50 protein-coding genes (1 of these 50 running past the window's edge) are annotated in these 57376 nt (G+C 71.3%); 29 read left to right on the top strand and 21 right to left on the bottom strand.

Features of this window, described 5'->3' with window-relative positions; genetic code table 11:
* The 6 genes in view from ACIQBL_RS29075 to ACIQBL_RS29050 are tightly spaced (at most 28 nt apart) and all read left to right on the top strand, a layout consistent with a single transcriptional unit that may run on beyond the window.
* Window positions 1-58, top strand: the end of a protein-coding gene (locus ACIQBL_RS29075; RefSeq protein ID WP_401946255.1) for a cyclase family protein. It extends 596 nt beyond the left edge of the window; the window shows 58 of its 654 coding nt (coding positions 597-654); the start codon falls outside the window, past its left edge; its stop codon occupies window positions 56-58.
* On the top strand, window positions 55-1596 hold the full coding sequence (locus ACIQBL_RS29070) for a gamma-glutamyltransferase (RefSeq protein ID WP_401946253.1): 1542 nt from the start codon (window positions 55-57) through the stop codon (window positions 1594-1596). The genes ACIQBL_RS29075 and ACIQBL_RS29070 overlap by 4 nt, the downstream gene beginning before the upstream one ends.
* Window positions 1593-3539: a primary-amine oxidase gene (locus tag ACIQBL_RS29065; RefSeq protein WP_401946250.1), complete on the top strand. Its 1947-nt coding sequence runs from the start codon at window positions 1593-1595 to the stop codon at window positions 3537-3539. Before ACIQBL_RS29070 ends, ACIQBL_RS29065 begins: the two co-directional genes overlap by 4 nt.
* Before the next feature lie 28 nt (window positions 3540-3567).
* Window positions 3568-4920 carry a Rieske 2Fe-2S domain-containing protein gene (locus tag ACIQBL_RS29060; protein ID WP_401946248.1) on the top strand — a complete coding sequence of 451 codons (1353 nt, stop codon included), beginning with the start codon at window positions 3568-3570 and terminating at the stop codon, window positions 4918-4920.
* A 5-nt stretch (window positions 4921-4925) separates the two neighbouring features.
* Entirely contained in the window at window positions 4926-6362 is a 1437-nt protein-coding gene (locus ACIQBL_RS29055) for a glutamine synthetase family protein (RefSeq protein ID WP_401946245.1), read from the top strand.
* Complete coding sequence (locus ACIQBL_RS29050) at window positions 6352-7338, top strand: PDR/VanB family oxidoreductase (RefSeq protein WP_401946242.1); 987 nt, start codon at window positions 6352-6354, stop codon at window positions 7336-7338. Before ACIQBL_RS29055 ends, ACIQBL_RS29050 begins: the two co-directional genes overlap by 11 nt.
* A gap of 58 nt (window positions 7339-7396) precedes the next feature.
* Here ACIQBL_RS29050 and ACIQBL_RS29045 read toward each other — a convergent pair whose 3' ends face one another.
* Window positions 7397-10219, bottom strand: coding sequence for a BTAD domain-containing putative transcriptional regulator (locus ACIQBL_RS29045; protein WP_401946240.1), 2823 nt, complete (start codon window positions 10217-10219; stop codon window positions 7397-7399).
* A gap of 218 nt (window positions 10220-10437) precedes the next feature.
* Between ACIQBL_RS29045 and ACIQBL_RS29040 the strand changes: the two genes are divergently transcribed.
* Complete coding sequence (locus ACIQBL_RS29040; protein ID WP_401946238.1) at window positions 10438-11190, top strand: IclR family transcriptional regulator; 753 nt, start codon at window positions 10438-10440, stop codon at window positions 11188-11190.
* A 298-nt stretch (window positions 11191-11488) separates the two neighbouring features.
* Window positions 11489-13921 carry an aminopeptidase N gene (pepN, locus tag ACIQBL_RS29035; protein WP_401946236.1) on the top strand — a complete coding sequence of 811 codons (2433 nt, stop codon included), beginning with the start codon at window positions 11489-11491 and terminating at the stop codon, window positions 13919-13921.
* An 11-nt stretch (window positions 13922-13932) separates the two neighbouring features.
* Here pepN and ACIQBL_RS29030 read toward each other — a convergent pair whose 3' ends face one another.
* A complete protein-coding gene (locus tag ACIQBL_RS29030) occupies window positions 13933-15111 on the bottom strand; it encodes a CdaR family transcriptional regulator (RefSeq protein WP_401946234.1) in 1179 nt (392 codons plus the stop codon).
* A 200-nt stretch (window positions 15112-15311) separates the two neighbouring features.
* Between ACIQBL_RS29030 and ACIQBL_RS29025 the strand changes: the two genes are divergently transcribed.
* From ACIQBL_RS29025 to ACIQBL_RS29010, 4 genes are read left to right on the top strand one after another with little or no spacing between them, the layout of a single operon-like run.
* Window positions 15312-16244, top strand: coding sequence for a substrate-binding periplasmic protein (locus ACIQBL_RS29025; protein WP_401946879.1), 933 nt, complete (start codon window positions 15312-15314; stop codon window positions 16242-16244).
* A gap of 9 nt (window positions 16245-16253) precedes the next feature.
* On the top strand, window positions 16254-17009 hold the full coding sequence (locus ACIQBL_RS29020; RefSeq protein ID WP_401946232.1) for an amino acid ABC transporter permease: 756 nt from the start codon (window positions 16254-16256) through the stop codon (window positions 17007-17009).
* Complete coding sequence (locus ACIQBL_RS29015) at window positions 17006-17800, top strand: amino acid ABC transporter ATP-binding protein (protein ID WP_401946231.1); 795 nt, start codon at window positions 17006-17008, stop codon at window positions 17798-17800. The genes ACIQBL_RS29020 and ACIQBL_RS29015 overlap by 4 nt, the downstream gene beginning before the upstream one ends.
* Complete coding sequence (locus ACIQBL_RS29010) at window positions 17797-19092, top strand: NAD(P)/FAD-dependent oxidoreductase (protein WP_401946229.1); 1296 nt, start codon at window positions 17797-17799, stop codon at window positions 19090-19092. Before ACIQBL_RS29015 ends, ACIQBL_RS29010 begins: the two co-directional genes overlap by 4 nt.
* On the opposite strand, the gene ACIQBL_RS29005 is transcribed toward ACIQBL_RS29010, so the two are convergent.
* Entirely contained in the window at window positions 19078-21192 is a 2115-nt protein-coding gene (locus ACIQBL_RS29005; RefSeq protein WP_401946227.1) for an MMPL family transporter, read from the bottom strand. The genes ACIQBL_RS29010 and ACIQBL_RS29005 overlap by 15 nt on opposite strands.
* A gap of 240 nt (window positions 21193-21432) precedes the next feature.
* Between ACIQBL_RS29005 and ACIQBL_RS29000 the strand changes: the two genes are divergently transcribed.
* The 11 genes from ACIQBL_RS29000 to ACIQBL_RS28950 all read left to right on the top strand — a co-directional run bounded on the left by ACIQBL_RS29000 (window position 21433) and on the right by ACIQBL_RS28950 (window position 31643).
* Complete coding sequence (locus ACIQBL_RS29000; RefSeq protein ID WP_401946225.1) at window positions 21433-21930, top strand: hypothetical protein; 498 nt, start codon at window positions 21433-21435, stop codon at window positions 21928-21930.
* Window positions 21931-22074: 144 nt separating this feature from the next.
* On the top strand, window positions 22075-22380 hold the full coding sequence (locus ACIQBL_RS28995) for an MSMEG_0570 family nitrogen starvation response protein (protein ID WP_401946224.1): 306 nt from the start codon (window positions 22075-22077) through the stop codon (window positions 22378-22380).
* Window positions 22377-23693, top strand: coding sequence for an MSMEG_0569 family flavin-dependent oxidoreductase (locus tag ACIQBL_RS28990; protein ID WP_401946223.1), 1317 nt, complete (start codon window positions 22377-22379; stop codon window positions 23691-23693). Before ACIQBL_RS28995 ends, ACIQBL_RS28990 begins: the two co-directional genes overlap by 4 nt.
* Before the next feature lie 13 nt (window positions 23694-23706).
* The gene (locus tag ACIQBL_RS28985) at window positions 23707-24522 is read left to right on the top strand and encodes an amidohydrolase family protein (protein WP_401946221.1); all 816 of its coding nucleotides are present in this window, start codon (window positions 23707-23709) and stop codon (window positions 24520-24522) included.
* Window positions 24523-24565: 43 nt separating this feature from the next.
* Window positions 24566-25087: an MSMEG_0572/Sll0783 family nitrogen starvation response protein gene (locus ACIQBL_RS28980; RefSeq protein ID WP_401946219.1), complete on the top strand. Its 522-nt coding sequence runs from the start codon at window positions 24566-24568 to the stop codon at window positions 25085-25087.
* A 10-nt stretch (window positions 25088-25097) separates the two neighbouring features.
* Window positions 25098-26189 carry an MSMEG_0568 family radical SAM protein gene (locus ACIQBL_RS28975; RefSeq protein ID WP_401946217.1) on the top strand — a complete coding sequence of 364 codons (1092 nt, stop codon included), beginning with the start codon at window positions 25098-25100 and terminating at the stop codon, window positions 26187-26189.
* Window positions 26159-27625: an MSMEG_0567/sll0787 family protein gene (locus tag ACIQBL_RS28970; RefSeq protein ID WP_401946216.1), complete on the top strand. Its 1467-nt coding sequence runs from the start codon at window positions 26159-26161 to the stop codon at window positions 27623-27625. Before ACIQBL_RS28975 ends, ACIQBL_RS28970 begins: the two co-directional genes overlap by 31 nt.
* Window positions 27622-28476, top strand: a complete 855-nt coding sequence (locus tag ACIQBL_RS28965; protein WP_401946215.1) for a carbon-nitrogen hydrolase family protein — start codon at window positions 27622-27624, stop codon at window positions 28474-28476. The genes ACIQBL_RS28970 and ACIQBL_RS28965 overlap by 4 nt, the downstream gene beginning before the upstream one ends.
* Window positions 28473-29309, top strand: coding sequence for a carbon-nitrogen hydrolase family protein (locus ACIQBL_RS28960; RefSeq protein ID WP_401946214.1), 837 nt, complete (start codon window positions 28473-28475; stop codon window positions 29307-29309). Before ACIQBL_RS28965 ends, ACIQBL_RS28960 begins: the two co-directional genes overlap by 4 nt.
* A complete protein-coding gene (locus ACIQBL_RS28955) occupies window positions 29306-30391 on the top strand; it encodes an MSMEG_0565 family glycosyltransferase (protein ID WP_401946213.1) in 1086 nt (361 codons plus the stop codon). The genes ACIQBL_RS28960 and ACIQBL_RS28955 overlap by 4 nt, the downstream gene beginning before the upstream one ends.
* 67 nt (window positions 30392-30458) lie before the next feature.
* Window positions 30459-31643 (top strand): flavin-dependent monooxygenase, encoded by a 1185-nt coding sequence (locus ACIQBL_RS28950; RefSeq protein WP_401946211.1) that lies wholly within the window; start codon window positions 30459-30461, stop codon window positions 31641-31643.
* A gap of 13 nt (window positions 31644-31656) precedes the next feature.
* On the opposite strand, the gene ACIQBL_RS28945 is transcribed toward ACIQBL_RS28950, so the two are convergent.
* The gene (locus tag ACIQBL_RS28945; protein ID WP_401946210.1) at window positions 31657-32178 is read right to left on the bottom strand and encodes an AAA family ATPase; all 522 of its coding nucleotides are present in this window, start codon (window positions 32176-32178) and stop codon (window positions 31657-31659) included.
* A gap of 56 nt (window positions 32179-32234) precedes the next feature.
* Here ACIQBL_RS28945 and ACIQBL_RS28940 point away from each other — a divergent pair, with 56 nt between their 5' ends.
* Window positions 32235-33197, top strand: a complete 963-nt coding sequence (locus ACIQBL_RS28940) for an ADP-ribosylglycohydrolase family protein (protein ID WP_401946209.1) — start codon at window positions 32235-32237, stop codon at window positions 33195-33197.
* Between the two features lie 86 nt (window positions 33198-33283).
* On the opposite strand, the gene ACIQBL_RS28935 is transcribed toward ACIQBL_RS28940, so the two are convergent.
* Window positions 33284-34693, bottom strand: coding sequence for a condensation domain-containing protein (locus ACIQBL_RS28935; RefSeq protein WP_401946208.1), 1410 nt, complete (start codon window positions 34691-34693; stop codon window positions 33284-33286).
* Window positions 34694-34850: 157 nt separating this feature from the next.
* Window positions 34851-35393: an FABP family protein gene (locus ACIQBL_RS28930; RefSeq protein ID WP_401946206.1), complete on the bottom strand. Its 543-nt coding sequence runs from the start codon at window positions 35391-35393 to the stop codon at window positions 34851-34853.
* 325 nt (window positions 35394-35718) lie between these two features.
* Between ACIQBL_RS28930 and ACIQBL_RS28925 the strand changes: the two genes are divergently transcribed.
* Entirely contained in the window at window positions 35719-36711 is a 993-nt protein-coding gene (locus ACIQBL_RS28925) for a phospholipase D-like domain-containing protein (RefSeq protein ID WP_401946205.1), read from the top strand.
* On the opposite strand, the gene ACIQBL_RS28920 is transcribed toward ACIQBL_RS28925, so the two are convergent.
* The 6 genes from ACIQBL_RS28920 to ACIQBL_RS28895 form a co-directional block, all read right to left on the bottom strand.
* Window positions 36708-36977, bottom strand: coding sequence for a helix-turn-helix domain-containing protein (locus ACIQBL_RS28920; protein ID WP_401946203.1), 270 nt, complete (start codon window positions 36975-36977; stop codon window positions 36708-36710). The genes ACIQBL_RS28925 and ACIQBL_RS28920 overlap by 4 nt on opposite strands.
* Before the next feature lie 107 nt (window positions 36978-37084).
* A complete protein-coding gene (locus ACIQBL_RS28915; protein WP_401946202.1) occupies window positions 37085-37282 on the bottom strand; it encodes a hypothetical protein in 198 nt (65 codons plus the stop codon).
* A gap of 273 nt (window positions 37283-37555) precedes the next feature.
* Window positions 37556-38173: a DinB family protein gene (locus ACIQBL_RS28910; RefSeq protein WP_401946200.1), complete on the bottom strand. Its 618-nt coding sequence runs from the start codon at window positions 38171-38173 to the stop codon at window positions 37556-37558.
* Window positions 38174-38246: 73 nt separating this feature from the next.
* Window positions 38247-39155 carry a GlxA family transcriptional regulator gene (locus tag ACIQBL_RS28905; RefSeq protein ID WP_401946198.1) on the bottom strand — a complete coding sequence of 303 codons (909 nt, stop codon included), beginning with the start codon at window positions 39153-39155 and terminating at the stop codon, window positions 38247-38249.
* A gap of 10 nt (window positions 39156-39165) precedes the next feature.
* Window positions 39166-39765 carry a cysteine hydrolase family protein gene (locus ACIQBL_RS28900; protein WP_401946197.1) on the bottom strand — a complete coding sequence of 200 codons (600 nt, stop codon included), beginning with the start codon at window positions 39763-39765 and terminating at the stop codon, window positions 39166-39168.
* 100 nt (window positions 39766-39865) lie between these two features.
* Entirely contained in the window at window positions 39866-43240 is a 3375-nt protein-coding gene (locus ACIQBL_RS28895) for a pyruvate carboxylase (RefSeq protein WP_401946876.1), read from the bottom strand.
* A gap of 235 nt (window positions 43241-43475) precedes the next feature.
* Here ACIQBL_RS28895 and ACIQBL_RS28890 point away from each other — a divergent pair, with 235 nt between their 5' ends.
* Complete coding sequence (locus ACIQBL_RS28890; protein ID WP_401946196.1) at window positions 43476-44693, top strand: carbohydrate-binding protein; 1218 nt, start codon at window positions 43476-43478, stop codon at window positions 44691-44693.
* A gap of 10 nt (window positions 44694-44703) precedes the next feature.
* On the opposite strand, the gene ACIQBL_RS28885 is transcribed toward ACIQBL_RS28890, so the two are convergent.
* The 4 genes from ACIQBL_RS28885 to ACIQBL_RS28870 all read right to left on the bottom strand — a co-directional run bounded on the left by ACIQBL_RS28885 (window position 44704) and on the right by ACIQBL_RS28870 (window position 49876).
* A complete protein-coding gene (locus ACIQBL_RS28885; RefSeq protein WP_401946194.1) occupies window positions 44704-46359 on the bottom strand; it encodes a carboxylesterase/lipase family protein in 1656 nt (551 codons plus the stop codon).
* Window positions 46360-46491: 132 nt separating this feature from the next.
* The gene (locus tag ACIQBL_RS28880; protein WP_401946193.1) at window positions 46492-47235 is read right to left on the bottom strand and encodes a hypothetical protein; all 744 of its coding nucleotides are present in this window, start codon (window positions 47233-47235) and stop codon (window positions 46492-46494) included.
* Window positions 47236-47344: 109 nt separating this feature from the next.
* Window positions 47345-48901, bottom strand: a complete 1557-nt coding sequence (locus ACIQBL_RS28875) for a hypothetical protein (protein ID WP_401946191.1) — start codon at window positions 48899-48901, stop codon at window positions 47345-47347.
* 123 nt (window positions 48902-49024) lie between these two features.
* The gene (locus ACIQBL_RS28870; protein WP_401946189.1) at window positions 49025-49876 is read right to left on the bottom strand and encodes a helix-turn-helix transcriptional regulator; all 852 of its coding nucleotides are present in this window, start codon (window positions 49874-49876) and stop codon (window positions 49025-49027) included.
* Between the two features lie 87 nt (window positions 49877-49963).
* Here ACIQBL_RS28870 and ACIQBL_RS28865 point away from each other — a divergent pair, with 87 nt between their 5' ends.
* A complete protein-coding gene (locus ACIQBL_RS28865) occupies window positions 49964-50749 on the top strand; it encodes an SDR family NAD(P)-dependent oxidoreductase (protein ID WP_401946188.1) in 786 nt (261 codons plus the stop codon).
* A gap of 12 nt (window positions 50750-50761) precedes the next feature.
* On the opposite strand, the gene ACIQBL_RS28860 is transcribed toward ACIQBL_RS28865, so the two are convergent.
* Both ACIQBL_RS28860 and ACIQBL_RS28855 read right to left on the bottom strand, forming a co-directional pair.
* Window positions 50762-51814, bottom strand: coding sequence for a YbhN family protein (locus ACIQBL_RS28860; protein WP_401946186.1), 1053 nt, complete (start codon window positions 51812-51814; stop codon window positions 50762-50764).
* A 264-nt stretch (window positions 51815-52078) separates the two neighbouring features.
* Entirely contained in the window at window positions 52079-53689 is a 1611-nt protein-coding gene (locus ACIQBL_RS28855) for an MFS transporter (RefSeq protein ID WP_401946184.1), read from the bottom strand.
* 109 nt (window positions 53690-53798) lie between these two features.
* Here ACIQBL_RS28855 and ACIQBL_RS28850 point away from each other — a divergent pair, with 109 nt between their 5' ends.
* Together ACIQBL_RS28850 and ACIQBL_RS28845 are read left to right on the top strand one after the other, a co-directional pair.
* Entirely contained in the window at window positions 53799-54431 is a 633-nt protein-coding gene (locus ACIQBL_RS28850; protein WP_401946182.1) for a TetR/AcrR family transcriptional regulator, read from the top strand.
* A gap of 151 nt (window positions 54432-54582) precedes the next feature.
* Window positions 54583-55296: a DUF2993 domain-containing protein gene (locus ACIQBL_RS28845; protein ID WP_401946180.1), complete on the top strand. Its 714-nt coding sequence runs from the start codon at window positions 54583-54585 to the stop codon at window positions 55294-55296.
* Between the two features lie 3 nt (window positions 55297-55299).
* Here the strand turns inward: ACIQBL_RS28845 and ACIQBL_RS28840 are convergent, their stop codons facing one another.
* The 3 genes from ACIQBL_RS28840 to ACIQBL_RS28830 form a co-directional block, all read right to left on the bottom strand.
* Window positions 55300-55968: a TetR family transcriptional regulator gene (locus ACIQBL_RS28840; RefSeq protein WP_401946179.1), complete on the bottom strand. Its 669-nt coding sequence runs from the start codon at window positions 55966-55968 to the stop codon at window positions 55300-55302.
* Window positions 55969-55993: 25 nt separating this feature from the next.
* Entirely contained in the window at window positions 55994-56551 is a 558-nt protein-coding gene (locus ACIQBL_RS28835) for an O-methyltransferase (protein ID WP_401946177.1), read from the bottom strand.
* Window positions 56552-56659: 108 nt separating this feature from the next.
* On the bottom strand, window positions 56660-57238 hold the full coding sequence (locus ACIQBL_RS28830; RefSeq protein ID WP_401946176.1) for a hypothetical protein: 579 nt from the start codon (window positions 57236-57238) through the stop codon (window positions 56660-56662).
* Window positions 57239-57376 lie beyond the last annotated feature (138 nt).

The following is a 57376-nucleotide window of genomic DNA, read 5'->3' as shown; positions in this document are numbered from 1 at the left end:
TCAGGGCGCCGAGGCCGCACCCTCCCGCACCGTGCTCCTCCCGAGGGACGAGGCGTGAGTGCCGCCTCCCGGCTGATCCTGGCCGCACCGCACCCGGCGGCACTGGCGGCGGCCCGGCGTGCGGCGGCGCGGGGCGGCAACGCCGTGGACGCGGCGCTGGCGGCAGCCGCCGCGCTCACCGTCGTCTACCCCCACCAGTGTTCCCTGGGCGGCGACTTGATCGCCCTCGTCCACGCCCCCGGCGGCTCGGTACGCGCGGTGATCTCGGCGGGGGCCGCCGCACAGGCCGTAGACGTCGAAGCGCTCCGCGCCGCCGACCGGCGGATGCCCGCGCAGGGTCCGCAGACGGTGACCGTGCCCGGCGTGGTGGCGGGCTGGACCGCGCTCGCCGAAGCCCATGGCACACCCGGTGCCCTTGCCGCCGCGCTTCGGGACGCCGCGGAACTGGCCCAGGACGGGGCCGGCGTATCGGCGGGTCTGGCGCGCGCCATCCGTGAGCGGGCCCCGCAGATCGCCGCGGACCCCGGGCTCACCGCCCTGCTGACCGGCCGCGACGGCACACCGCTCGACGAGGGCGACCCGCTCCCCCAGCCCCGGCTGGCCTCCGTACTCCGAACCCTCGCCGACGACCCGTCGTCCTTCTACCGGGGCGCGGTCGCCGAGGCGCTGGCGGACGGACTGCGCAGGGCCGGAAGCCCTCTCACCGCGAGCGATCTCGCGGCCCATCGGGCGGAGAACAGCGAGCCGTTGACGCTCGACCTGGCCGGAACCCGTTGGTGGACCGCGCCGCCGCCGAGTCAGGGGGCGAGTCTGCTGGCCGTACTGGAGACCGCCGCGTCGGTGGCGAAGCTGCCCGAGCGGGAGCGCACCGGCGTGCTGGCCGCCCGCTGTCAGGACGCGTCCGCAGCGCGTGACCTGTTGCTGGGCGATCCGCGCGGCGCATCGGCGATCGACCTGGACGGGCTCCTGCGCCCGGCTCCGCTCGCCGGTGCGCGAGTGCCCGAGCCGTCCTTCCGGCCCGCCGGGGACACCGTCGCGATCACCGCCGTAGACGATTCGGGGCTGGCCGTCTCCCTGATCCAGAGCGTCTACCAGACCTTCGGCTCCGGCATCTGCGAACCGGAGACCGGCATCGTGCTGCACAACCGGGGCTCGGCGTTCAGCCTGCTGCCCGGCCACCCCGCCCTCATCGGCCCCGGACTGCGGCCTCCGCACACCCTCTGCCCGGTGCTCGGCCGGTCGGCCGAGCTGCTGCTCTCGGCCGGTTGCCAGGGCGGCCGGGCGCAGCCGCAGATCCTTGCCCAGACGGTGCCCGATCTGATGGATCCGGCCGCCGATCCGGCCGTAGTCCTCGACCGGCCGCGCTGGGTGATCGGCGCCCGCGACATCGGACACGAGACGCAGACATTGCTGGCCGAACCCGGGTCCGTTCCGGCGGACGCGTTCCCGGCAGTGCTTCCGGTCGTCCTCTCGCCGGGCCGTACCGATCTGGCCGGTCACACCCAGGCCGTACGACTGTCCGCCGGCGGTCGGCTGGACGGCGCCTCCGATCCCCGCGCCGACGGCGGCACCATCTTGGAAGGAAACCCGCTGTGAGCACTCTCGCCCCCGAGCCCGTACCGGCCGACGCACCACATCCGCTGGACCCTCTCACCGTCACCGAACTCGCCACCGCCGTACAGGTGTTGAGGGCCGACACCCGAGTCCCCGACGACGCCCGGTTCTGGGGTGTGGCACTGGACGAGGACCACGCCCGCCGCGCTGCCCCCGGGGATGCCCGGCGCGCCCGCGCGGTCGTGTTCTCGCCGTCCGCGCGCCATGCCTTCGAGGTCGATCTCGAACTCGGCGACAAGCCGCAGACCACCGCCTGGCGGGAGTTGGACGTCCGCAGCCCGGGGTGTTCCTCCGAGGAGGCCCGGCAGGCCGCTGCCGCCTGCCGCGCCGACCCGCGCTTCCGGGAGGCGCTCGCGCTGCGCGGTATCCACGACGTGTCGCTGGTGATGGTGGACCCGGAGTCGATCGGCGGCTTCGAGCCGCCCGAGTACGCGGGCCGCCGGCTGACCTGGGGCAGTGTCTGGCATCGCACCGACGAGGACGACAACGGCTACGCGCGCCCGGTGCAGGGGGTCGTGCCGATCATCGACATGGAGACCATGGAGGTCCTGCACATCGAGGACCACGGGGTGGTGCCACTGTCGGAGGAGTCCGGCGTCTTCGCGGCCGGGACGGTGGCCGGGCGACCGGGGCTCAGGCCGCTTGAGGTCGTTCAGCCGGAGGGGCCGAGCTTCGGCGTCACCGGGCAGCGGATCGACTGGCAGGGGTGGTCGGTGCGGGTCGGCTTCAGTCATCGTGAGGGGCTCGTGCTGCACGACCTCGCCTTCGCCGCGGCCGGGAAGGGCCCTCGGCAGGTGATCCGGCGTGCGGCCGTCAACGAGATGTACGTCCCGTACTTCGACACGGCCTCCACCCAGTACCGCAAGAACTTCTTCGACTGGGGCGAGTACGGCGCGGGCCCGCTCACCAACTCCCTTGCCCTGGGCTGTGATTGCCTCGGCGTCATCCAGTACTTCGACGCGGCGGTGCTCGGCGGCGACGGTGTGCCCCGGCTCATCCCCAACGCCGTCTGTGTGCACGAGGAGGACGACGGCATCCTCTGGAAGCACCACGACGGCCGCACCGGCCGTACGGAGGTGCGCCGTTCGCGCCGGCTGATCATCTCGGCGTTCGCCACCGTGGCCAACTACGACTACGGCTTCTACTGGTCGCTGTACCAGGACGGTTCGGTGATGCTGGAGATCAAGATGACCGGCATCCTCTCCGCCACCGGCGTCGAGGAGGACGAGCCGACCCCGTACGCGCGCCGGGTCGCGCCGAACGTCGCGGTCACCAACCACCAGCACTTCTTCAGTGTTCGCCTCGACATGGCGGTGGACGGCGATCCCAACCGGCTGGTGGAGGTCACCGCCGAGCACGAGCCCGACCCGGCGCTCGACCCGTACGGCAACGCGGCCCGGACCGTGCTGCGTCCGATCCTCAGCGAGTCGGACGGCGCCCGGCGCACCGACCCGTCCCGCGCGCTGCACTGGCGGGTGGAGAGCACCGAGTCCCGCAACCGGATGGGCGAACCGACCGCGTACCGCGTGCACTTGGAGAACACGGCGGTGCTGCCGGTGCGCGAGGACAGCGTGTGCGCCCGCCGAGCCCCGTTCGTGGGGCGGCAGTTGTGGGCGACGGCCTACGACCCCGAGCGGCGGTTCGTCGGCGGCGAGTACCCGAACCAGGCCGAGCCGGGCGCGGACGGCGTCCACAAGTGGCAGGAGGAGAACCGGTCGTTGGACGGCACCGACCTGGTGCTGTGGGCCACGGTCGGCTCGCACCACTTCCCGCGTCCCGAGGAGTGGCCGGTGATGCCGGTGGCCAAGGCGAGGCTACGGCTGGAGCCCGACGGCTTCTTCGACCGCAACCCGGCCCTGGACGTGCCCGCCCCCGTCTCCTGCCACACGCCGAGCCCTACGGCCCCGGACCACTGCTGCGGCTGACCGCGCCCCTTCCCCCGAAAGGCGTCCCATGCGCGAGGAAGAGAACACCCGGCTCACCCGGACCGGGCCCGGCACCCCGGCCGGTGAATGGATGCGCCGCTACTGGCAGCCGATCGCCCTCAGCGAGGAACTCGACGGCGTACGGCCCCTGGTGGCCCCCAAGGTGATGGGCCAGGACCTGGTCCTGTTCCGCGACGAGGACGGCCAACTCGGGCTCGTCGACCGGGGCTGCCCGCACCGGGGCGCCGACCTGGCGCTCGGCCGGCTGGAGGACGGCGGACTGCGCTGCTGCTTCCACGGCTGGCTGTTCGCCCGCGACGGCTCCTGCCTCGACACACCCGCCGAGCCCGTCGACAGCCCGCTCAAGTCCCGTGTTCGACTGGGCAGTTACCCGGTCCGTGAGATCAACGGCATCATCTGGGGCTATCTGGGCCCCGGCGAACCGCCCCAACTCCCCGCCCTGGACTGCTTCCAGGCACCCTCGGACCACGCCTTCGCCTGGAAAGGGCTGCTGGAGTGCAACTGGCTCCAGGCCCTCGAAGTCGGCATCGACCCCGCCCACGCCTCCTACCTCCACCGCTTCTTCCAGGACGAGGACCCCGCCGACAGCTACGGCAGACAGTTCCGCGCCGCCTCCCAGGGCACCGACCTCCCGATGACGAAGATCCTGCGCGAGTACGGCCGCCCCGACATCGACGCCGTCCGCACCCCGTACGGCATCCGCATCACCGCCCGGCGCACACTCGACGGAACGGACACCCAGGGCCTGCCCATGGACAGCAGCCGTACCCATGTCCGCATCACCCACCAGGTGTTCCCGCACGCCTTCCACATCCCGCTCGACGCGGAGACGGCGATCACCCAGTGGCATGTGTCGATCGACGACAACTCCAGTTACTGGTATGCCCTGTTCACCAGTGTGGGCGGCCCGGTGGACCAGGCGGAGATGCGCCGCCAGCGGGTCGGCGCGGTCACCCTGCCCGACTACCGGCCGCGCTTCGGCCGCGCGAACGGCTACGGCTACGACCCGGTGGAGCAGCGCACGACGACGTACACCGGGCTCGGCTTCGACATCAACGTGCACGACCAGTGGGCGGTGGAGGGGCAGGGGTCCGTCCAGGACCGGACCCGTGAGCATCTGGGCCGCTCCGACAAGGCGATCGTGATGTACCGGCGGATGCTCGGGGAGGCCGTCACCGCGGTGGAGCGCGGCGAGGATCCGCCGCTCGTGCTGCCGGCCGAGGAGGCGGGGCGGCTGTACGGGCCGGTCGCTCTGGACGGGATCGGGCCCACCGAGGGCTGGCTGGAGCACTGGACCGCCGTCACCGACAAGCAGCGCGCCGACAGCAGTTGGGCGCAGCCGCTGGGAACGGACGGCTGAGCGGCGTGGGATTCATCGAACGGCACGGCCTGTGGAACCCCGAACAGGCCGCCGCCGCACAGGAGATACAGGCACGTGCAGAGAGTGGCGGGATGACAGTGGTACGGCTGGTCTTCGCCGACCAGCACGGTCTGCTGCGCGGCAAGACCGTCACCACAGGCGAACTGCCCAACGTGCTGCGCGACGGCACCGGCATCGCCTCGTCCCTGCTTGCCAAGGACACGTCCGGGCGGACCGTGTTCCCCCTTTTCACCAAGGAGACGCCGCTCGGGCTGCCCGAACTGCGGGGCGCCGCCGACATGGTGATGGTGCCGGACCCGCTGACCTTCCGGATGCTGCCGTGGTCGCCGGGCACGGGCTGGCTGCTGTGCGACCTGCGCTTCACCTCGGGCGCGCCGGTCCCGCTGTGCACGCGCGGGCTGCTGCGTTCGGTCCTCGACCAGGCCGACGGACTGACGTACCGCACCGGTCTGGAGGTGGAGTTCCATCTCTTCCGGCTCGACGATCCGCGTCTGGGCCCCGGCGACCAGGGCCAGCCCGGTGCCGCGCCCGAGGTCGGCATGCTGAACCACGGTTACCAGTACCTCAGCGAGCTGCGGTACGACGAACTCGACCCCATCCTCGACGTCCTGCGCGCGAACATCGAGGGCCTTGGACTGCCGTTGCGCAGCCTGGAGGTCGAATTCGGCCCGAGCCAGGTCGAGTTGACCCTCCAGCCCGCCGACGGCCTGGGCACCGCTGACGCGATGGTGCTGCTGCGGAGCGCGGTGAAACAGGTCGCCGCCCGCCACGGCCATCACGCCACCTTCATGTGCCGACCTCATCTGCCGGGCGTCTTCTCCAGCGGCTGGCATCTGCACCAGAGCATGCTGCGGGACGGCGTGGGTGTCTTCGCGCCGGAGAGCGGCGAACTCGGCGCGTCCGGGCCGCCGTTGTCGCCGTACGGGACCGCCTTTCTGGGTGGGTTGCTGCGGCACGCGCGGGCCACGAGCGCGTTCTCGACACCGACTCTCAATGGTTTCAAGCGCTTTCGCTCGCTGTCGTTGGCGCCGGACCGTGCGGTGTGGGGGCGGGACAATCGGGGGGCGATGGTGCGGGTGCTGGGTGACGGGCCTTCGTCCACCCGGCTGGAGAACCGGATCGGGGAGCCGGCCGCCAACCCCTACCTCTACCTCGCCTCCCAACTCGCCGCCGGACTGGAGGGCGTGGCAGGTGGCCTGGAACCCGGGCCGGCCGCCGACGAGCCCTACGCCGCACGCGCCGAGCCGCTCCCCCGCTCACTGGACGAGGCCCTGGACGCGCTGGAGTCCGACCGCATGCTCGCCGACCGGCTCGGCAAGGACTTCGTGGCGTACTACACGAGCATCAAGCGGGCCGAGATCACCCGCTTCGGCCAAGAGGTGACCGACTGGGAACAGCGGGAGTACTTCCGTGTCTTCTGACCTCGCCTCCCCCGGAGCGACGACCGAACGGCTCCTGGTCCGGCAGGCCCGCTGGGTCGCCCGTGATGTGGTGGAACTACGGCTGACCAGGGCCGCCGGCGGAGCCCTGCCGGCGTGGGAGCCCGGCGCGCACATAAAGTTGACCCTGCCCTCGGGGCTGCGCCGGGCCTACTCGCTGTGCGGGGACGTGGCGGACACCGAGGCGTGGACGGTCGCCGTGCACCGCGCGCCCGAGGGCCGGGGCGGCTCCCGGGAGATCCATGAAACCGCCCTGGTGGGGCGGGAGTTGGAGGTACGCGGACCCGTCAACCGCTTCCCGCTGGTACCGGCGGAGGGCTATCTGCTGCTGGCCGGCGGCATCGGCGTCACCCCGCTGCTGCCGATGGCCCGCGAACTCACCGCGCGCGGACTGCCCTGGCGACTGGTCCTGGGCGCCCGCGACCGTACTCGGCTCGTGTACGCCGAGGAGTTGGTGGCGTTGGGCGGGGGCCGGGTGCTGCTCGTACCGCAGGACGAGGCGGGCCTGCCGCACCTGGCCGCCGAACTCGCCGCAGCTCCGCCCACGCATGCCGTCTACGCCTGCGGCCCGCAGCCGATGCTCGACGCGGTGACGGCTCTGTGCCGTACGGCCGACCCGGCGCGGGCACTGCATCTGGAACGCTTCACCGCGACCGACGACGCCCACACCGATCGACTCAGGTCGTCTGGAGGGGAGTTCGAGGTGGTGCTGACCCGTTCGGGTCTGCGGCTGACCGTGCCCGCCGACCGTTCCGTGCTGGACGTCGTACGGGAGAAGCTCCCGGACGTGCCGTACTCCTGCGAGGAGGGCTACTGCGGCAGTTGCGAGACGCCGGTCACGGCCGGGCTCCCGGACCATCGCGACACGGTGATCGACCCGTCCGAACGTCCCGGCGCCACCACGATGATGATCTGCGTGAGCCGCTGCGGCTCCCCGGTGCTGGAGCTGGATCTCTAGCTGCGGGCCGGGCATAGCGCTCGGCCTCCGTGTCGACAGGGAGCCGGAACCGCGCCCGCTACGTCAACGGCCGTTGCCCGATGCGGTCGTTGAGGCGGGTGCGGAGGGGATCGTCGTCGGGCAGGCCGAGTTCGGTGGTCAGGGCGAGTGCGCGGGCCCAGACCTCGTCGGCGGCGTCGGGCTGTCCGGCGCTGTGGTGGCTGTCGCCGAGGCAGAGCAGGCAGGCGACTTCACTGTGCCGTTCCCCGGTCGCGTGGAACCGCCGGGCCGCCTGCCGGTAGTGGTCGACCGCCTGCTGGTATTGGCCCAGTTGATGGTGGATGTAGCCCAGGCTGTCGGAGATGTGGGCCTGCCCGGCCAGGTCTCCGGCCGCCCGCGCGAGTTCGAGAGCCTGCTCGCAGTGTGCCAGCGCGCGGAGGTGGTCGCCGAGGTGCGCCTGCCGCCAGCCGATGTGGTTCAACGCCGCGGCCTGTCCTGCCCGGTCGCCCGCCGCCCGGTAGTGCTGCAGACTCAGGTAGGCGTGTTCCAGCACCAGTTCGGAGTTCCAGTGGACCGCCGACATCCGCGAGAGGTGCTGATGGGTTCGGGCCTGGCCCGCGTCGCTGCCCAGCGCGGCGAAGAGTTCGAGCGCGCGCAGATAGTGCTCCCGGGCCGGTTCCGGGCACCTCAACCGGTCCAGGGCCAGGCCCAGACCGCGGTGGGCGCCCGCCCGGCCGGCCAGGGATGCCTCTCGTTCGGCGGCCATCAGCGCGCTGTGCGCGGCGGTCAGCAACGCCTGCCAGTACCCGTGCCGGTCCAGGAAGGTGGTCAACACGCTGACCAGCCGCCACACATGACCGTCGAAGCCGGGCTGCGGCTGCCGCACGATCTCCAGCAGCACCGGATGCTCGGCGACGAACCAGGCCACCGCCCGGCCGTAGTCCTCTGGTTCCACCGCGTTCGCCCCCGGACTGGGCGCGGGCACCTCCACGGGGTTGGGCTGCGGGGTCACCAGCACGTCGGCGGCCCGCGCCGAGTGCAGGTAGTGGTCCATCATCCGGTGGAGCGCCGCCCGTCGTTCCCACTCGTCGTCGTACGCGGTCACGAGTTCCCCGGCGTACACCCGCAGCAGGTCGTGGAAGGCGTAACGCCCCGGAACGTGCTCCACCAGCAGGTGTCCGCCGGTCAGTTCGGCGAGCAGCGCGCGGACGCGGTCCGGTTCCAGCCCGGCCAGGGCGGCCGCCGCGCGCTGGTCCAGGTCCGGCCCGGGGTGCAGCGCCAGCAGCCGGAACAGCCGGGCCGCGGGTCGGCTGAGCGCGCTGTAGGACCACGAGAACACCGCCCGTACCTGGCTGGCCTCCTCACCCCCGTCCAGCGCGTCCAACCGGCCGCCCGCCACCCGCAGTTGCTCCGCGAGTGTCCTCAGGGGCTGTCGCGGATGGGCGGCGGCGCGTGCCGACACCACGGCCAGGGCAAGGGGCAGTCCCGCGCACCAGGTGACGACGTCCGCGACCGCTTCCGGTTCGGCCGCGACCCGGTCCACCCCCAGCCGCTCCGCCAGTACGTCCCGTGCGGCGTCCGGCGTGAGCGGGTCCACCGCGAGCAGATGGGCGCCCTCCGTGGCGGCCAGCCCGGTCAGCCGGTTCCGGCTGGTCACCAGCGCCATGCAGCCGACCGCGCCCGGCAGCAGCGGGCGGACCTGTTCCTCGTCCCGTGCGTTGTCGAGTACGACCATCATCCGGCGCCCCGCCAACAGGCTCCGGTACAGGCCGACTTGGGCCTCCAGGCCCGGCGGCACCCGCTCCGGCCGTACCCCGAGGGCGTCCAGGAACCCTCGCACCGCTTCGGTCGGGGGCATCACCGATCCCTGTGGATCGAACCCGCGCAGGTTCACGTACAACTGCCCGTCGGGGAAGGCGTGTTCCACTCGGCGCGCCCAGTGCACCGCGAGCGCGGTCTTGCCCACCCCCGCCATGCCCGACACCGCCGAGATCACCACGGCGGCGGACTCGCCCTCGGCCGAGGCGAGGATCGCCGCGAGTCTGGCCAGTTCGTCGTCTCGGCCGGTGAATCCCCGTACTGCCATGGGGAGTTGGGCGGGATGCTCGGTCTGTCGTACCACCGCCGTCAGCTCGGGACGCGGGGCCGACGCGGAGCGGTGGCCGCGCAGGATCGACTGGTGCAACTGACGCAGCGCCGATCCCGTGTCCGTGCCCAGCTCCTCCGCCAGCCGTTTCCGTACGGTGGCGTAGCAGTCCAGGGCCTCGGCGCTGCGGCCGGTCTCGTGCAGGGCCCGCATCAGCGCCTCGGCGAGGGGTTCCGCGAGCGGGTACTCGCCGAGGAGGCCGGTCAACGGGCCGATGAGGGAGGCGGGTTCGCCGTGACGCAACTCCGCGCGGGCCCAGCCGACGGCCGCGTCCTGGTGCTGGCGCCGCCAGGCTTCCCTCATCCGGGCCGCCCACTCGCCGTTCAGGCCGGACAGCGGCTCCCCGCGCCACAGACCCAGTGCCTCGCGCAGCAGCCGCGCCCGCTCCGGGCCGGCGGGCCCCGCCGCCCGCGCCTGGTCGACCAACTGCCGGAACCGGTACACGTCCACCTGGTCCGGACGGGCCTCCAGGAGATATCCGCCCGAGCGACGCACCAGGCACAAGGGTTCCCGCGCGGACTCGGCACCCTGCTCGCACACCCGCCGGATCCGGGCGACATGGGCGTGCACGGCACCGCGCGCGCCGTCCGGCGCACGCGGGCCCCAGACCCGCTCGATGACCACGTCGACCGCGACGGGCCGGCCGACGTCCACGGCCAACGCGGCCATCACGGTGCGGCGTTGGGGCGGGCCCACCTCCACCGCGTTTCCCCCCACCGACAGTTCCACGGGCCCGAGCAACTGCACCTCCACCATTCCTCCACCTCCCCTCCTGGAAGACTCCTCCTTTTTCTCGCGAACGCGTGTGCGGCGCGACAAGGCTTCGACAAGGTTTCCAGCCACACACCGGTGCGAATCTGCTGGGGAACGGACGGACTCTGACCGGGGTCCGTCCCGGCACGACGGAAGGGCCGTCGCCTGGCGGCTGCGCAACAGGCAAAACGGGGGCGAGACGTGTGATCACACAAGGAGTGATGGCACCTGAGACACGGGTGCCGGTACAGCGGCCGGAGGCGTTACCGGCCGCCGCCGCGGGGAACGCGGGAGGACGGAGCGTGCTCGAAGGCGCGTTCGCGCTGTTGGAGGCGGTGGAGCGGACCGTGGAGGCCGGGCCGACAAGGCTGGCGGCCGACTGCGGGCTGCCCAAGACCACCGCGTACCGGCTGCTGGAACAACTGGCGGACCTGGGCGCGGTCGAACGGAGCGGAGGAAGTTATCGGGTGGGCCCGCGGATGTTCCTCCTCGGGCGGGCCTGGCAGCCGCATCCCCGGCTGCGCGCCGTCGCACGCGAGCCGATGCGGCGGCTGGCCCAGGTCACGGGCACGACGGTGGGGATCGCCGTGCTGTGGAAGGGCGAGACGCTGATGGTGGAGTGGTGTCCGGACGACGCCGAACGACCCGATCCGCTTCAGACCCGAATGACCTGGCCGTGGTTCACCGCGGCGGGCAAGGTGCTCGTGGCCATGTCCGCACCGGCACCACTGCTGGGCCCGCTTCCGGCGTCCTGGTCGCGCGACGCCGCGGCGATACGGCAGCGGGGCGCCGCGTTCGACCGCGAGGAAGTGGTGACCGGGGTGTGCTGCGCGGCGGTTCCACTGCGCGGACCACGCGGTACTCCCGTGGCGGCCCTGTGCGTCCTCACGGACCCCGCCCACCACTTGGAACGGCTCGCGGAAACAGCCCGCCGGACCGGCCTGGTGATCAGCGCGGGGTTGCGGGGGCGGTGACGGGGGCGGGGCCGGCGGTAGGGGTGGGTGCTCGGGCGGGGGCGAGTATCCGCCTTGCCGGCGGCCCCGGATGCTGGCGCCGCGAATGTGACACTTCCTACCGGGAGTGTCACATTCGCGGAACTGGGACCCTGCCGCCCGTCGATCCGCCCACAGCATCCGCGAACCGGCCCCACGGACCCCCCTCGCCCTTCCGGCCCCCATCCGCCCTTGCCCGAGGCGAACCGCCGCGAAAACCCTGCGCTCCCCGTCGATCTCCGTCGTACGCTGACGGCCGCTGTCTGCCGAGGGAGGACACATGGGGATCCGAAGCCTGACCCGCACCGAAGCCGAGCGTCGGGCCGAGCTGGTGGTGGTCGAGCGGTACGACGTGGACGTCGATCTGACCGCGCTGCCGGACGGGCCGGAGGTGCGCTGTGTCTCCACGGTGGTGTTCACCTGTCGAGAGCCGGGCGCGGAGACCTTCGTGGACTGTGCGGCACAGGTGGTGAGCGCCACGCTGAACGGCGTCGCCCTCGCCCCCGGCGAGGAGGGGCGGATCCAACTCCCCGGCGTCGCCGCCCACAACGTGCTGCGCGTGGAGAGTGTCCAGGCCGACACCACCACCGGCGAGGGCGTGCACAGGGCGACGGACCCCGCCGACGGCGAGGTGTACGTATGGATGAGTTTCGAACCGGACGAGGCCCGCTTCGTGTGGGCGTGCTTCGACCAGCCGGACCTCAAGGCCCCGCACGCCTTCACCGTCACGGCCCCGGCCGCCTGGACAGTCACCAGCAACTCCGGAGACGCGCGCGTCGAGGAGTCGGACGCGGCCCGCCGCTGGACCTTCCCGGACACCCCGCCCCTGTCGACGTACAACACGGTCATCAACGCGGGCCCCTTCCACGAGGTACGCCGCGAGGCCGACGGCCACAACCTGGGCCTGTACGCCCGCCGTTCGCTCGCCGAGGTCCTCGACCGCGACGCCGACGAGATCTTCACCCTCACCCGTCAGGGCCTCGCGTTCTACGCCCGGGCCTTCGCGATGCCGTTCCCGCAGCGCCGCTACGACCAGGTGTTCATGCCGGAGTTCGGCGGGGCGATGGAGAACTACGGCTGTGTGACCTGGTCGGACGCCTTCCTGCGGCGGGCCGCGCCGACTCCCGCCGAACACGGCCTGCTGGCAAGGGTGTTGCTGCACGAGATGGCGCACATGTGGTTCGGCAACATCGTCACCATGCGCTGGTGGGACGACCTCTGGCTGAACGAGGCGTTCGCGGAGTTCGCCTGCCACTGGGCCGCCGAGCAGGCCACCCGGCACACCGACGCGTGGGCGAGCCATCTGATGATCGGCAAGATCAGCGCGTACCTGTCCGACCAGGGGCCCGCCTCGCATCCGATCCACCAGCCCATCCACGACGTCGCGCAGGCCGCGTCGATCTTCGACAACATCACCTATCCCAAGGGCGCGTCCGTCCTCCAGCAGCTCAAGACGTACGTCGGCGAAGAGCACTTCAGGAACGGCATGGCCGCCTACTTCTCCCGCCACGCGTGGCGCAACACCACGCTCCAGGACCTGATCGACGCCCTGTCCGAGGCCAGTGGCCGCGACCTGGACACCTGGCGCACGGCCTGGTTGGGGACGGCGGGGACCGACCGTTTCTCCCTGGAGCGCGACGGCGACACGGTCACGCTGGTGGCCGACGGCGACCCGCGTCCGCAGGTGCTGGCGGTGGGCGCGTACGCCAGGAACGGCGACGCGCTCGAACGCCGGGCGCTGGTGCGGGTCGAGGTGACGCAGACCCGGACCCCGGTGACCGACCTCCCGTCGGCGGACGTCCTGCTGATCAACGACGACGACCTGACCTTCGCCACGACCCGCCCGGATCCCGCGAGCAGGGACGAACTCTTCCGTACGGCGGCGCAGTTGCCCACGGCGATTTCCCGGGGCGTGGCCGCGGCGACCGTGTGGGACATGCTGACGACCGGCGAGGCCACGGCGGCGGAGGCCGGGCGGTGCCTCACCTCGGTACTGGCGGCCGAGACGTCCGACGCGGTGATCGAGCCGTATCTGACCCTCGCCGCGGACATCGCGGAACTGTGGGCGCCGGCCGACGAGCGGGCCGCGTTGTCGGCGGCGGTGGCGGCGACCTGCCGGCGCATCGCCGCGGACCCCGGGCGCCGGCAGGTCGCGCTGCGCGGGCTGGGCCGTACCGCGACGACCGCGGACGATCTCGCCTGGCTCCGCGAACAGGCCGGTGACGACGTGGACTTGAGCTGGCGTGCGCTGGTCCGTGCGGCGGAGCTGGGTGGCGACATCGCCTCGGAGTCCGACCGCCTGCTCGCGCGCGACCCGGACCCCGACGCCTGGCTGCGTGCCCTCACGGTACGAGCGGCCCTGCCGGACGCCGCCACCAAGGCGGAGGTTTGGCAGCAGCTGGTCGTGGACCGCACCGTCCCCATCAACTCGTTCGGTCTGGTCGCGGCGGCCTTCTGGCGTCCCGGCCAGGACACGCTGCTGGCCCCCTACGCCGAGCGCTATCTGGAGGCGATCCCGAAGCTGCACCAGGGCGGCATGATCCTGGCGATGAGCCACACCCACCGCCTGTTCCCGGTGCACGCCATCGACCCGGACTACATCGAACGGGCCCGGCAGGCGTCCCAGGAGGCCGTGCCGGTGGTCCGCACCACGCTCCTGGAGCGTTCGGACGAGGTGAGCCGTATGCTCCGCGCGCGCACTGCAAGGGCCTGACCTTATGTCCTTCAACGCCCCAGCCGGTCGGCCAGGCAGGCGAGATACAGGGCCATGGCCGTCCGGTACTCCCGCAGCGGGCGGCCGGTGATCTGCTCGATCTTCTGCATCCGGTAGACGACGGTGTTGCGGTGGATGTGCAGGGCCTCGGCGGTGCGGACCAGGTTGAACCCGCTCTCGCACCAGGCGGTGACCGTGTCGCGCAGTGCCGGCCAGTCCGGCTGGGCGCGCAGCTCGGTGGCGGTGAGTTCCAGCAGCCGGTTGCGGGCGGACTGGCTCACCGCCGTCACCATCTGGTGGACGCGCAGGTCGGTGACCAGGTGGACGGGTGCGGCCTCCGCGAACCGGGCGCCGAGGCGCAGCGCGTCGCACGCGTCCTGGTAGGAGTCGTGCAGGCCGCCCACGGAGGTCGCCGCCTCACCGATGCCGGCGCGCGCCGCGAGGCCGTCCTGGGCGGCGATGAGATCGGTGACCCGTCGGCAGTCGGCGGCGAGGGAGGCCGTGGAGCGTCCTGCGGGCAGGCGGTGCAGGACGCCGATCCAGCCGGGCGCGGTGGACGCGACGATGTCCTGCGGGTCGGCGAAGAACTCCCCCACGGTGCGCAGGAGTTCGGAGCGGACCAGGGCCATGTCCCGGGTCCGGGCGCTGCCCTGGCGGCGGGGCGCCGGGTGGGGCACGGTCACCTCGAAGGCCACCGCGACACGTTGTAGGCGCAGGTCGTAGCCGAGTTCGGCGGCGCGGAACACGAGGAAGTCGCCCTCGACGACGTGAGGGTCGTAGGACGCGATGTCGGCGAGGAGTTTCTCGGCGGCCCGTTCGGCGAGGAGCCGGGAGCGCAGCATCACGGACTCGCGGAGCAGGATCTCCGTCTGGCGTTTGACGAGCAGGCCGAAGCGGCGCACCTGGGCGGGTGTGCCGGTGATGCCGACCGTGCCGACGGCCTGCCCGTTGGCGATCAGGGGGAGGGTGACTCCCGGGCGTACGCCGCGTAGTTGCTGTGCCTGGGACGCGCTGTGCGTGGCCGGTTCCTTCGTGCGGACGACGTCCACGGACGCCTCGTGGAAGCTGCCGACACGGCTGCTGTCGCCGCTGCCGATGACGATCCCCTCGGCGTCCGTGATCAGCACGTTGAAGCCGATGACGGCGGAGGTGTCCCCGGCGATCTCCTGGGCGAGTGACGGGCTGAGCACGGGGTTTCCTCCCGTCGCGGGCGAGCCGGATTGGACGCACCGTACAGCGGAGCGCACGAATCCGGCCACAACTTCGTACGAAGTGGACGGTGACGGAGGACCGGCCGGTGCCTAGCGTATGGGCCCCATCACTCCCCCGCCGAGGGCACAACGCGGTGAACGGCGGGTCCCTTCAGTACCGATACGGAAGGCCCGTGCCGATGATCCGTGTGCGCTCGCTCGTCGTGGCGTTGTCCGCGACGCTGCTGTTGTCCACCGTCGCCGCCTGTGGTTCGGGCGGCGACGACGCCCCGAAGAACGTCTCCGCGAAGACCGCCGCGCTGGGCACGCTCACGCCCGGCGTCCTCAAGGTCGCCGTCCAGCCGTACGCGCCCTACACCACCGTGCGGGGCGGGAAGATCGTCGGCCTCGACGGCGACATCCTCACCTACGTCGCGAAGAAGCTGGGCCTCCGGATCAAGCCGCAGGTGACCGACTTCGCCGGCATGCTCGCCGGGGTCCAGTCCCGCCGGGTGGACATCACCGTCGGCGGGGTCGCCTGGTCCGCCGACCGGCAGAAACAGGGGCTGTTCACCGATCCGCCCTACTACTCGCCCCCGGCGATGGCCGTCCGCAGCGGCAAGACGTACAAGACGGTCGCCGACCTCAAGGGCCTGGACCTCGGCACCGTCGACGGCTACGTCTGGGCCAAGTCGATCCAGTCCGTACCCGGCGCCAGGCTGCACGCCTACCCGGACGCCACCGGTGTGTTCGACGATCTCGGCGCCGGCCGCATCGACGTCGGCTTCCTGGACCCGCTGATCATCATCGCGGCGCAGAAGCAGCGCCCGGACCTGAAGATCGCCACGGAGTACCTGACCTCGCCGACCGCCGCCGAGGTCAGGGCGAAGCCCGCCTACCAGTACTTCGAGCAGTACCAGACGGGCTTCTATCTCCCCAAGCAGGCAGGCAGGTTGGAGCGGGCGGTCTCCGCCCAGATCGACGCGATGTACCAGAACGGCGAGTTGGCGAAACTCGTCACGAAGTACGGCGGAGATCCCGTGCAGTTCCTCAAGCCCGCCGCCGCTGTCGCCGCCGCACGCCGCGGTGTGGACCGGCCGGGCGACTGGACTCCGCCGTCCATCGGAAAGTGAGGGGCTGACATGTCCGGTCTCTTCCAAGTCCCCTGGTCCGACTACCGGTCCGACCTGATCGCCGCTCTCTGGCGCACCGTCTCGTACACGGTGGTCAGCTTCACCGGCGCGGTCGTGCTCGGCCTGGTCGTGGCACTGCTGAGGCTCAGCAAGGCCTGGCCCGCACGCGCCCTGGCCGCCGTCTACACGGAGATCTTCAAGAACGTCCCGCTCCTCGCGATCATCTTCCTCACCTACTTCGGCCTGGCCTCGGCGGGCATCCGGCTCGACGTGTTCACCGCCGGTTGTCTCAGCCTGGTCGTCTTCTACGCCGCCTATCTGTCCGAGATCTTCCGGTCGGCGATCAGCGGGGTGCACGACGGGCAGACCGAGGCCGGTGAGGCGCTGGGCCTGGGCAGGGTGGGGATCTTCGTCCACATCGTGCTGCCGCAGGCGGTCCGGCAGGCGCTGGCCGGCACCAACACCATGCTCGTCGACCTGCTGAAGTCCACCTCGCTGCTGGTCACGGTGTCCGCCGCCGAGCTGATGTCGGAGGGGCGGCTGATCACGTCCTCGACGTTCCGGGCGCTGGAGGTGTACCTGGTCATCTCGGCCATCTACTTCGCCCTGTGCTACCCCCTCTCCCAACTCCTTCTGCTGCTGGAGCGCAAGGTCCGGGCAGGCGTCCCCCTGTCCCCCTGGCGACGACGCCGGGTGCGTACGGCCCGAACGCTGCTTGCCGCCGACCTCGGCGTGGGAGCCGATGTGAAGGAGCCGGCCGTATGACCGAGCCCGTCACCACGGCGAAGACAGCCCCAACTGCCCACACCGACGCGGTCGTTCGGATCGAGGGACTGAGCAAGTCCTTCGACGGCCGGCTCGTGCTCGACGAGGTGGGTCTCGCGGTCGGGCGCGGCCGGATCGTCAGCGTCATCGGGCAGAGCGGCGGCGGCAAGACGACCCTGATGCGCTGCGTGAACCTGCTGGAGCGGCCCGACCGGGGCACGGTCGAGGTCGCCGGGGAAGTGGTGCACCGCGACGGCCGCACCGTCTGCCGCGACCTGCCCGCGCTGCGCCGCACGGTCGGCATGGTGTTCCAGCGCTTCAACCTCTTCCCGCATCTCACGGCCGTGGAGAACATCGTGGTCGCCCAACGCAAGGCCGGTGTACCGGAGTTGGAGGCGCTGGAGCGGACCGTCGCCCTGTTGCGCCGGGTGGGGGTGGCCCATCGCGGTCTCGCCCTGCCCGACCGGCTCTCCGGCGGCGAGCAGCAACGCGTCGCCATCGCCCGCGCGTTGGCGCTCCGGCCCGAGGTGCTGCTCTTCGACGAACCCACCTCGTCCCTCGACCCGGAGGCCACCCGCGAGGTGCTGAGCGTGATGCGCGAACTGGCCGCCGACGGCATGACGATGCTGCTGGTCACCCACGAACTCCCCTTCGCCCGCGAGGTGTCCGACCACGTCGTCTTCGTCGACGGCGGCCGGATCGTGGAGGAGGGCCGGCCACAGCAGGTCATCGACCACCCCCAACAGGCCCGCACCCGTGAGTTCCTCGCCTCCTACGGATCGACGTCATGACCGGGCACGGCGGTCCGGTCGTCGTGGTCGGCGGCGGTGTCGTAGGACTGTGCACGGCCTACTACCTGGCCGAGGCGGGCCTGGAGGTGGAGATCGTCGAGCGGCGCGCTCTGGGTTCCGGGGCGTCCCGGGGCAACGCGGGCTGGGTCTGCCTCAGCCATTCGACACCGGTCCCGGCCCCCGGTGTGGTGCGCTACGCGCTCCGCTCCCTGGGCCGCCCGGACTCGCCCCTGTATCTACGGCCCCTGCCCGACCCGGCGTTCGTACGGTGGCTGTGGCGGTTCTGGCGCAGCAGCACCCCGGCCGCGTTCCGGCGCGGCTACACGGCGATCGCCGAGCTGAACCGGACCACGTTCGACCTCTTCGACGGGTTGCGCGCGGCCGGTGTCGAGACCAGCCTGACCCGGCCCGGGATGGTGCACGCGTTCCTCTCCCCCGCCGAGGCCCGCCACCATCTCGCCGTCCAGCGGCAGATGGCGCACGGCCGCTATCCGATGCCGGACGACGTGGTCACCGGCGACGAGGCCCGCCTCCTCGACCCGGCACTCTCCGCCCGGGTCCGCGCGGCCTATCTCGTCGAGGGCGAGGGCGTGGTCGATCCGGAGGCGTTCGCCCGTGCGCTGGGCGAGGCCCTCGCCGCGTCCGGGGTGAAGATCCACGAGAACACGGAGGCCACCGGGTTCCGCGCCGAGGGGAACCGCGTCACCGCGCTGCGCACCGCGACGGGCGAGATTCCCTGCTCGGCCGTGGTCATCGCGGCCGGCATGCGCTCCTCGCACCTGCTCGGCTCGCTGGGGCATCCGCTGCCCTTGCAGGCGGGGAAGGGGTACAGCTTCTCGGTCGACCTGGATCCGGCACCCCGGCACACGCTGTACTTCGGCGAGCGCAGGGCCGTAGCCTCGCCGATCGGGCCCACCACACGCATCGGCGGCACGATGGAGCTGAGCGGCAACAACAACCGGCTCGACTGGCGCCGTGTCGTCGCCGTCGCGCTCGCCAGCCGGCACTACCTGGGCCGCTGGTTCGACGACCCGGACGATCTGGTGAGCCTGATCCGCGATCCCTGGGTCGGCGGGCGGCCCTTCCTGCCCGACGGACTCCCGGTCGTCGACCGCGTCCCCGGGCACGACAACGCGTTCGCGGCGACCGGGCACGGCATGCTCGGCGTCACGCTGGGCCCGGTCACCGGCCGCACCCTCGCCGACTATGTCCGCACGGGGCGCCGACCCGACGTCCTCACGCCGTTCCGCTTCAACAGGGGCCCTTGGGGCGGAGGTTCAACCGGTCGGTGACGTCGGCTCGGGCCGGGGCTCGGGCCGTTCCGGGTGCGGAGAGGAGGGCTGTACGCGCAGCGGGCGGGCCGCCCAGGCGGGCAGGTGCCAGTTCCAGCCGCCGAACAGGGAGACGAGGGACGGGACGAGCAGCATCCGCACGATGGTCGCGTCCAGCAGGATGCCGATGCCGAGGCCGGTCGCCAGGGTCTTGAGGTCGGTACCCGGTCCCGAGGCCAGTGCGGCGAAGGCGAGGAAGAGGATGAGTGCGGCGCTGGTGACGAGTCGGCCGGTGCGGCCGATACCCTCGACGACCGCCTCGTCGGTCGAGTGGCCGGCGTCGTACTCCTCCCGGATGCGGGAGAGGATGAACACCTCGTAGTCCATGGACAGGCCGAACAGGAACGCGAAGACCATGATCGGGATCCAGAAGGTGACGGCCCCGGTGGCGGCGATGCCGAAGACCGCGTGGGAGCCGTGACCGTCCTGCCAGAAGATCACCATCAGGCCCAGGGTCGCCGCCAGTGAGATCAGGTTCAGCAGCACCGCCTTCAGCGGCAGCAGCAGCGAGCGGAAGGCGCGCACGAGCAGGATGTACGTCAGCAGCGCGATGATCGTGAGCATCAGCGGGAAGTTGCCGTAGACGGCGTGCAGGAAGTCGATCTGTGCCGCGCCGACGCCCGCGACGCCGACAGCTCCGGGCAGGTGCTCGGTGGCGGTCTTGACCCGTCTGACGACGTCGACGCTCTTCGAGTTGACCGTCTCGGTGTCCGGGATGACGACGACGATGCTCTGTCCGCCCCGGTTTCCGGCGGGCCCGGTCGGCACGAACACGCTGCTCACGCCGTCGACCTTGGCCAGTGCGGCGGCGACGGGTTTCGCCTGGTCGGTGCTGACCAGGACCTCCATCGGGGTCAGCGCGCCGGTCGGGACGCCGCCGCGCTCCAGGGTCTGGAGGGTCTCGTAGGCCGGGCCGTTCTTGGCCAGCGACTCCGAGGAGGCGAGGCCGATCTTGATGCCGAGGAAGACGCCGACGAGGGCCGCGAGCGCGGCCAGGGCGGCGCCGGCCGCGATCCAGCGGCGCCGTACGACGGCGGTGGTCCAGCGGATCCAGAACCGGCTCGCCCGGTTCTCGTGCCGGATCTTCGGCCAGTCGACCTTGGGTCCGATGCCGCCCAGGATCGCGGGGGTCAGGGTGAGCGTCGTCAGCACGCTCGCGAGGGGGATGAGCGCACCGCCGTAGCCCATGCTTCTCAGGAACGGGACGGGCAGGACCACCAGGGAGAGCAGGCCGATGGCGACCGTGACCCCGCTGAACACGATCGCGTGCCCGGCGTGCTCCATCGCGACCACGACCGCGTCGTGGTTGTCCCGGCCGCGGTCGCGCTCCTCGCGCCAGCGGGTGACGAACAGCAGCGAGTAGTCGATCGCGACGCCCAGGCCGATGAGGGCGACCAGGAACTGCACGATGAACGACACGTCGGTCGCGTAGGTGAGCGGCAGCAGCATCACGAAGGTCGCGAGGATCGACACCGCGGCCACCAGCAGCGGCAGCAGCGCCAGGAAGGAGGCGAACACGAAGGCCAGGACGGCGAGTGCGCCGACGGCGCCCAGGAGCGTCTCGCCGAGTACCCCGGGCCCGCCGCCGTTGTTACCGCCCGAGGCCAGGGTGTCCTCGCCCGTCACCCCGATCGCCGCGCCCGCCGGCATCGCCTGCTGCGCCGCCGCCCGGATCGGGTCGGTCAGCAGCTTCTGGCCGGGTGACGGGTTGAAGCGGTAGAACACCAGCCCGTAGGCGGTACGGTCGTCCTTCGTCCGGAACGCCTTGTCGCCGGTGTTCGCCTCGTCGATCACCCGCAGGCCCGGTGCCGCCGCGCCGACGGCCGTGAACACCTTCCCGACGTCCGTCTCGTGACCGGTGACCGTCTGCCCGGCCGGGAGAGTGACCGAGACCAGATAGGGATTCGTGTCACCGCCGCTGCCGAAGGCCTTCTCGATCTTGTGCGCCGTCACGGTGCCGGGCTGGCCAGGCAGCGAGAAGTCGATCGTCAGCCGGTCCGTGGTCCGGCCGGCCAGCGCGATGCCGGCGATCAGCACCAGGCCCCAGAACGCCACCACCATTTTGCGATGCCGCAGAACGAATTCGGCCCACCGTCGCATGCCGGACCTTCCCCGGTTCGTAGGTTGCACGAGCCTAGCCCGCCGCCCCGTTCCTCCGCTATCGGGATAATCCATCCGGTTTGACGGGATCCGGAAGCACAGAATCCGCGTTCGCGCCCCTCGGGAAGAGAGCGCGGTACAGGACTGTTTAGCCTGTCGGTACCGGATCATCACCGGACTCCTGAGGACGGAGCAGTCAAGGTGAACGACGCGTCGAAGACCGGCATACGCCAGGTGACGGAAGCCCCGGCTCCGACGCCCGACGAGCTGGCGCGGGTACGGCGGCACCGGCGCCACACCCTGGAACTGCTCATCGTCTGCGCCGTGGGACTCGTCCCGTGGACGGTCCTGCTGGCGTTCACGCTGCCTGCCCAGTACGAGGTCCACCAGTGGCGTGTGACGTGGGTCGGGTTCGACGTCCTGCTCGTATGCGCGATGGCGTGCACCGTGCTGTTCGGCTGGCGGCGGCATCGTGCCGTCATCGTGGCGGCCCTCGCCGCGGCGGTCCTGTTGGTCTGCGACGCGTGGTTCGACGTCTCGCTCGCCATCGGTACCTCGGACGTGTGGTTCGCTGCGGCGCTCGCGGTCTTCGCCGAACTGCCGCTGGCGTACTACCTGATCCACCGGGTGCTGGGGATGATCTCGCTCGCGCAGTGGCCGTCGGCGAAGCCCGCCACCGCCGACTCCGGCGACGCGTAGCCGCCTCCGCGCTTCAGGCGCGGTGAGGTTTTCGCAACTCCCCTTTGTTCCCGATGACTTCGTTCGGAAAACCGCAGGGCTGAAGTTGGTCGCCATGGAGAGCGGCGAGGTGGCAAGACCTCGGCGCGCGGCATGGAGGATGTCATGCCCGAGATGTATTTCGATGTGCGCCGGCCCGACGGTCTGATCCAGCGCTGCTGTTCCCCCTCCACGACAGTCGAGGACTACTTCGCCCCGGGGGCCGCATACGAGCTCGCCGAATTCGTCGAGCGCAGCCGTACTGCCCTCGGTATCGCCGGAGAGCGGGTACGGGAGAAGTTCGGCTTCTTCTGCACCGGCGCCTCCGAGCAACTCGCGCGCAGAGAACGGACCGCCGCCGCGTACGGCGACATCAGCGGGGCCGTGGTCACGGTCGAAGCCCGCACCGGCGCCGACGGGAGCCCGCGATGAGCCCGGCGACACGACTGACCGGCCATCACTGCTCCGTCGCCGTGGTGGGAGGTGGCCAGGCGGGACTCTCCGTCAGCCACGAACTCCGCGAACGCGGTATCGACCACGTCGTCGTCGAGGCGCACCGGGTCGGACACGAGTGGCGCGAGCGCCGCTGGGACTCCTTCTGCCTGGTGACCCCCAACTGGCAGTGCAGGCTGCCCGGTTACCCCTACAAGGGGGACGATCCCGACGGATTCATGGTCCGCGACGACATCGTGCGGTACCTGGAGGGCTATGTCGCCCACTTCCGGCCCCCGTTGGTGGAGGGCGTGACGGTCACCAGGCTGCGACGATCTCCGAGCGGAGTCTTCGAACTCTCCACCACCCAGGGGGACTTCACCGCCGACCAGGTGGTGGTCGCGACTGGCCCGTACCACACGCCCTCCCTTCCCCCGATGGCCCAACGCCTGCCCGGCTCCGTCACCCAGGTCCACTCCTCCCGCTACCGCAACGCCGACCGACTCCCCCCGGGCGCCGTCCTGGTGGTCGGCACCGGCCAGTCCGGCTGCCAGATAGCCGAGGACCTGCATCTCGCCGGACGCCAGGTGCATCTGGCCGTCGGCAGCGCGCCGCGCGTGGCCCGCTTCTACCGCGGCCGTGACTGTGTGGCCTGGCTCGACGAAATGGGCCACTACGCGAAGAGCATCGACGACTTCGACGACGCCGGCGCGGTCCGGATGCGCGTCAACCACTACGTCACCGGACGCGACGGAGGCCGCGACATCGACCTGCGCGCCTTCGCCCGCGACGGTATGCGGCTGTACGGGCGGCTGACCGAAGTCAGCGGTACGGCAGTGGAGTTCGCCGACGACCTCAAGGTGAACCTCGACCACGCGGACGCCGTGGCGGAGGGCATCAAGGACGCCATCGACGCCCACATCACGGCCCAGGGCGTTCCCGCGCCGGACGAGCCCCGCTACCTGCCCGTGTGGGAGCCGGACCACCAGCCGCGCGAACTCGACCTGGAGCAGGCCGGCATCACGTCCGTTGTCTGGTCGACCGGGTTCCGTCGCGACCACCGCTGGATGGAGGCTCCGGTCTTCGACGGCCGCGGCTATCCGATGCACTGGCGCGGCGCCACCAGTGTCCCCGGCCTGTACTTCCTGGGCCTGCCCTGGCAGCACTCGTGGGGCTCGGGACGCTTCGAAGCGGTGGGCAGGGACGCGGAGTTCCTCGCGAACCACATCGACGCCTCGCGCCGCCTGGCCGACGTGTGCGGCACCCTCACCGGCGCACCCACCGACCTCGCCTCCGCCCTCCCGATCGGCTGAGGAACCCGCGACCATGGTCTACGACGCACACCGCCACATCGGTGTCCTGCCCGCCTACCCCTTCTACGGCGGCCCGCCGGTCAACCCCGACACCACCGCCCGCGCCACCGTCAAGCAACTCGTCGCGGACCTGGACGCGGAGGGCACCGAACGCGCCCTGGTCATCCCCAACTACGGCGTGCCCGACCCCGCGATCGCCTTCTCCTTCAACGAGTTGGCGATCGAGGCCGCCCAGACCGACGACCGCATCCGGGCCGGACTCTGGGTCTCCCCGCGCCCCGAGGACAAGCAACGCACCGCGCAAGCACTGGAGTTGGCGGGCGAGCGGGGCGTGAAGGCGCTCAAGCTGAGCTTCCTGCTCGGCGGGCGCCCCACCGACCCGGCCTGCCGCCCCCACCTGGACCGTATCTTCGCCGAGGCGGCCCGGCACGGGCTCGTGGTCCACGTCCACACCTCCCCCGGCGCCGCCTCCGACATCGACGAGGTCGGCCACCTGGTCGACTGGTACGCCGACCAAGTACCCGTCCATCTCGTGCACTTCGGTGGCGGGATGAGCGGCCACATCAAGCTCGCCGGCTCCCGGTTCTTCGACTGGATCACCGCCGGCAAGCACGTCTACACCGACCTCTCCTGGGCCATCGGTTTCACTCCCCGCTGGCTGGCCCGGGAGATCGAGCGCCGCGGCATCGGCCACGACCGGGTGCTCTTCGCCAGCGACCAGCCGTGGGGCGACTTCACGGGCGAGTACGCCCGCCTCGCCGAAGCGACCGGCGGCGGCGAACTCGGCGACCTGGTCTTCAAGGACACCTTCGCCGCGCTCTACGACTGACCGACCTCCCCTCCCAAGTCCCGGTACGTACAAGGAGACAGCCATGTCCGAAACCGTCGAACTCAGCGAGATCGAGCAGCAGTCCCTCAACGAGATCCCCCACCCGTCCCTCCCCGAGGGCACCAGCATCTATGGCTCCACGAAGGTGTTCCCCGACTACAAGGCCGAGGACGGCGAGACCTACTTCACGCTCGTCCACGGCATCGCCCACGAGTCCTCGGTCTCCTTCGTCGCCGTCCTCCAGGCGACCCGCGCGCTGCGCAAGGGCTTCGAGACGGCCATCTACTTCTACGGCCCCGGCTCCCTCAACTGCCTTGCCACGCGCGGCTTCCCGACCACCGGCACCTCGGCCTTCCCCGGCGAGCACAACATCAACAACCAGCTCAAGACGTTCATCGCCGAGGGCGGAAAGGTCTTCTGCTGCCGCTTCGGCCTGTCCCTGCACGGCGCCCGCGAGGAGGACCTCATCGAGGGCGTCATCCCGACCCACCCGCTGGACGTCCAGGACGCGCTGATCCACTACGCGCGCAAGGGCGCCATCATCAACTCCACCTACCAGCTGTAAGGGGGCCGCTGTGAGCGTTGGCACCGAATCGACGAGCAGGGCGGTGGATGTGCGCATCCTGACCCGCGCCGAACTCGCCCTGCACGGCGTCGCGTTGGACGCCCCCGTACGGCGGCCCGACGGCGCGGGTCCGAGCGGCGACGGTCACGTCCTCGTCGACGGTGCCAACGCCGCACTGCCCACCAACCCGGCCAGCCCCTACCGCGTGCGCGACGGCAGGGTGTGGCTCGGCGACCAGGACACCGGCCTCGCCCTGACCGCCGTGAGCCGCCCCAAGTTCTACGACCTCACCACCGCCGACGGCATCCCCTACGAGCACATCGCCCGCCTTCACGGCGCCGACGTCCTCGCCACCACCGTCGTGCAGACCTGCATCCGCTACGCCGAGTCCGACCGCTGCCGCTTCTGCACCATCGAGGAGTCCCTGCGCTCGGGCGCGGCGGTAGCCGCCAAGACCCCGGCGCAGCTCGCCGAAGTCGCCGAAGCGGCGGTGCGGTTGGACGGTGTCCGGCAGATGGTCATGACCACGGGCACGACGACCGGCCCCGACCGGGGCGCGCGCAGTCTCGTCCGCTCCGTGCGCGCCGTCCTCCAAGCGGTCCCCGGCCTGCCGATCCAGGTGCAGTGCGAACCGCCCGGCGACCTCGCCTGGATCCGCGCACTGCACGACGCCGGCGCCACCGCGATCGGCATCCATGTCGAGTCCCTCGACGAGAAGGTACGGCGGCGCTGGATGCCGGGAAAGTCGACCGTCCCCATGGCCGAGTACGAGGCCGCCTGGGACGAGGCGGTGCGGGTCTTCGGACCGAACCGCGTCTCCACCTATCTCCTCGTCGGACTCGGCGAGAACCCGGACGAACTCATCACGGGTGCGGGCGAGTTGATCGACCGGGGGGTGTACCCGTTCGTCGTCCCGTTCCGCCCGATGGCCGGCACGCTCGCCGCCCGCGACGGCGTCCCGGCGCCGAGTGCCGAACTCCTGACGTACGTCACCGAGGGCGTCGCGGCCCGGCTGCGCGCGGCCGGGATGAGCGGCGCCGACCAGAAGGCGGGCTGCGCGGCGTGCGGCGCGTGCAGCGTGCTGCAGTCGGCGGGCGGGTGACGTCCATGTATCTCGACGGCTCCACCACGCCGCCTGCGCCAGAAGGTCCGGTTGACGTCCTGGCGCTGTTGGGCGACCGGAGCACCCTCGCCCGCCGTCCCCCGTTCCACATCGAACAGGCCGCCGACAGCATGGAGTTGGCAGCCTACCGACGGCTGCGCACCGAGACCTTCGTCCACGAACAGAGGCTCTTCACCGGCGACGACGTCGACGACCGTGACGCCGACGCCCGTACCGTCGTACTGGTCGCCCGGGCCCCGGACGGCACGGTGATCGGCGGGGTGCGGCTGGGCCCGGTCGACGACGGCCCCGACCTCGGCTGGTGGCAGGGCGGTCGGCTGGTCGTGGCCAAGCGGGCCCGAGGCCCGCACGGAGTCGGCGCGGCACTGGTCCGGGCGGCCTGCGCCCGCGCCGAGGCGGAGGGTGTCCTGCGGTTCGACGCGACCGTGCAGGCCCGCAACGAGGTGCTCTTCCGGCGGCTCGGCTGGCAGTCGGTGCGCGGCACGGAAGTCGCCGGCACGCCACACGTCCTGATGCGCTGGCCCATCGGACGAGTCGCGGCCCAAGTCGCCGCCACCAAGTCCGCGTTGGGCTCCCTGCTCGCCGCGCTGCCGGCACCGCCCGGCTTCGTCGGCGACGACGGCGCGCCCGTCCCCGGCACCGATGTGATCGCCGCGTGCGACGCGATCGTCCCGTCGATGGTCGAGCGGGATCCGGAGTGGGCGGGTTGGTGCGCGGTCCTGGTGAACGTCAACGACCTTGCCGCGATGGGCGCTTCACCCGTCGGGCTGTTGGACGCGGTGGGCGCCCGCGATGCGACGCATGCCGCGCTGGTCCTCGCCGGACTGACCCGAGCGGCGCGGGCCTACGGCGTCCCGGTGCTCGGCGGCCACACCCAACTCGGCGTCCCGGCAGCCCTGTCGGTGACCGCGCTCGGCCGCACCGACCGGCCCGTGCCCGGCGGCGGTGGACGCCCCGGACACGCCGTGCGGCTCACGGCCGACCTCGGCGGCGGCTGGCGCGCGGGCTACCGGGGCCGCCAGTGGGACTCGACCACCCGTCGTCGTACGGACGAACTGCGCACGATGACAAGGGCGGTGGCCGCCGCACGACCGGCTGCCGCGAAGGACGTGTCGATGGCCGGGATCGCCGGGACGCTGGGAATGCTCGCCGAGGCGAGTGGCTGCGGGGCGGTGCTCGACATCGCCGAAGTGCCACGTCCGACGAACGCCTCCATGGGTGACTGGCTGACCTGCTTCCCGGGCTTCGGGATGCTCACCGCCGACGAGCCCGACGCGCCACCGCTGCCGGCGGGGCCCGCAACCGGCTCTGTGTGCGGGGAGTTGACCGTCGGACAAGGGGTCGGCCTGCGCTGGCCCGACGGAGAGATCACCGAGGCGGTCACCTCCGCGGTGACCGGGATGGGGACGGCATGAGCACGCTGCGGATGGCGGCCGTGGCCGCCGAGTTCGGCCGCGACCTGGAAGAGGACTTCGCGGTCGCCGAGCGGCTGATCAAGGAGGCCGGGGAACAGGGTGTACGGCTCCTCGCGCTGCCGGAGGCGTGCCTGGGCGGCTATCTGCTCAGCCTGGACGACGACAGCGACCTGGACGAGGGCCCGCCCGCGCTCGCCCTCGACGGCCCGGAGATCCGCCGACTGGCCACGCTGGCCGGGGAGTTGACGGTCGTCGCGGGCTACTGCGAGGCGGGGACGGACGGTCGGCAGTACAACAGCGTCGTCTGCGTCACCGGCGACGGCGTCCTCGGCAACCACCGCAAGGTCCACCAGCCCCTCAGCGAGGACGCCAGCTACGCCTCCGGCGACCGCTTCCACGCCTTCGACACACCGGTCGGCCGGATCGGCATGATGATCTGCTACGACAAGGCGTTCCCCGAGTCGGCGCGGGCACTGGCCCTGGACGGCGCCGAGATCGGGGTGTGCGTGTCGGCGTGGCCGGGTGCGCGCACCAACGCCAGTGCGGACCTGGAGAAGGACCGCTGGAAGCGGCGTTTCGACCTGTTCGACCGGGCCCGCGCGCTGGAGAACCAGATCGTGTGGCTGTCCGCGAACCAGGCGGGCACGTTCGGGTCGCTACGCTTCGTCGGGAGTGCCAAGGTCGTCGACCCGGGCGGCGAGATCCTCGCCGACACGGGCGTGACCTCCGGCATCGCCGTCGCCGAACTCGACGTCGCACAGGCCCTGGAGACCGCCCGCAGGTCGATGGGACACCTGCGCGACCGGCGGCCCGAGACCTATGGACCAGCCCCGGGAGCAGTCACCGCATGAGCACCGTCCGGATCGCGGCCGCGGCCGCCCACTTCGGCCGCGACCTGGAGTTCGACCTGGCCCGCGTCGCCAAACTCATCGACGACGCCCGCGGCCAGGGCGCCGGACTGCTGGTCCTGCCCGACGCCACCCTCGGCGGCTACCTCGCCGACCTGCGCCACCCCGACCCCCAGACCCTGCCCCCGGCCCTCAAGCCGGACGACCCGCTGATCCTCCAAGTCGCCCGCCTGGCAGCCGAGATGGTGGTGTGCGTCGGCTACTGCGAGGACGGCGGGACCGAGCGCTACAACGCGGCGGTCTGCGTCAGCGGCGACGGCATCCTGGGCCGGCACCGCAAGGTCCATCTCCCGGCGGGCGAGGTCGCCGCGTACGCGGCGGGCGACCGCTTCGACGCCTTCGACACCCCGGTCGGCCGCCTCGGCATGCTCATCGACTACGACAAGACCTTCCCCGAGTCGGCCCGTTCACTGGCCCTGGACGGCGCCGAGATCCTCGCCTGCCTGTCCGCCTGGCCCACCAGCATCACCAACCGCGCCCCCCGCATGGCCCAGGACCGCCAGGCCCGCCTCTTCGACCTCTACGACCAGTCCCGCGCCGCCGAGAACCAGGTCGTCCTCGCCTCCTCCAACCAGACCGGCGCCATGGGCGGCATGCGCTTCCTCGGCCAGGCCAAGGTCGTCGGCCCCGGCGGCGACATCCTCGCCCGCACCTGGTCCAAGGCCGGGCTCGCCGTCGCCGAGATCGACGTCGCCGCCGAGACCGACCGGGCCCGCCGCGTCCTGCGCCACCTCGACGAACGCCGCCCCGACGCCTACCGGGAGTCCCGTACGTGAAGATCGCCCTGCTCAGCTACTCCACCAAGCCGCGCGGCGGGGTCGTCCACACCCTCGCCCTCGCGGAGGCCCTCGCGGCACTGGGCGAGGACGTCACGGTGTGGTCGCTGGGCCGGGGCGGCGACGCCGGCTTCTTCCGTCCCGTGGACCCGGCGGTCCGCGTCCAGATCGTGCCGTTCCCCGACGGCCCGCCCGAGGAGACGGTCGGCGCACGCATCCTGCGCTCCATCGCCACCCTCCGCACAGCCTTCGACCCCACGCCCTACGACGTCGTCCACGCCCAGGACTGCATCAGCGCCAACGCGGCCGGCCGCTGCGTCCGCACGGTCCACCACCTCGACCACTTCACCACCCCCGAACTGGCCGCCTGCCACGAACGGGCGATCGTCGAGCCGTACGCGCACCTCTGCGTGTCGGAAACGGTCGCGCGCGAACTGGCCGAGGGCTGGCGCATCGAGGCGCGGGTCATTCCCAACGGCGTGGCATACGACCGCTTCGCCGCCACCGACCCGGCCGCGCGGGCGAGTTGGCGCACCCGCCTCGGCCCGTACGTCCTCACCGTCGGCGGCATCGAACCCCGCAAGGGCTCACTGGACCTGCTGGAGGCCTACGCCCTGCTGCGTGTCGCCCGCCCAGAGGTACGGCTGGTGATCGCGGGCGGCGAGACGCTCTTCGACTACCGTGACTACCGGGCGAGTTGGGAGTCGCGGGCCGCCGAACTCGCCGTAGAACCGGTGGTGTTGGGGCAGGTCGGAGAGGACGAGCTGCCGTCTCTCGTCGCGGCGGCGGACGTGTTCGCCTTCCCGTCGCGCAAGGAGGGGTTCGGGCTCGCCGCGATGGAGGCGCTGGCGGCGGGGGTCCCGCTGGTCGTGCGGGATCTGCCCGTGCTGCGTGAGGTGTTCGGCTCCGCGGCGCGTTTCGCCGCCACGCCCGAGGACCTGGCCGCCCAACTCGGCCACGCCCTCGCGACGCAGGACCCGGCCCGCGCGACCGCCGGACGTGCCCTCGCCGCCCACCACACCTGGGACGCCGCCGCCCGCAGCCACCTCGACTTCTACCGCTCCCTGAACTCCCCTGCCTGAGCGAGAGCGTTGACACTGCGTGCGATCCGCGTCACGGTGAGGTCCCCGTCGTGCCCGGAGGTCGTCCATGGCTCCGTTATCAGCGCCACCGTCCGATGCCGGCCTCGTCGAACGCGTACGGGAGTTGCAACCCCTCCTCCGCGAAACGGCGTTACACACCGAGCAGGAGAGGCGGGTGACGGCCGAGGTGGTGTCCGCGCTGACGGACGCCGGGGTCTACCGCATGAACGTCCCACGCCGGTACGGCGGTTACCAGAGCCGGCTGCGCACACAGGTCGAGGTGGTGAGCGAGATCGCCGCCGGGTGCGGTTCGACCGCCTTCATGGCGCTGATCCAGGCCGGCTGTTCCTACATCGCCGCGCTCTTCCCGGACGAGGCCCAGGACGAAATCTTCAGCAGCCCGGACATTCGGGTCGGCGGCACGCTCATCCCGGACGCGGTCGCGGTGGCGACGGAGGGCGGGTACGTCGTCAACGGCACCTCGGGTTTCGCCACCGGCTGCCAGAACGCCGACTGGCACCTCCTCACGGCCAGGGTCGAGTCGGAGGGCGGCCCGCCCGAGGTGGTGTGGACCGCCGTACCGATGTCCGATCTGGAGATCCTCGACGACTGGTTCGTCTCGGGACTGGCCGGCAGCGGCAGCAACAGCGTCGTCGCGCGGGACGTGTTCGTGCCCGCGCACCGCGTCCTGCCCGTCGGGCCTCTGCTGAGTGGCGACTTCCCCTCCAAGGCCAACGCGGACGACCCCTTCTACCGGATGCCGGTCCTGATGCTGTTCTGCGCCTGGACGGCGCCGAACGCGCTGGGCCTGGCACGGGCGGCCCTCGCGGAGTTCACCGAGCGGATCCACCGGCGGGGCATCACGTACACCTTCCACGAGCGGCAGTACGAGGCGGGCGTCACGCATCTCCAGGCCGCCGAGGCGGCGATGAAGATCTCCTGCGCCGAGTTGCTGACCGCCGAGTTCGTCGCCCGGATCGAGGCCGCGGCGGCGAGCGGCGAACCGTACACACAGGCGGACCGGGCCAGGATCCGCGCGCAGAGCGGCTATACGACGAAGCTGTGCAAGGAGGCCGTGGACCTGATCGCGTCCGCGTCAGGGGCGTCCTCCCTCCACCGCGACGTCCCCGTCCAGCGCGCGGTACGCGACCTGCACGCCCTCAGCCTGCACTCCTTCGTCAACCCCAGCACCAACCTGGAGATCTACGGCCGGGTCCTCGCCGGACTCGACGCGGGCACGCCCTTCCTCTGACCGGGCCGACGGCTCATCCCAGGGATGCCAGCCACGCCTCGGTGTCGGCGGGGCGGGCGAACCGGTGGCTGGTGAGCGGAGCGAAGCGGGGATCGCGGCTACGGAGCTCGATCTCGCGGCGCCGATGCGCGTGCTGGGACCAGGCCCACCAGGCCGGGTGTTCCCGGCTCAACCAGCCCGCCCAGGTCTCCCTGTTGCCGCCGAAGAGACGCTCCCGGGTGACCGTGCGCCGGAGCGAGCGGCGCAGGACGCGCGGCATGATCACGCGTCTCGTGTAGTCCAGCCAGAGCACCGTGTCGGCCTTCTCCCAGAGCAGGTCACGGACTTCGGGATAGCCCAACGAGTCGATGATCCAGTGGGGTTCGGCCGTGAGACGCAGAAGGTCGTCGGTCAGGCCTTCGTTGACGGCCCAGTTGGGGCCGGTGAAGTACAGGGCGTCCATCTCGTGGTACGGCACGCCGAGCCGCTCGCCCACGGCCCTGGCGAGCGTGGACTTGCCCGCGCCCGTTGCTCCGACCACCAGGATCCGCTCCATCCACGCAGCCTAACTATGATGTGCCGGGCCCGCCGATCATTGACAGGAGCCCCGCCATGAGCGACCAGCAGCCCGCCCACGCCTCCTTGGACGGGCTGGTGACGGGGGACGCGTTCGGCGACGGCTGGTTCACGCGGTCCGACGAGTCCGCCGAGGAGTTGTGGGCCGCGCGGGACCTGCGGCCCGTGCCGTGGTTGTGGACGGACGACTCGGCCATGGCGTTCGTCCTGTTCGCGCATCTGGTGCAGCACGGGGAGGTCCAACCCGACGGGCTGGCACGGGAGTTCGCCGCCGAGTACGAGCGGGAGCCCGGGCGCAAGTACGGCCCGTCCATGCACAGTGTGCTGCGGCGCATCGGCGAGGGTGAGCACTGGCAGGCGGTCACCACCGCCCAGTTCGGCGGACAGGGCTCCTACGGCAACGGCGCCGCGATGCGGGTCGCCCCGCTGGGCGCCTGGTTCCGGGACGATGTCGCGGTGGCCGCCGAGCAGGCCCGGCTGTCCGCGCTGGCCACCCACGCCCACCCGGAGGCCGTCGCGGGGGCGGTGGCCGTGGCGGTCGCCGCCGCGTTGGCGGCCACCGGTGCGGGTCAAGTGGCCGTGCCGCGCGCCGAGTTCCTCAAGGAGGTCGCCGCGCACGTGCCGGACACCGACGTCGGCTCCGGTCTGCTGGTCGCCGCGAACTTCTCCGAGCGGACGTCGGTACGGCACGCGGCGTCCGTACTCGGATCGGGGACACTGATCTCGGCCCCTGACACCGTGCCGTTCGCCCTGTGGTCCGCCGCGGGGCACCTGGACGACCTGCCCGAGGCGTTGTGGCAGACCGTCGCCGGGTGGGGCGACCGGGACACCACCTGCGCGATCGTGGGAGGTGTCGTCGCGGCCCGCACCGGCACGGGCGACATCCCGTCCGCCTGGCGGGAGGCCCGTGAGGCGATCCCCGACTGGAGCGGCTGGGACGCGCGTTCCGGCTCGGGTGCGCCGATCATGAGGCCCGCGCCCGCTTCGGGGCGCGGGTAGACACCCAGGTCGATGTCCGCGATGCGCATGTCCCCGGGAGATGCGCAATTCGCGGAACCGGCACCTCTCCGGAAAGCAGGCGCCCGCTACCGGGCGGGACCGGCCACCGCCGGTGACGCCTCCCGGACCACCGAGACGAGTCGCTCCCGCACCAGCTCCATGCACAGCCGCATGTTCTTGTCCGCGATGTCGTTGTCGGGCATACGGCAGGCGAACTGCAGCCCCTCGTGGACCCGGGTCACCCAGGCGCACACCTGGTCGCCGTACGACACCCGGATCAGTCCGTACGCCTTCAGCTCCTGCCAGCGTTCCGAACCGGGAAGGGCGCGTGAGTCGACGTAGGAGACGATCGAGTACAGGTCGGGGGACGTGGGCCTGAAGTCGGCGCCCAGCAGGCGCAGTACGCGGGCGATGGGCATGCGGGCGTGCGGGCGGTTCTCGCGGAGGGTGGCGCGGACCATGCGGAGGGCGTGGTCGAAGTCCGTGGCGTGCTGGACGGGGATCTCGATCGGCGCGCCGCCCACGTACCAGCCGACCGAGTCGGCCCAGCGGGACTTGGCCCGGGTGTGGAAGGGGACGACGGTGCGGTACACGTCGAGGCCGCTGATCTCGCGGACGGCGAGGGCGACGGCCGCGAGGACGCCGACGAGGCTGCCGCCGTACGGGCGGCAGTACGCCTCGAAGGCCGCCGCGTCCGTGTCGTCGACGAGCATCTCCTGGAGGAACTTCTGTGTGGGCAGCGGTCCTTGGGGGTCGAGGCCGAGGTCGACGGGGAAGTTCGGCAGTCTGCCGTCGCAGCGGGCGATGAACTCGCGCCAACGAGACACGACGGTGTGCGTGTCGTCGATCTGGTCGGCATCCGTGCGCTCGCCCGCGCAGAAGTCGATGTAGCTGGCGACGGGCGCCGACTCGACCGCCTTCCCGGCGAGGCCCGCCGCGTACAGTTCGTGGACCTCGCCGGCGATGCGATGGAGCGAGTAGGCGTCGACGTTGCTGTGGTCGAACGCCAGGTAGACGCTGGTGCCGTCGCTCCGTACGACCGCGGCGAAGAGGAAGTTGGGCCAGGTGAGCGCGTCCGCCGTGACATCGAAACGGTCCTGCAGGTACCGGGTCAGCGTCACCGCGTCCGCGAACTCCCCGACGTCCTCGCGGTGCAGGGCCACCGCGTCGGCGTCCAGGGTGAAGCGGCGCATCTCGTCACCGGCCCACCGGAAGCCGCTGCGCAGCGTCTCGTGCCGGAGCATCCAGGCCCGCAACGCGCCCTGGAGCACGTCGAGTTCGATGGGCCCTGGCATGTCGAAGGCGGTACCGAGCCAGGTCGGCACGAACAGCCCGTCCTCGCGCACCGAACGCGCCGTACGGATATGGGACTCCTGCACGTACGCCGGTGGCCGCACATCGTCGGGGAGGGCCCGCGCCGTCCCCACGGCCGTCGGGTGCAGCGTCCACTCGACGAGTCGTCCGGGTCGGATCTCGCACCGCTGAAGGTCGGTCATGCGCACAGGGCTCTCCGTTCGCCTGCCCACGGGAGGCCGCCGGGCACCACTGTCGATCCACGCCTCCATGCCGCTCGGGCACCGCTCACTGCATGGGAGATCAACGACCGGACATTCCGAAAGCAACGCTGTGAACAGGCTTGCTGATCAGTTCATTTCAGCCGGTGCGTCGCAGCCGTGCCGAGAGATGGTGTTGCAGCGGCTCCCCGACGGCTTCCAGGTCGTGGGTGAAGGCGAGCGTGGCGTCGTCGGTCAGGGTGTAGCGGCGGCGGGTGGCGGTGACCTTCTTGGCGGTGGGGGTGAGGGCGACCTCGTGGGTGGAGAGGTCGACCGTGTCTCCGGTGGCGCGGCCGACGAGGATCTCCGCGATGCCGGTGGGCTGGGTGATGAGCGCCTCGATCCGGCCGTCGGGCTGCAGTCGCCACCAGCCGCTCTCGCGGGCCGCCGGGCGCAGCGGTTCGCCGTCGGCGTCGAGGATCCAGGCTCGGGCCTCGTAGTGCAGGAAGGGGCGGCCGTCGTGGGTGAAGGTCACGTCCTGGGCGTAGGTGAAGTCACCGGCGAGTGTGGGGTATTCGCCCTCGCCCCGGCCGTGCCAGTGGCCCAGGAGGGCGAGTACAGGGGTGAGCAGCGGGTGGGGGACGGGGAGCTCTTCCGGGTGGTGGGCGTCGGGGTACGGGTGCGACGGTACGGGGTTGGACACGGGGGGCGCTCCTGGGGTCGATGAGGATGTCGGGGCGCAGCCTAAGCGCTCCGCTCGAAGTGCCCCGATATGCCGTCGTTCCCGTGACTCGCCGTCGTGGCTGGCCGCACAGTTGACCCGAAATCTGCCGGCTACGAAGTTTTTGCTAACTCGCGGGAACCCCATGAACCGCCCCCCACCTGCCCGAAGTCCCCTTTGTCCACCCGTACTCACGGCAGGTAATCCCGAGTTCACCGGGCTTCTCTTCCTCCGCGTTCTACGCGCGTGGTGTCATGCACCTGCCCGCCACCCCCCACGTGGGCATCAACTCGACTAGGAGTCACACATGTTGAGGACGTTCCTCGGCCGCGCGGGTGTCGCGCTGGCAGCCGGCGCCACCCTCTTCGTCACAGCGGTCCCCGCCAACGCCGCGACCTACACCGCGTTCGCCTTCTCGCAGACCACCAGCGAGCCGACGATCTACGACTTCATCAACTCGGCCACCACCTCCCTCGACATGACCATGTACGAGCTGGAGGACACCACCGCCGTCAACGACCTGATAGCGCTGGAGAACAAGGGCGTCACCGTGCGGGTGGTCCTGGACAACGCGCACCAGTCCGCCAACAGCTCGGCGTACACGGCGCTGACGAACGCGGGCGTGGGCGTGGTGTGGTCGCCGTCCAGCTTCGTCTACACCCACCAGAAGACGATCACGGTGGACGCCACCAAGTCCCTTGTCCTGACCGGCAATCTGACCTCGCAGTACTACACGACCGGCCGCGACTACGGCGTCTTCACCGACGACACCCGTGACGTCGCCGCGATCGAGAAGGTCTTCAACGCGGACTACGCCGGCACCTCGATCACCCCGACGGACGGCGACCACCTGCTCTGGTCCCCCACCGACTCCCGCAGCCGTCTGCTCACCGTGATCAACGCGGCCACCACGACGCTCGACGTCGAGGAACTGGAGTTCAGCGACAGCACGGTGGTCAACGCGATCGTCGCCCGAGCGAAGGCGGGCGTGACCGTACGGGTGGTGCTGGAGACCCCGTCGAGCTACTCCAGCCAGGTGTCCGCGATCAAGGCGGCCGGCGGCACGGTCGTCGGGTACTCCGACCCCAACGGCTTCTACATCCACGCCAAGGCCATGGTCGCCGACTACGGTCTGTCCACCCAGGAGGTGGAGGCGGGTTCGATGAACATCAGCAGCAACTCGCTCTCCAACAACCGGGAGTTGGGCATCATCCTCACCGGCACCGGGGTGGCCCAGTCCGTCGCCACCACCATCGAGACCACGTTCAAGAGCGACTACGCGGGCGGTACCGCCGCCTAGGACCTGCCGGCGGACCCGTCGGCCGACTCCGAGGTCGGGGGCCTCGGAGTCGGCCGCACGGCGCGCAGGACGCGGCCGAGTTCGGTGATGCGACGCAGGCGAGTGCGCACGCTGTCGGGGTGGACGTACAGCCCCTCGGCGGCCTTCTCTGCGAATCCACCGCAGTCGAACCAGATGTCCAACGTTGTCCAGCAGCAGGGCGCGTTCGTCCGCCGGCAGGGCCTCGACCGGACCGAGGACCCTGGCGGCGACGCGGGCCACGACATCGGGTGCGCCCGCTGTCGCGACCACGACCGGCGAGTCGCCGAAGACGGTCACGGCACCGCTGCCCGTAACGCGACCTTGGCGAAGCGCAGGGCGTCAGCGGTGCGGTTCAGATCGACGGAAGCGGTTGGCCGACCGGCGCCGCGTGGTGGCCCGCCCGGTCGGAGGCTCCCACGAGGTCGAAGGCGGTCCGCGCCGAGAGCAGCATCGTGCGGGAACGGGCGGCCTGCCGGCGGCGGCGCGGCCACTGTCCGTACGCGCGCTCCGTCGGGCGAGCACCGGCCTCGGGCGAAGAACGAGGCGACACCCTCGTATGGGGAAGGTGCCCAGGTTCCAGCTCACCCAACGTACTGTTCGGGCACGGTCTGCCGACCGTGGTCCTCGGCGTCGTCTCCGTCGCCCGGCCCGGCATCACGGCTCTCGTCCTCACCCTCTGGATCGCCGCCTGGGCGGTCTTCGGCCTGTTCAGCCTCGTCTACGGCGTCTCGGCGGTCTTCGCCTCGTCCGAGGAGCGGCGCCACCGCATCCACACGAACCCGCGCGAGCCGGTTCGCACCTGGGAGTGCGACCACTTCACCTTTCACGTACCGCCCTGCCGGTGGAGGTCCCGCAGCACGGCGATCTCGGCCCCGTGGTGCAGTACTTCCTGGTTGACCCACCACACGATGTCGATGAACGGTTCCTCCGCGTCGCTGCCGTGCGGATACGTGCAGTACCCCACGGTGTCGAGCGCGGCGTCGTCGACGCTCAGCAGTGCCTTCCGCCAGGCGCCGGCAGCGGCGTCGAAGGCATCGACCGCGCCAACGGCGTCGCCGACGACGGGGTGGTCGTCGCGGGTCAGCGTGCGGTCGCCGGCCGTGTGGTCGGCGCGGAGGGTCAGCATCTCGGTGAGATGGCTCAGGCGCCACGCGACGGTGGTGAAGGGCGGGGGCCAGGGATGCGGGTACGGTGCCGCGTCGCGTCCCCAATCGCCCTGTCCCGCCAGGTGGGTTGCCCGCGATCCCGGCCCGTCCGCGCGCCGTCGCACCGACCAGCAGTCCGGCACCGGCTCCCAGAAGTACTCCGCGTCGGTCATGGGCCCCACCCGGGTGTCCGTGCCGTCGCCGCTGTCCATGACGGGCCCGGTCATCCGGCTCGAGAGGCGCTCGCACGCGAAGTCGAACTGGTCGAGCAGCGGTGCCAGACGGGGTGGGATCACTGGGCACTCCTGAGGCGAGCCGTCGGTCGTCGATCCGGCAACCTAACAGCGTCTCCGTCGAGTCGCCCTTCATTTACTGGGTGCGGGCGCGCAGTCGGCGCAGCATACGGGGGTCCTCGAAGCCGACCGTCCGGGCGGCGGTGTCGATCGTCGCGCCGTGGCTGATGAGGTGCTCGGCGCGTTCGAGGCGCAGGGTCTGCTGGTAGCGCAGTGGGGTGAGTCCGGTGGCCCGGGTGAAGAGGCGGGTGAGGGTGCGTTCGCTGACGCCGACGGCCGAGGCGAGCACGGGCAGGGGCAGGGCTTCGTCGAAGCGGGTGTCGATGAGGTCCTGGGCGCGGTGCACCGTGTCGTCCAGGTGGGAGCGGTGCCGGAGCATCGCGCTGGACTGCGGTTCGTGTCCGTTGCGGCGGGCGTAGACGACCATGTCCCGGGCGATCTGGGCGGCCACGGCGGGGCCGTGCCGGGTGGCGACGATGTGCAGGGCGAGGTCGATGCCGCTGGCGATGCCGGCCGAGGTGATGACCCGGTCGTCGGTGGTGAACAGGACGTCTCTGACGACCGTCGCTTTCGGGTGGCGCAGGGCGAGTTCGTCCTGGACGTCGTGGTGGGTGGTGCAGTGGCGGCCGTCGAGGAGTCCGGCCCGGCCGAGTGCGTCGGCTCCGGCGCAGACGCTGGCCACCGTTCCTCCGCGCGCGTGGTGGTCCCGGAGTGCCTGCAACGCCGTAGCGCCGACGACGGGTCCGTGGGCGAGCCGGGGCGCACGCCAGCCGGGCACCACGATCAGGTCCTCGGGGCCGAGCGCGGGCCAGTCGGGAACGGCCGCCAGCGGCAGCCCCTGGGCGCTGGTGACCTGGGGCTGCTCGGCGACGTAGGAGAGCGTGTAGGGGTGCCCGAAGTCGGCCGCCGTGGAGAAGACCTGCGCGGGGCCGGCCAGGTCCAGCAGGTGGACTCCGGGTACCAGGAAGAAGACGACGTGGCTCACGATCCGGTCATCATGCCCGATGTGCGGCGGCGGCTTCCAGTTCGTCGACCGTCGCGATGGTGGCGAAGCGGCCGGAGAGAGCGTACTCGGTGCGCCTGATGATCTCGTCAGCGGGGAGGGTGCGGGGGTCGGCCAGGAGTTCGGCGACGGTCTGGTCGGCGGGGGCGTCGCGGTGCGGGATGGGGTTCGTCGCGGTCGCGTCGGTGACGAAGGTGACCTGGTAGCCGAAGTCGCTCGCGACCCGGGTGGTGGTCTCGACGCACTGTTCGGTGCGGATGCCGCAGATGGTGAGCTCGCGCACGCCGTGTTCGGTGAGGAGTTGTTGCAGGTTGGTGGTGGTGAAGGCGTTGTGCGAGGTCTTGTGGAGCAGCGGCTCGCCCTCCGCGCGCTCCAACTCGTCCATCAGCCGGACGTGGCCGAGGGCCGGGTCGAAGACGTCGCCGCTGCCGGGCTCGGAGTGGAGCACCCACACGACCAGGTCGCCGGCCAGGCGGGCGAGCTGCACCAGGCGGTCGGCCTGCTCGGCGATCTTCGGGTCGGAGATGGTCTCCCACAGCGGGCGGGCGCGGAAGGATTCCTGGACATCGATGACGATCAGTGCTCGGGTCATGTCCCCAGACTGCGCCGTGCGGGCGGGGTGGCGACAGGCCGCATCGGGTCCGGTACCGGACGGATCCGGTCACCGGTGACGCGGCCTGTCGCCGTCCCGGCTACCTCAGCTCGACGAGCAGGTCGCCGCCCTCCACCTGCTGGATGCGGTTGATGGCGAGGCGCGCCACCCGGCCGGCCTTGGGCGCGGTGATCGCCGCCTCCATCTTCATGGCCTCGATGGTGGCGACGGTGACTCCGGCCTCCACCTCGTCGCCCTCCTCGACCGCGAGGGTGACCACGCCCGCGAACGGGGCGGCCACATGGCCGGAGTTGGTCCGGTCGGCCTTCTCGGTGACGGGGATGTCGGAGGCTGCTGCCGCGTCGCGCACCTGGACCGGGCGGAGTTGGCCGTTCAGGGCGGACAGCACGGTACGCATCCCGCGTTCGTCGGCCTCGCCGACGGCCTCCAGCTCGATGAGGAGACGGACGCCGGGTTCCAGGTCGACCGTGTACTCCTTGCCGGGGCGGATGCCGTAGAAGAAGTCCTTGCTGTCCAGGAGGCTGGTGTCGCCGTAGGTCTGGCGGTGGGTCTCGTACTCGCGGGTCGGGCCGGGGAAGAGCAGGCGGTTGAGGGTGGCGCGGCGGTCCTTGTCGAGGGCCGTGCGGTCCTCGGGGGTGAGTTCCTGTACGGGCTTGGGGGCGGCGCGGCCCTGGAGTGCCTTGGTGCGGAACGGTTCGGGCCAGCCGCCGGGCGGGGTGCCCAACTCGCCGCGCAGGAAGCCGATCACGGAGTCGGGGATGTCGTAGCGGTCGGGGGACGACTCGAAGTCGGCGGGGCTGACACCGGCGCCGACCAGGTGCAGGGCGAGGTCGCCGACGACCTTCGACGACGGGGTGACCTTCACCAGGTGGCCGAGGATGCGGTCGGCGGCGGCGTACATCGCCTCGATGTCCTCGAAGCGGTCGCCGAGACCGAGCGCGATGGCCTGGGTGCGCAGGTTGGAGAGCTGGCCGCCGGGGATCTCGTGGTGGTAGACGCGGCCGGTCGGCGAGGCGAGGCCCGCCTCGAAGGGGGCGTAGATCTTGCGGACGCTCTCCCAGTACGGCTCCAGGTCGCCGACGGCCTGGAGGTCGAGGCCGGTGGGGCGGTCCGTGTAGTCGGTCGCGGCGACGATCGCCGACAGGGACGGCTGCGAGGTCGTGCCCGCCATGGAGGCCACCGCGCCGTCGACGGCGTCCGCGCCGGCCTGGATCGCGGCGAGGTAGGTGGCGAGCTGACCGCCCGCCGTGTCGTGGGTGTGGAGGTGCACCGGCAGGCCGAACTCCCGGCGCAGCGCGGACACGAGCGTCGCGGCGGCGGGTGCGCGCAGCAGACCCGCCATGTCCTTCACCGCGAGGACGTGGGCGCCCGCCTCGACGATCTGCTCGGCCAGGCGGAGATAGTAATCGAGCGTGTAGAGGCGCTCGCCCGGGTCGGACAGGTCCGAGGTGTAGCAGAGGGCGACCTCGGCGATCGACGTTCCGGTCGCGCGTACGGCGTCGATGGCCGGGCGCATCTGTCCTACGTCGTTCAGCGCGTCGAAGATGCGGAAGATGTCGATGCCGGTGGCGGCGGCCTCCTGGACGAAGGCGTCGGTCACCTGGGTCGGATACGGCGTGTAGCCCACGGTGTTGCGCCCTCGCAGCAGCATCTGGAGGCAGATGTTGGGGACGGCCTCGCGCAGGGCGGCGAGACGGTCCCAGGGGTCCTCGGCGAGGAAGCGGAGCGCGACGTCGTAGGTGGCGCCGCCCCAGCACTCCAGGGAGAGCAGTTGGGGCACGGTGTGGGCCACGACCGGGGCGACCGCGAGGAGGTCCTTGGTGCGGACGCGGGTGGCGAGGAGCGACTGGTGGGCGTCGCGGAAGGTGGTGTCGGTGACGCCGATCGTGGGTGATTCGCGCAGATGGCGGGCGAAGCCCTCGGGGCCGAGTTCGGCGAGCAACTGCCGTGAACCGGCCGGGGGTTCGCCGGCCGGGATCGGCGGCAGCTTGGTGGTGGGGTCGATCAGGTCGGGGCGTTCGCCGTGCGGCTTGTTGACCGTGACGTCGGCGAGGTAGGTGAGCAACTTGGTGCCGCGGTCGGCGGAGTGACGGGCCGTCAGCAGGTGCGGGCGCTGCTCGATGAACGACGTGGTGATGCGTCCCGCCTGGAAGTCCGGGTCGTCCAACACCGCCTGGAGGAACGGGATGTTGGTGGCCACACCGCGGATACGGAACTCCGCGACGGCTCGCCGCGCGCGGTTGACGGCGGTGGTGAAGTCCCGGCCCCGGCAGGTGAGTTTGACCAGCATCGAGTCGAAGTGCGCGCTGATCTCCGTACCGGCGTGGGTGGTTCCGCCGTCGAGCCGGATGCCTGAGCCGCCGGGCGAACGGTAGGCGCTGATGCGGCCGGTGTCCGGGCGGAAGCCGTTGGCGGGGTCCTCGGTGGTGATACGGCACTGGAGGGCCGCGCCGTGCAGGGTGACCGTCTCCTGGGAGAGACCGAGGTCGGCGAGGGTCTCCCCGGAGGCGATCCGCAACTGTGCCTGGACGAGGTCGACATCGGTCACCTCCTCGGTCACCGTGTGCTCGACCTGGATGCGCGGGTTCATCTCGATGAAGACGTGGTTGCCGTGCGGGTCGAGGAGGAACTCGACGGTGCCCGCGTTGCGGTAGCCGATCTCGCGGGCGAAGCGGACGGCGTCGGCGCAGATCCGGTCGCGCAGTTCGGGGTCGAGGTTGGGCGCGGGGGCCAGCTCGACGACCTTCTGGTGCCGGCGTTGCAGTGAACAGTCGCGTTCGAAGAGGTGGATGACGTTGCCCTCGCCGTCGGCGAGGATCTGTACCTCGATGTGCCGGGGGTCGACGACGGCCTTCTCCAGGAACACCGTGGCGTCACCGAACGCGGACATCGCCTCGCGGGCGGCAGCCTCGATGGACTCGCGCAGGGTCGCGGGGTCCTCGACGCGGCGCATACCGCGCCCGCCGCCGCCGGCGACCGCCTTCACGAACACCGGGAAGCCGATCTCCTCGGCGGCGCGCACCAGTTCGTCGACGTCCGTGGAGGGCGCCGAGGAGCCGAGCACCGGTACGCCGGCCGCGCGGGCGGCGGCGATCGCCGTGGCCTTGTTGCCGGTCATCTCCAGGATGTGGGCGCTGGGACCGACGAAGGTGATGCCCGCCTCCTCGCAGGCGCGGGCGAGTTCGGGGTTCTCGGAGAGGAACCCGTAGCCCGGGTACACCGCGTCCGCTCCCGCGCGCTGGGCGGCCCGGACGATCTCCTCGACCGAGAGGTAGGCGCGGACCGGATGCCCGGGCTGACCGATCTCGTAGGCCTCGTCGGCCTTGAGCCGGTGCAGCGAATTGCGGTCCTCGTGCGGGAAGACCGCGACCGTTCGCGCGCCCAGCTCATAGCCGGCGCGGAACGCCCTAATCGCGATCTCTCCACGGTTGGCGACCAGCACCTTGCGGAACATTCCCGATCCCTTCAGCCTGCCGGTGACGTGCACCATGGTGTCGGCGTCACCCCTATAACGCCATGTGAGCCGGGACACTAGTCGCAAACGTGTCGCGCGACGCGCTCCACAGGGCCGACGGTAAAGAAATCGTATGGTCTAGTCCAAAGTGAGCCTTGGTCCAGTCCAATCCATTGACGTGGTCGCGACACCGCCAGAAGCTGGGAGCCTCCCCCACTCCCACCGGAGGCACAACGTGACACGTCTTCGCGCATGTCTCGGCGCGGCAGCCACCGTGACGCTCGCCGCCGCGGGCACGACCGCGCTGGTCGCCACCAGCGCCCAGGGCGCGACCAGCGCCGCCACCGCGCTGAGCAACCGCTGGTACGCCGCGGCCCCCTATCTGATGCCGACGGACAACAACCCGCCGGACGCGGGCACCATCATGGACGCCACCGGCCTCAAGGCCTTCCAGCTCGCCTTCGTCCTCGCCCCCAACGGCGGTGGCTGCACCCCCACTTGGGGCGGCACCTCACCGGTCTCCTCGGACACCGCCGTCCAGTCGGTCATCAACACCATCCGCGCCAAGGGCGGCGACGTCTCCGTCTCCATCGGCGGCTACGGCGGCACCAAGCTCGGCCAGGTCTGCGCCGACCCGGCGTCGACCGCGGCGGCGTACCAGCAGGTCATCACCAAGTACGGCCTGCACGCGATCGACTTCGACCTGGAGGAGCCGGAGTACGAGAACACCGCGGCCGTCCACAACGAGATCGGCGCGGCCAAGATCCTCCAGCAGAACAACGCGGGCCTCTACGTCTCGGTGACGACCGCCGGTACGGCGGACGGCACCGGCTGGTTCGGCAAGCAGATGCTGCTGGAGGCCAAGTCGCAGGCGTTCACGCCGAACAACTTCTCCATCATGCCGTTCGACGGCGGCTTCAGCGGCGCCGCCTCGCAGACCAGCGCACTCACCAACTTCAACTCCCTCCTCCAGTCCACGTTCGGCTGGGACCAGGCGACCGCGTACGCCCACGAGGGCTTCTCGGGGATGAACGGGCGCAGCGACACCGGCGAGTACTTCACCCAGGCCGACTTCCAGACGGTCCTGAACTACGCCACCGGCCACAACATGGACCGCTTCACGTTCTGGTCCCTCAACCGCGACCGGCAGTGCAGCCCGGTCGACAACGGCGGTACCACGTCCGGGACTTGCTCAAGCGTCGCGCAGAACGCGTGGGACTTCGCGAAGTACTCGGTGCAGTTCGCGGGCGTCACCCCGCCGACCTCGACGCCCACACCGACCCCCACTCCCACGCCCACGACGTGCAAGACGGCGTGGAGTTCCACGGCCGTCTACACGCAGGGCAACGAGGTGTCGTACGGCAACCACAACTGGGTGGCCAAGTGGTGGACCCAGAACGAGGTGCCCGGTGCCTCCCAGTGGGGCCCCTGGCAGGACGAGGGCGCCTGCTGATCCGGCGGGATCAATAGGAGGTGGGTTGCGACGTCAAGTAGGCCTTGAGGAAGGCGTACTTGGCGTCGCTGTCCGCCGCCGGGAGCGTGGCGAAACGGTCGCCGAGTTCCATCGTCTGCGGGGTGCCGGTGTCCAGAGCGGGCCAGGTGGTCAGGCTGCCGCCGTTGGGGTTGCCGGTGGCCGCGAAGTTCGCCACGTACGAGGCGGTGGTGTCGGCGATGTCGTAGTCGCGCCCCGTCCACGGCCGGTCGGTGTTGTAGAGGAAGCCCAGCAGGTAGTAGACGTCGGCGCCGTCGAAGGCACCCGAACTGCCGGTCCCGACAACGGGATTGGTGGCGTCGTGGCCCGGCGGGACCCGGGTCCAGAAGTAGGTGTGGACCGGGCCGCGGTTGCCGGCGGTGTCCTCGAACTGGCCGCCCCACAGGAAGGTCGACACGCGTGCCTCGTCCCGCGCGTAGGCGTTGTACTGCGTGACCGCCTCGGCGTCGGTGGTCGCCGGGTAGAGGCCGAGGTAGGTGTCCGTCAGCCCGACCGGCCCGAACCGGCTCTCGGCGTACGCCTGGTACTCGGCCAGTGTGGGTGAAGCACTGTTCCCGTCCCGGCAGTTGCCGGTGAGGACCGGTACGTCGAGCTCCGCCCCGGACTCCATGGCCGCGGTGTACGTACTCGGCAGGACATAGCCGTCGAGGACGTCTCCGAAGTCCGTGGCGTCGGCCGGCGCGTCGTCGGCATAGGTCTTCGCGACGATCTCGTCGGCGGACAGCCCCCGCAGATCGGCGAGGGACGAGGCGCCCAAGTAGGCGGCGAAAGCGGTGCCGTTGGCCTCGGCGGCTGCCAATGTACGATATTTGCAGGGCGGTTGGCCGAGTGCCGGGTCCTTGGTGTAGCGCGTGCCGGACGGCAGCAGGGCGCGGTGGAACAGGCCGCGGGCCGACTGCGAGGCCATCAGGATGTCGACGAGGTTGGCGCCGTTCTGCCAGCCGCCGAGCGTCACCCGGTCCGGGTCGCCGCCGAACGCGGCGATGTTCCGCGCCACCCACTCCAGGGCCGCCACGACGTCCAGGGCGCCCCAGTTGCCGGAGGCGGAGTGCCCGGACTCGGCGCTCAGGTCGGGGTGAGCGAGGTCGGCGAAGGGGCCGACGCGGTGGTTGACGCTCACGAACACGACGCCCTTGTTCGCCAGCAGTGCCCCGTTGTACATCTCCTGCCCGGCCCACACGGCGCTGTCCCAGCCGCCCGGAAGCCAGACGAGGACCGGTCTGCTCTCGCCCGAAGTGGCCGCGCCGGTCCAGATGTTGAGGTTGAGGCAGTCCTCGCTCAGCTCGGGCACCTGGTCGCTCGGGATGCCCGTGACGGGCTGGGGGCAGGCCGGTCCCCAGCTGTCCGCCTCTCGGATGCCGTCCCAGGACGGGGCCGGCTGGGGCACCCGCCAGCGGTTGTCGCCGGCGGTGGTGTCCGCGTAGGGGATGCCCTTGTAGACGACGACGCCTTTCAACCCGCCCTGGGCACCCGTCACTTGGCCGGACTCCGTGGTGACGGGGTCGTCGGCGCTCCGGCTGGTGCGTCGGTCGGCGGCCGACGCGACACCGGAGTTCAGGCCGACGGCGAGCACGGTGGCGGCGGTACCGGTGAGAAAGGCGCGGCGACGGAGGTCTCGCGAGTCCACAGGGGCTCCCTGTCGAGTGGGGGGACGGGTGAGTCGCCCCATGCTCAGCCGGTCACCGGAGCGCGGCAAGCGGAACGGCGGGACTGACAGACTCGACAGTTTCGACAGCTGTTCGACAGCCCAACTCCCGTGCTAGCGAAGGATGTTGACCGCTCGCGCGACGACCAGGACGACGATCGACACGGAGACCGAGGACTGGCCCATCATCAGCATCTTGGCCCAGCGGGAGAGCGGCATCACGTCGGTCGGACTGAAGGCGGTGGAGTTGGTGAAGGACAGGTACAGGTAGTCCAGGAACGCCGGTTCCCAGTCCGGTGGCGCGGTCTCCGGGCTCTGCATCTGGACGAAGAGGAAGTCGGCGTACTGGTGGTTGCCCATGACCCGTGCCAGGGGCCCGCCGCGGTCCCACTCCCAGTACCAGAGGGCGAACACGATGATGTTCGTCAGCCAGATGCCCCCGCCGGTCAGCAGCAGCGGCCCGGCGTCCAGCCCCTCGGTGCCCCTGACCAGGCCCACCACCAGCCGGGCCGCCGCCCAGCTGTTGGCCAGGCTGATCACGCCCGTCAGGACGAGACTCGGCCAGCGCAGCCACCGCGTGCCGGGCTCGATCCGCCGGGGATTGGCGACGAACAGACCGACCATCAGGGCGAGTTCCAGGACCGGCAGCAGCCAGTACGGCTGAAAGGCGAGCCGGTGCGGCAGCATCAGCTGGAGTGCGACCGCCACCAGGATGACGGCCGACACCGCCCACCGCGTCTCGCCACGCGTCACCTGCCGCCACGCGGGCACCACATCGTGCCCGCTGTCCTCCAGCAGCCGCTCGATCCTGGCCAAGCGGCTCTCGGAGTCGCCCCTACCGTCCGTACCGTCCGTCATGGCACCGATTGTCGCCGGTCCGGGGGCGATCCGGTGACGCGCCCCACCCTGGAGGCCCTCGGATGTTCCGGCCGGTCGCGGTTGCCCGCCACGGGCCGACCAAGGCGGCTCAGCCGGTGCCGAAGCTGGTCGTGCTGTAGGCGCACTCCGTGTAGATGTAGCCCGACCTGAGCTTGGCGGTGTCGGAGGCGGGGGTGGCGCTGGAGCTGTCGGGGCGGTGCACGAAATACGTGGTTCCGGTCGGCAGACTGATCGTCTTCTGCGGGTAGTTCTTGCCGGAGCTGCACGGCTTGAACCCCCTCAACAGGGTGGTGGTGAAGGAGTACGTCGTGCAGCTTCCGCAGCCCTTGAGCGTGAAGCTTCCGGTCACCGGTCCGGTGTAGAGGACCGTGATGTCGTCCGGGCTGTCGTTCTTGACGGTGACGGAGATGCTGCCGCCGGACGCGGTCGTCGGCAGCCTCTTGCCCGCGGCGGGGACTGTCTGGGCCACCTCGGCGGCGATCGCGATCTTCTTGGCCCGGGCGCGGTTCTTGTCGTGCGTGTTCTTCTTCACGAAGTCGTTCATCGTGGTGAGCGCCGAGTCGAAGTCGCCGTCCCTGTACTGCGAGACACCGCACTGGTAGGCACCGGCGTCGGCCTGGCCGCCGGCCCGCTGGGCGTCCGCGGTGAGTGCGCTCGCCACGTCCGTCTGTCCGCCCTGGAGGCTCCCGATCTGGGTGGAGAGACTCCGCAACTGCTCGACCGCCGCGCACGGTTGACTGCCGCGCACGCCCTGTACCGCCCTGCTCACCGCGGACTTGACGGCCGGTTCGACCTGACCCGCCTGGGACGACTGCGGGAACGTGGCCAGCAGATCCGCGAAGTTTGTCGGCCAGTCCGGGCCCTGGGCGGCCAGCCCGGTCGACGCGCACTCGTACAGGGAGGTGGCCAGCCGATCGTCCGGCCAGGTGGTCAGCGAGCCCAACTGCTTCTTGCCGATGGTGCCGGGAACGGTCCGCAGATACTTCAACGGGGGTATCGCGTCACAGTAGTTCTTCTGCGTGTAGGCACCGGCGACCGTCGTGTAGAACGTCTTCAGCCGGTCCGGCACCCGGTCGGCCGCCCGCGAACCGGAGTGCGCGGTGCTGAGGTCGTCGTACGCGACCAGCGCCTGGCGGTAGTGGGGTTCGGCCGCGGAGAACGGCAACCTCCCGGAGTCCGCGACGAGTTGGTCGGCCTTCTCCAGCCGGTCGAGGAGCATCTGCTGGGTCGCCTCGTCACGCGCGTTGTCGTACAGCACGACTCCCCCGGCCGGTACGGCGAGCAGCACCAGGCCCAGCAGGACCGCGAGAGGCAGCGGCGCGGGCCAGGCGAGTCGGGTGCGCAGGCCCACCGACGCGCCGTGGACGGCGGCGAACACGAGGAACACGACGTACAGGGTGACGAGGACACCGGAGACGCCGTCCGGGTCGGCGGGCAGGGCGACCAGCAGCAGGACGACGGTCGCGACCCAGCACAGCGCCATCAGCAGCCGGCGGCGCACCAGAGCGTAACCGAGCCCGAGACCACTGAGGTTGAGGAGGCCGACCGCGACGGATCTCAGTCGGTCCGGCGGAGCGGGCGGTGGGGACGCCGGCATCGGTGGCACGACGAACCCCTGGACAGAGCCGTACTGGTCCTCGGACATGATGCTCCCCCCGGTCAACTGCTCCCCCGTTACCGCGACTTGTCAGTGTACGGTCGGGTTCGCCACGGCGACAGTGGGAACGTCACGGCACCTCCCCTCGCCCGCGCGGAGAGCGCGCCCTGATCAGGGGGCGATGTCCATGCGCTGGGTGCCGATGACCGACAGCAGCCGCAGGGCGCCCTCGGACGGTGAGCCGGGGACGGTGGTGTAGATGACGACCCGCTGGTCCCGGTCGGTGATGTCGAGGACGTCGCAGTTGACGGTGACCGGGCCGACCAGCGGGTGCTGGAAGGTCTTGCGGAAGGTGGGCGCGGCGGCCACGTCGTGGGAGTTCCACAACTCGGTGAACTCCTCGCTCCCGGCCAGGAGTTCGGCCACCAGCTCGATCAGTTCCGGGGCGTCGGGGTAGCGGGCCGCGGCGGCGCGCAGGTCCTGGGCAGCGCGGCGCCCGAACTCGTCCGCGTCCGAGACCCCGTACAGCCGTCGCCCCTCCGGGTGCGGCCCGAGGAACACCCGGCGCAGCAGGTTGCGGTCGCGTCGCGGCACGGCCGAGAAGTCCTCCATGAGGGCGGCGGCCAGGTCGTTCCAGGCGATCACCTCGTGCGTCGCGGAGACCACGATCGCGGCGGCCTGCGGCAGCCGGTGCACCAGGTCCAGGATGCTCTGCCGCACCTCCCGCGAGGGCCCGGGCGGCGGCCCCGGCGGAACGCCCGCCAGGTGGTGGAGGTGGTCGCGCTCGGCGTCCGCCAGCCGCAGGGCACGGGCGAGCCCGGCCAGTACCTCGCGCGACGGGTGCGGGCCGCGGGCCTGCTCCAGCCGGGTGTAGTACTCGGTCGAGATGAACGCCAGCTGCGCCACCTCCTCGCGGCGCAGTCCCGGAGTACGGCGGCGCGGTCCCGCCGGCAGCCCCACCTCGGCGGGGGTGATCCGCTCACGCCTGCTGCGCAGGAAGTCGCCCAGTTCTCGTCGATCCACACCCCCAGTGTGTACGGGAGCCGGCCGCTCCAGCCAGGTACCGCCGGTGCCTGGATGAGCCCCGCGGACCGGCGCAGGCTTGCTGCCATGAACAACACACCCACTTCTCCCTCCCTCGGCCTGCTGGCCGGCAAGGTCGCGTTCGTCACCGGAGCCGGGCGCGGAATCGGCGCGGCGGCGGCACGGCTGTTCGCCCGCGAAGGCGCCGTCGTGCTGCTCGCGGCCCGCACGGAAGCCCAGCTGAAGACGGTCACCGAAGAGATCCGGGAGGCCGGCGGCACCGCGGACCACGTCGTGTGCGACCTGGCCGACGCGGCCGGCGTGCGCGCGGCCGTCGACCGCACCGTCGACCTGTACGGCCGCCTCGACGTGGCCTTCAACAACGGCGCGGCGATCCAACGCCCCGGCCCGATGGACGAGTTGCCGGAGAGCGACTTCGACCACCTCTACGACGTGAACCTCAAGGGCGTCTGGGTCGCCATGGTCGCCCAGATCGCCGCCATCCGGGCCACCGCCGGAACCGGCGCCATCGTCAACAACTCGTCCGTCGGCAGCCTCATGGGCAACCCCGAACTGCCCGCCTACGGCGCGATGAAGCGGGCGGTCAACAGCCTCACGGAGTCGGCCGCCGTCACTTACGGCCCGGAGGGCATCCGCGTCAACGCCATCGCCCCCGGCAACACCCTCACCGAGATGATCCGCACTTGGGAAGCGGACTCCCCCGGTCTCCAGGAGCGGCTCACGGCGCACACCCCGCTGCGCCGCGCGGCCGACCCCGACGAGATCGCCCAGGCGGCGGCCTGGCTGCTCAGCGACCGCGCCTCCTTCGTGACCGGCACGGTCCTGCGGGTCGACGGCGGCGCGCGGACCTGAGCGTATGCCGCGCTAGACAGCGGGCTCCCGGCGGTTGTGGCGGCGGATGACCAGCCACGTTATCCAGCCGACGCCGATGATGAACCCGAAGCTGATGATCCGGTAGAGCACGACCGTCGCGATCGCGGTACTGGTCGCGACACCGCCCGTGACCAGCCCGAGGATCAGCGCGCTGTCGATAAGGCCGAGGCCGCCCGGGATGATCGTGAGCGTCCCGGCGGCCATGCCCGCGCAGAAGGCGAGCAGCAGTTGGGCGCTGCTGATCTGCGTGTCGCTGATGGCGTGGAAGCACAGCCACAGACACCCCGCGTCGAGCAGCCAGTTCAGCACGGCGAACACAGCCGCCGCGACGGCGTGCCGGGGTTCGAGCCGGGCGGTGCGGAGTTGCTCGACGAAGCCCCGGATGCGGTCGAGGCCCTGGGTCTCGGGAAGGTGCCGCAGCCGGTTGACCCGGGCCAGCGCGGCGCGGGTGGCCGGTTCGACCTTCTCGGGGTGCCGGGTGATGCGCCGGATGCCGACGGTGAGCAGCAGCACGGCCAGGCCGAGGGTGACGAGGCTGTGCCACTGCAGACTGCCGTCGGAGGCGATCGCGGAGATCGCGGTGACGACGGCCAGGGCCGCCGCCGAGAGCATGCCGGACAGCGCGATGCACCAGGAGGCGACGGCGGGTGTGGCCCCGAAGCGGCGCATCTGCTGGTAGTTGAAGTGGGTGGAGAAGGCAGGACCGCCGGGCAGGGTGACGCTCAGCGAGTGGGCGGCGTAGGCCAGGGCGACATGCCGTTGGATCGGCACGACCACCCCGGCCGAGCGCAGCAGCCGTCGCTGCATGCGCGCGTAGCAGCCCATGGCGGCCACCTCGGCGACGAGCGCGACGGCGAACCAGTTCAGCCGGGGTGCGCGCAACTGCGACAGCGCCGCCGCCAACGACGGCCATCCCAGGACCAGTTCGGTGGTGAACAGCGCGAGCAGGACCGTGATCACCACCGGCCGCAGCCAGCGTCGGGGGTGACGCGGCGTCGCGTCGGCCGGTTCGGGTGTGGTGGCGGTGGTGTCCGGAGCGTGCACAGGCAGGACCGTCGATTTCGTGAAGTGAGCTTCAACCGTCCGAGATTCCGGCACCGCTCGACGCGGGGACGGTGTTCTCCGAGCGGACGAGGGAGCGGGCGCCGAGGCGGAACCGCACCAGTTTATCCACGATGGTCCGACCGACCGGAGTGTGCCCCCGGATGCTGATGTCCTGGTGGGTGCCGGGCTCCCGGGTCGCCTCGCCGACGACGACGGGTTGTTCGTCCGGCGCGTCCCCGACGCGGGAGGCGTGGGAGCGGGGTTCTAGACGGAGTCGGCGTGCTCCTTGTCCCGGCTGGTCTCGGTCGCCTTCGGCTCGGGCTCCTCGGTGGAGCGGCGGCCGGGCAGGACGGCGAGGACGATCAGTGTGCCGGCGGCCATGATGATCCCGCCGACGAGGCTGGTCTGCGCGACACCGTGCGCGAAGGCCTCGTGGACGGCGTCGACCAGTGCCTGTGCCTGCCGCGGTCCGGCGGAGGGCGTCTTCGCGATCTGCTGGGCGACCGCCAGGCCGCCGCCGACGGAGTCCTTGGCGGTGTCCAGCGCGGCGGCGGGGAGGTGTCCGCCGACCAGGTCGGTCAGCTTGTCCTTGTAGGTGGCGCCCAGCAGCGAGCCGAGGATGGCGATACCGAGGGAGCCACCCAGTTCGAGTGCGGTGTCGTTGGCGCCGCCGCCGACGCCCAGCTCGTTCTCCGGGAAGGAGCTCATGATCGTGTCCGTGGCCGGGGACACGCTCAGCCCGATCGCGAAGCCCAGCAGCATCATCGTCGGCAGGAAGTCGCCGTAGGTGGAGGCCTTGTCGACCTGGGTGAGCAGGAAGACGCCCACGGTGCCGATCACCATGCCGGCCACGACCATCGGCTTCCTCCCGAGCTTGGGGGTCAGCCGCCCGGTGACCGCGGCGCCGAGGAACACGGCACCGGCCAGCGGCAGCAGTCGTACGCCGGTCTCCAGCGCGTCGTAGCCGAGGACGAACTGCAGGAACTGCGTGGCGTAGTAGATCGAGCCGAAGGTGCCGAAGAAGAAGAACAGCACGGCCGTCATCGAGCCGCTGAAGGAGCGCTCGGCGAACTTGCGGACGTCGAGCATGGGGTGCGGGTGGCGCAGCTCCCAGGCCACGAAGGCGGGAAAGCCCACGGCGGCGACGACGGCAGCGGTGACCGGACCCGCGCCCCAGCCGAAGTGCGGGCCCTCGATGATCGCGTAGACCAGGCTGCCGACGGAGACGATCGAGAGCAGACCGCCCACGTAGTCGATGCGGCCCATCTTCTCGGCCTTGGACGGCGGTACGAGGACCAGGGCGCCGACCACCGCGACGAGGGCGATGGGGACGTTGATCAGGAATGTGGATCCCCAGGCGTGGTCCTTCAGGAGCCGGCCCGCGACCAGCGGGCCGACGGCGATGGCGAGGCCCGAGGTCGCGGTCCAGGCCGTGATGGCCCGCGCCCGCTCACGCTTCGGGAAGATCGCGACCAGCAGGGACAGCGTCGCCGGCATGACCACCGCCGCGCCCACCCCCATGACCGCGCGGGCCGCGATGACCAGCCCGGTCTCGTGCACCAGGCTGCCCATGACCGATCCGCCGGCGAAGATCACCAGGCCGGTGACGAGCGCGCCACGACGGCTGTACTTGTCGCCGATCGAGCCGAGCACGAGCATCAGCGCGGCGTACGGGACGGTGTAGCCGTCGATGACCCACTGCAGATCACTGCTGCTCAGGCCCAGGTCCGTGGTCATGTCCGGGGCGGCCACGATCAGCGAGGTGTTCGCCATGACCACGATCAGCAGGCTCAGACAGAGCACGATCAGGGCGGGCCGGCGCCGGGCGTACGGCCCGGCCGTCCTGTCGACGGGTGTGGTGACGACGAGCGGCATCGGAGGCTCCTAGCGGGGACATTAATTGCTCACTGATGTGCAGGCTATTTTATTGCCCATCGATGTGCAACTATGCCGCAACGGATCAGCCCCTCCCGGAGGTGTCGAGGTGACCAGCCGCAGCAGCATCAAGGCGCACGTCACCCACGCCCGCATCCTGGAGGCGGCCCGGCGGGAACTGGGCCGCGACCCCGACAGCAGCCTCGGCGACATCGCGGAGGCCGCGGGCGTGGCGCGTCACACCATCTACGGGCACTTCGCCGGCCGGGCCGCCGTCGTCGACGACCTCGTGGCGGACGCCGGGGAGGCGGTACGGCGGGCGAGCGCGGCCGTCGCCCGCGCGCCGACGCAGGATCCCGTGACCGCTCTGGCCCGCTTCGTCCTCACCCTGTGGCCGGTCGGCGACCGCTACCGCACGCTCATCACCCTCGCCCACCGCGACCTGGGCCCCGACCGGGTCGGCAGGCTGCTCGGCCCGGCCCGTGACACGGTCGCCGGAATCCTCACCCGCGGCCGGCACCAGGGCGTGTTCCACACCGTCGTACCGCCGTACCCGCTCGGCAGAGCCCTGGAGGCACACCTGCTGGCGCTGCTGGACAGCGTCGACTCCGGCCTCTGGACCGACGACGGCACGGCCGCCGCCACCGCGGCCCTGATCACCGCGGGCGTCAGCAGCGACCTCGCGACCGCCACGGTCCAGCACCTGCGCGTCGACACCGGGCAGCCCCAGTCATCCCGTTGAGGAGAGACCCATGCAGCAACACCCGTACGGATAGAGCGACTTCGGCGACTTCGATGCCGACGCCGCATACCCGCACGACGAGCCCTACGACTCGCCCCCGCCCCGGCGGAACCGGCAACCGGTCGCCGTAGCCGTCGGCGCGCTGCTCGCGTTGGTCCTCGTTCCGGTCGTCGTCGACCGTGTCGCGACGGCCCAGGTGGAGTCGCGTACGGCCAAGGCGTTCCAGGAGGGCATGCACACTCCCTCGGTACCGGAGGTCCATGTGCGAGGCTTCCCCGTGCTGACCCAGCTGGCCTCCGGGACCCTGCGGCGCGTGGACATCACCGCGCACGACATACCGGCGAGCGACCTCACCGGTCCGCTGCCGGTGAGTGAACTCTCCCTGCGGCCGGCCGGGGTGAGGAGGTCCGACGACGACACGAAGGCCCTGGCCCGCTCGGCGGACGCGACGGCCCTGCTGACCTGCACGCACGTGTCCGACGCCCTGGGCCTTGAGATCTCCCGGGGTGCCCGTCCCGACCAGGTCCGCGCGACCGTCCTCCTGCCGCCCGGCGACGACGTCACCGTGGCGGCGAACGTGTCGGTGCTGTCCGGCAACCGCATCGCCTTCAAGAACCTCCAGGTCACGGGCGGTCTGCTGCCCGAGGTCGGGCGAGTGGCGCTCAGCAGGGTCTTCGAGCGGCCGATCCAGTTGCGGAACATCCCGCACGGCCTGCGACTGCGTTCGGTCACCACGACCGAACACGGCCTCGGCGCCCGGCTGTCGGGCGAGTCGGTCACCTTCCGGTCCGACGAAGCCCCGCGGAACGACTCGGTGCGCAGCGAGGTGGCGCGGGGCAACTCGCCGTACGGGAACGCCGTTTGAGGCTCAGTCCTCCGCTGCGGCCCGCGCGGACCTCTCGGCCTCCGCCGGTGCGACCTCGTCCACCACGACACGGGCCTGCTTCTCCGGTACACCGGCCGCGATGAGCGAGGCGACCGCCGCGTGGGTCCCGTCGTCCTCCAGCTCCCCGGAGTTGACCTCTTCGAGCAGGGCGATCGTCATGCCTTCCAGACCGGCGCTCAGCACGGCCGGCGGCAGTTGTGTGTGGAAGACGCCGTCGCGCTGTCCTCGGTCCAGGATGGCGGTGGCGGCGCGGCGGGCCGGTGCCAGGATCTCGGTCACGCGCTCCTGTCCCAGGTCACGGCGGGCCAGTGCCAGGAGGAGCCGGTAGCGGTCTCCTACGGTCCACATCGACAGCACGAAGCGCGCGAACGACCGGTCGGCCGACTCCGTCCCCGATTCCGGCGGCGCCGGGTCGGCGGGCAGCGCGCCCCGCAGGGCCTCCGACGCTTCCTCGGCCAGCGCCTCCAGCAGGGCCTCCCGGCCGGGGAAGTGTCCGAACAGGGTGCGTCGCACCACGCCGGACGCGCGGGCGAGTTCCTCCAGGGTGATGTCCGGGTTCCGGCCGAGTTCCCGGCGGGCCGTGGCCAGGATGCGTTCCCGGTTGGAGCGCGCGTTGCGTCGCTGGGGGACACGGGCCAGGGGCTTGGTCACGGACAACCTCGGTGAAGTGCGGGGGCTACGGAGCCGGGGCGAGCGGTGTGTCCAGTTTGGCACGGGCCCTCTGCCCCACGGCATCGCGGCGTCGCAGACGGCAGCTGATCTCCATGCCGTCCTCGACCGGGAAGGTGACGCTCTGGTAGCCGTTGACGGGGTCGCGGACATGGTCCAGGTACGGCTGGAGGCTGTCGAGGTCGACGTCGTCGGCCACCACGAGGGTTCCCGGCGCGAGGCGCGGCTCCAGCAGGCGCAGTACGGGCAGGCACAGGTCCTTCCAGCCGTCGAGGAGGACGCAGTCGGCGCCGCCGTCGAGGTCGGCGAGGGTGTCGAGGGCGTCGCCCGCCAGCACGGTGATCAGATCGTCCAGGCCGGCCTCCGCCAAGGCGTGCCCGGCTGCCGCGATCTTGTCCTTGCTCAACTCCGTGGTGATCACCCGGCCCGTGCCGTTGTCGCGGACTGCGGCGGCCAGATGCAGGGTGGAGATGCCGAAGGACATACCGAACTCGACGACGGTGGCCGGGCGGGTGGCGCGGACCAGGCTGTAGAGCAGCCGGCCACCCTCGGCGGAGATCGGCATGTAAACCTCGGCCAGCGCGTCGGCCCGCTGCTGGGGCGCGCACGGGATCCCGCAGCAGCTCGCACGACATGCCGGAATCGGCGCTCGCCGCCCGATGTCCGTCAGGGCTCAGTAATAGGCGCGAAGGTAGCGATCGAGACGGGACCGGGCCTTGTGCACGCTCAGCCCGAGCGCCTTGCCGAGGGCCTCCTCCGACACGTCGTCGGCCTGCGCCCCGTACGCGGCCTCCTTGCCGACCCGGGCCGCCATGCGCTCCAGCATGGCCACCGCCTTGAGCGCGGCCACCGGCGCCGTCTCCGCGAGCGCGCCGAGGCGTTCCTCCAACTGCTCCATCAGATCGGAGAGTTCCTCCGGCAACGGCACCGTACGGCGCTCGACCGCGAGGATGTGCTCCCACCAGTCGTCGTACGCGTCGGACGTGTCCAGGTCGTCCAGGTCGTGGTCCTCCACCTGGCTCCAGTCGATGGAATGACCGTCCCCGCGCCAACCGCACGCGCAGGAGGCCCGCCAGGCCGCCGCCTTCGGCCGGCCCAACCAGCCGTTGTAGGCCCACCACTCACGTGTCTCGAAGCCACAACTTCCGCTGCCCACGTCCAGATACACCGGTTTCGGCTCACTGCCGTCGGCGAGGACCGCCCCGACGATGCCCTCGTGGGACTCCCCGAACTCCTCACTCTTCCACGCCACAACTCCCCCTTCCGACAACCCCGCGACGGCCGGGGGGGCCCCCCCGGGGGGGGGGCGGCCCCCGGGCGGCGGGGGGGCCGCACCGGCCAACCGGGGGGGGGGGTTGACCCCCCACGCCCGCGTGGTGGGGGGGGAACG

It is taken from the genome of Streptomyces sp. NPDC088350, assembly GCF_044753545.1.
Taxonomy (GTDB): domain Bacteria; phylum Actinomycetota; class Actinomycetes; order Streptomycetales; family Streptomycetaceae; genus Streptomyces.
This window is presented reverse-complemented; position numbering and strand designations above follow the sequence as displayed.

Bases quoted from the DNA above. Each gene is read 5' to 3' on its own strand.
- ACIQBL_RS29060 (WP_401946248.1), top strand. From the start codon at position 3,568: ATGCGCGAGGAAGAGAACACCCGGCTCACCCGGACCGGGCCCGGCACC.
- ACIQBL_RS29045 (WP_401946240.1), bottom strand. From the start codon at position 10,219: ATGGTGGAGGTGCAGTTGCTCGGGCCCGTGGAACTGTCGGTGGGGGGA.
- ACIQBL_RS29040 (WP_401946238.1), top strand. From the start codon at position 10,438: ATGGCACCTGAGACACGGGTGCCGGTACAGCGGCCGGAGGCGTTACCG.
- pepN (WP_401946236.1), top strand. From the start codon at position 11,489: ATGGGGATCCGAAGCCTGACCCGCACCGAAGCCGAGCGTCGGGCCGAG.
- ACIQBL_RS29025 (WP_401946879.1), top strand. From the start codon at position 15,312: ATGATCCGTGTGCGCTCGCTCGTCGTGGCGTTGTCCGCGACGCTGCTG.
- ACIQBL_RS29020 (WP_401946232.1), top strand. From the start codon at position 16,254: ATGTCCGGTCTCTTCCAAGTCCCCTGGTCCGACTACCGGTCCGACCTG.
- ACIQBL_RS29015 (WP_401946231.1), top strand. From the start codon at position 17,006: ATGACCGAGCCCGTCACCACGGCGAAGACAGCCCCAACTGCCCACACC.
- ACIQBL_RS29010 (WP_401946229.1), top strand. From the start codon at position 17,797: ATGACCGGGCACGGCGGTCCGGTCGTCGTGGTCGGCGGCGGTGTCGTA.
- ACIQBL_RS29005 (WP_401946227.1), bottom strand. From the start codon at position 21,192: ATGGTGGTGGCGTTCTGGGGCCTGGTGCTGATCGCCGGCATCGCGCTG.
- ACIQBL_RS28995 (WP_401946224.1), top strand. From the start codon at position 22,075: ATGCCCGAGATGTATTTCGATGTGCGCCGGCCCGACGGTCTGATCCAG.
- ACIQBL_RS28990 (WP_401946223.1), top strand. From the start codon at position 22,377: ATGAGCCCGGCGACACGACTGACCGGCCATCACTGCTCCGTCGCCGTG.
- ACIQBL_RS28985 (WP_401946221.1), top strand. From the start codon at position 23,707: ATGGTCTACGACGCACACCGCCACATCGGTGTCCTGCCCGCCTACCCC.
- ACIQBL_RS28980 (WP_401946219.1), top strand. From the start codon at position 24,566: ATGTCCGAAACCGTCGAACTCAGCGAGATCGAGCAGCAGTCCCTCAAC.
- ACIQBL_RS28965 (WP_401946215.1), top strand. From the start codon at position 27,622: ATGAGCACGCTGCGGATGGCGGCCGTGGCCGCCGAGTTCGGCCGCGAC.
- ACIQBL_RS28960 (WP_401946214.1), top strand. From the start codon at position 28,473: ATGAGCACCGTCCGGATCGCGGCCGCGGCCGCCCACTTCGGCCGCGAC.
- ACIQBL_RS28950 (WP_401946211.1), top strand. From the start codon at position 30,459: ATGGCTCCGTTATCAGCGCCACCGTCCGATGCCGGCCTCGTCGAACGC.
- ACIQBL_RS28945 (WP_401946210.1), bottom strand. From the start codon at position 32,178: ATGGAGCGGATCCTGGTGGTCGGAGCAACGGGCGCGGGCAAGTCCACG.
- ACIQBL_RS28940 (WP_401946209.1), top strand. From the start codon at position 32,235: ATGAGCGACCAGCAGCCCGCCCACGCCTCCTTGGACGGGCTGGTGACG.
- ACIQBL_RS28935 (WP_401946208.1), bottom strand. From the start codon at position 34,693: ATGACCGACCTTCAGCGGTGCGAGATCCGACCCGGACGACTCGTCGAG.
- ACIQBL_RS28925 (WP_401946205.1), top strand. From the start codon at position 35,719: ATGTTGAGGACGTTCCTCGGCCGCGCGGGTGTCGCGCTGGCAGCCGGC.
- ACIQBL_RS28920 (WP_401946203.1), bottom strand. From the start codon at position 36,977: ATGTCGTGGCCCGCGTCGCCGCCAGGGTCCTCGGTCCGGTCGAGGCCC.
- ACIQBL_RS28900 (WP_401946197.1), bottom strand. From the start codon at position 39,765: ATGACCCGAGCACTGATCGTCATCGATGTCCAGGAATCCTTCCGCGCC.
- ACIQBL_RS28895 (WP_401946876.1), bottom strand. From the start codon at position 43,240: ATGTTCCGCAAGGTGCTGGTCGCCAACCGTGGAGAGATCGCGATTAGG.
- ACIQBL_RS28880 (WP_401946193.1), bottom strand. From the start codon at position 47,235: ATGACGGACGGTACGGACGGTAGGGGCGACTCCGAGAGCCGCTTGGCC.
- ACIQBL_RS28875 (WP_401946191.1), bottom strand. From the start codon at position 48,901: ATGTCCGAGGACCAGTACGGCTCTGTCCAGGGGTTCGTCGTGCCACCG.
- ACIQBL_RS28865 (WP_401946188.1), top strand. From the start codon at position 49,964: ATGAACAACACACCCACTTCTCCCTCCCTCGGCCTGCTGGCCGGCAAG.
- ACIQBL_RS28855 (WP_401946184.1), bottom strand. From the start codon at position 53,689: ATGCCGCTCGTCGTCACCACACCCGTCGACAGGACGGCCGGGCCGTAC.
- ACIQBL_RS28835 (WP_401946177.1), bottom strand. From the start codon at position 56,551: ATGCCGATCTCCGCCGAGGGTGGCCGGCTGCTCTACAGCCTGGTCCGC.